The organism is Leucobacter allii (assembly GCF_022919155.1).
Lineage (GTDB): Bacteria > Actinomycetota > Actinomycetes > Actinomycetales > Microbacteriaceae > Leucobacter > Leucobacter allii.
Genome location: NZ_CP095045.1, coordinates 3,448,542 through 3,501,220, shown reverse-complemented (window position 1 = coordinate 3,501,220; position 52,679 = coordinate 3,448,542). Strand labels below are relative to the sequence as shown.

General features: G+C 73.2%; 60 protein-coding genes (2 of these 60 cut by a window edge). 31 read left to right on the top strand and 29 right to left on the bottom strand.

All coding sequences use genetic code 11. From position 1 onward, the window contains the following. Together MUN78_RS16290 and MUN78_RS16285 are read left to right on the top strand one after the other, a co-directional pair. A protein-coding gene (locus MUN78_RS16290; RefSeq protein ID WP_244727816.1) for an SRPBCC domain-containing protein crosses the window boundary here: on the top strand, positions 1-397 show its 3' portion. 269 nt of this gene lie to the left of the window's left edge; the window shows 397 of its 666 coding nt (coding positions 270-666); its start codon lies beyond the left edge, outside the window; its stop codon occupies positions 395-397. Between the two features lie 107 nt (positions 398-504). Continuing rightward, a complete protein-coding gene (locus tag MUN78_RS16285; RefSeq protein WP_244727814.1) occupies positions 505-1,410 on the top strand; it encodes a hypothetical protein in 906 nt (301 codons plus the stop codon). A gap of 86 nt (positions 1,411-1,496) precedes the next feature. Here the strand turns inward: MUN78_RS16285 and MUN78_RS16280 are convergent, their stop codons facing one another. Then, on the bottom strand, positions 1,497-3,491 hold the full coding sequence (locus MUN78_RS16280) for a M13 family metallopeptidase (protein ID WP_244727812.1): 1,995 nt from the start codon (positions 3,489-3,491) through the stop codon (positions 1,497-1,499). 215 nt (positions 3,492-3,706) lie between these two features. On the opposite strand from MUN78_RS16280, the gene MUN78_RS16275 reads away from it, so the two are divergent. Next, positions 3,707-5,011 carry an MATE family efflux transporter gene (locus MUN78_RS16275; RefSeq protein WP_244694094.1) on the top strand — a complete coding sequence of 435 codons (1,305 nt, stop codon included), beginning with the start codon at positions 3,707-3,709 and terminating at the stop codon, positions 5,009-5,011. A 13-nt stretch (positions 5,012-5,024) separates the two neighbouring features. On the opposite strand, the gene MUN78_RS16270 is transcribed toward MUN78_RS16275, so the two are convergent. After that, complete coding sequence (locus MUN78_RS16270) at positions 5,025-6,527, bottom strand: alpha/beta hydrolase (protein ID WP_244727810.1); 1,503 nt, start codon at positions 6,525-6,527, stop codon at positions 5,025-5,027. A 140-nt stretch (positions 6,528-6,667) separates the two neighbouring features. Here MUN78_RS16270 and MUN78_RS16265 point away from each other — a divergent pair, with 140 nt between their 5' ends. From MUN78_RS16265 to MUN78_RS16235, 7 genes are all read left to right on the top strand, one after another. Next, positions 6,668-7,957 carry an MFS transporter gene (locus tag MUN78_RS16265; protein WP_244727808.1) on the top strand — a complete coding sequence of 430 codons (1,290 nt, stop codon included), beginning with the start codon at positions 6,668-6,670 and terminating at the stop codon, positions 7,955-7,957. Further along, positions 7,954-9,162 carry an N-methyl-L-tryptophan oxidase gene (gene solA, locus MUN78_RS16260; RefSeq protein ID WP_244727806.1) on the top strand — a complete coding sequence of 403 codons (1,209 nt, stop codon included), beginning with the start codon at positions 7,954-7,956 and terminating at the stop codon, positions 9,160-9,162. Before MUN78_RS16265 ends, solA begins: the two co-directional genes overlap by 4 nt. A 19-nt stretch (positions 9,163-9,181) precedes the next feature. Beyond that, positions 9,182-9,874 carry an endonuclease NucS gene (gene nucS / locus MUN78_RS16255; RefSeq protein WP_244692278.1) on the top strand — a complete coding sequence of 231 codons (693 nt, stop codon included), beginning with the start codon at positions 9,182-9,184 and terminating at the stop codon, positions 9,872-9,874. A gap of 49 nt (positions 9,875-9,923) precedes the next feature. After that, positions 9,924-10,316: a DoxX family protein gene (locus tag MUN78_RS16250; RefSeq protein ID WP_244727804.1), complete on the top strand. Its 393-nt coding sequence runs from the start codon at positions 9,924-9,926 to the stop codon at positions 10,314-10,316. Positions 10,317-10,415: 99 nt separating this feature from the next. Next, positions 10,416-10,553 carry a hypothetical protein gene (locus MUN78_RS16245; protein ID WP_244727803.1) on the top strand — a complete coding sequence of 46 codons (138 nt, stop codon included), beginning with the start codon at positions 10,416-10,418 and terminating at the stop codon, positions 10,551-10,553. A 72-nt stretch (positions 10,554-10,625) separates the two neighbouring features. Then, positions 10,626-11,438 carry a DUF1206 domain-containing protein gene (locus MUN78_RS16240; protein WP_244727801.1) on the top strand — a complete coding sequence of 271 codons (813 nt, stop codon included), beginning with the start codon at positions 10,626-10,628 and terminating at the stop codon, positions 11,436-11,438. A 31-nt stretch (positions 11,439-11,469) separates the two neighbouring features. Further along, entirely contained in the window at positions 11,470-11,691 is a 222-nt protein-coding gene (locus MUN78_RS16235) for a DUF7336 domain-containing protein (RefSeq protein ID WP_244727799.1), read from the top strand. 32 nt (positions 11,692-11,723) lie between these two features. On the opposite strand, the gene MUN78_RS16230 is transcribed toward MUN78_RS16235, so the two are convergent. The 4 genes from MUN78_RS16230 to MUN78_RS16215 all read right to left on the bottom strand — a co-directional run bounded on the left by MUN78_RS16230 (position 11,724) and on the right by MUN78_RS16215 (position 17,431). After that, positions 11,724-13,046 (bottom strand): MFS transporter, encoded by a 1,323-nt coding sequence (locus MUN78_RS16230; protein ID WP_244727797.1) that lies wholly within the window; start codon positions 13,044-13,046, stop codon positions 11,724-11,726. Positions 13,047-13,114: 68 nt separating this feature from the next. Then, positions 13,115-14,707, bottom strand: coding sequence for a hydantoinase B/oxoprolinase family protein (locus tag MUN78_RS16225; RefSeq protein ID WP_244727795.1), 1,593 nt, complete (start codon positions 14,705-14,707; stop codon positions 13,115-13,117). Continuing rightward, the gene (locus MUN78_RS16220) at positions 14,704-16,680 is read right to left on the bottom strand and encodes a hydantoinase/oxoprolinase family protein (protein ID WP_244727793.1); all 1,977 of its coding nucleotides are present in this window, start codon (positions 16,678-16,680) and stop codon (positions 14,704-14,706) included. Before MUN78_RS16220 ends, MUN78_RS16225 begins: the two co-directional genes overlap by 4 nt. A gap of 172 nt (positions 16,681-16,852) precedes the next feature. After that, positions 16,853-17,431 carry a helix-turn-helix domain-containing protein gene (locus MUN78_RS16215; RefSeq protein WP_244692270.1) on the bottom strand — a complete coding sequence of 193 codons (579 nt, stop codon included), beginning with the start codon at positions 17,429-17,431 and terminating at the stop codon, positions 16,853-16,855. 158 nt (positions 17,432-17,589) lie between these two features. On the opposite strand from MUN78_RS16215, the gene MUN78_RS16210 reads away from it, so the two are divergent. Beyond that, positions 17,590-18,921 (top strand): NAD(P)/FAD-dependent oxidoreductase, encoded by a 1,332-nt coding sequence (locus MUN78_RS16210; protein WP_244727792.1) that lies wholly within the window; start codon positions 17,590-17,592, stop codon positions 18,919-18,921. Here the strand turns inward: MUN78_RS16210 and MUN78_RS16205 are convergent. Next, complete coding sequence (locus MUN78_RS16205; RefSeq protein WP_244727790.1) at positions 18,918-19,670, bottom strand: alpha/beta fold hydrolase; 753 nt, start codon at positions 19,668-19,670, stop codon at positions 18,918-18,920. The two genes, MUN78_RS16210 and MUN78_RS16205, sit on opposite strands and share 4 nt — an antisense overlap. A 40-nt stretch (positions 19,671-19,710) precedes the next feature. Beyond that, positions 19,711-20,274 carry a TetR family transcriptional regulator gene (locus tag MUN78_RS16200; RefSeq protein ID WP_244727788.1) on the bottom strand — a complete coding sequence of 188 codons (564 nt, stop codon included), beginning with the start codon at positions 20,272-20,274 and terminating at the stop codon, positions 19,711-19,713. Between the two features lie 70 nt (positions 20,275-20,344). Between MUN78_RS16200 and MUN78_RS16195 the strand changes: the two genes are divergently transcribed. Genes MUN78_RS16195 through MUN78_RS16180 form a run of 4 tightly spaced genes read left to right on the top strand, consistent with a single transcriptional unit; the run spans position 20,345 to position 22,892 of the window. Continuing rightward, positions 20,345-20,968 carry a biotin transporter BioY gene (locus tag MUN78_RS16195; RefSeq protein WP_244727787.1) on the top strand — a complete coding sequence of 208 codons (624 nt, stop codon included), beginning with the start codon at positions 20,345-20,347 and terminating at the stop codon, positions 20,966-20,968. Positions 20,969-20,976: 8 nt separating this feature from the next. Next, positions 20,977-21,723, top strand: a complete 747-nt coding sequence (locus tag MUN78_RS16190; RefSeq protein ID WP_244727785.1) for an energy-coupling factor ABC transporter ATP-binding protein — start codon at positions 20,977-20,979, stop codon at positions 21,721-21,723. Then, positions 21,720-22,424 carry an energy-coupling factor transporter transmembrane component T family protein gene (locus MUN78_RS16185; RefSeq protein WP_244727783.1) on the top strand — a complete coding sequence of 235 codons (705 nt, stop codon included), beginning with the start codon at positions 21,720-21,722 and terminating at the stop codon, positions 22,422-22,424. Before MUN78_RS16190 ends, MUN78_RS16185 begins: the two co-directional genes overlap by 4 nt. 9 nt (positions 22,425-22,433) lie before the next feature. Beyond that, positions 22,434-22,892 carry an SseB family protein gene (locus tag MUN78_RS16180; RefSeq protein ID WP_244727782.1) on the top strand — a complete coding sequence of 153 codons (459 nt, stop codon included), beginning with the start codon at positions 22,434-22,436 and terminating at the stop codon, positions 22,890-22,892. A 49-nt stretch (positions 22,893-22,941) separates the two neighbouring features. Here MUN78_RS16180 and MUN78_RS16175 read toward each other — a convergent pair whose 3' ends face one another. Then, entirely contained in the window at positions 22,942-23,523 is a 582-nt protein-coding gene (locus MUN78_RS16175) for an HdeD family acid-resistance protein (RefSeq protein WP_244727780.1), read from the bottom strand. Between the two features lie 49 nt (positions 23,524-23,572). Here MUN78_RS16175 and MUN78_RS16170 point away from each other — a divergent pair, with 49 nt between their 5' ends. The 3 genes from MUN78_RS16170 to MUN78_RS16160 are packed head-to-tail and all read left to right on the top strand — an operon-like array spanning position 23,573 to position 25,268. After that, positions 23,573-24,487 carry a pentapeptide repeat-containing protein gene (locus MUN78_RS16170; protein ID WP_244727778.1) on the top strand — a complete coding sequence of 305 codons (915 nt, stop codon included), beginning with the start codon at positions 23,573-23,575 and terminating at the stop codon, positions 24,485-24,487. Then, positions 24,484-24,789 carry a cupin domain-containing protein gene (locus tag MUN78_RS16165; protein WP_244727776.1) on the top strand — a complete coding sequence of 102 codons (306 nt, stop codon included), beginning with the start codon at positions 24,484-24,486 and terminating at the stop codon, positions 24,787-24,789. Before MUN78_RS16170 ends, MUN78_RS16165 begins: the two co-directional genes overlap by 4 nt. Then, on the top strand, positions 24,786-25,268 hold the full coding sequence (locus tag MUN78_RS16160) for a GNAT family N-acetyltransferase (RefSeq protein ID WP_244727774.1): 483 nt from the start codon (positions 24,786-24,788) through the stop codon (positions 25,266-25,268). Before MUN78_RS16165 ends, MUN78_RS16160 begins: the two co-directional genes overlap by 4 nt. A 15-nt stretch (positions 25,269-25,283) precedes the next feature. Here the strand turns inward: MUN78_RS16160 and MUN78_RS16155 are convergent, their stop codons facing one another. After that, a complete protein-coding gene (locus MUN78_RS16155) occupies positions 25,284-25,688 on the bottom strand; it encodes an acyl-CoA thioesterase (RefSeq protein ID WP_244727772.1) in 405 nt (134 codons plus the stop codon). 50 nt (positions 25,689-25,738) lie between these two features. Beyond that, complete coding sequence (locus MUN78_RS16150; RefSeq protein ID WP_244727770.1) at positions 25,739-26,455, bottom strand: GntR family transcriptional regulator; 717 nt, start codon at positions 26,453-26,455, stop codon at positions 25,739-25,741. A gap of 207 nt (positions 26,456-26,662) precedes the next feature. Between MUN78_RS16150 and MUN78_RS16145 the strand changes: the two genes are divergently transcribed. From MUN78_RS16145 to MUN78_RS16125, 5 genes are read left to right on the top strand one after another with little or no spacing between them, the layout of a single operon-like run. Beyond that, positions 26,663-27,943, top strand: coding sequence for an APC family permease (locus MUN78_RS16145; RefSeq protein ID WP_244727769.1), 1,281 nt, complete (start codon positions 26,663-26,665; stop codon positions 27,941-27,943). Between the two features lie 33 nt (positions 27,944-27,976). Beyond that, positions 27,977-28,828: an amidohydrolase family protein gene (locus tag MUN78_RS16140; RefSeq protein ID WP_244727767.1), complete on the top strand. Its 852-nt coding sequence runs from the start codon at positions 27,977-27,979 to the stop codon at positions 28,826-28,828. Further along, positions 28,783-29,028 carry an amidohydrolase family protein gene (locus MUN78_RS16135; protein WP_244727765.1) on the top strand — a complete coding sequence of 82 codons (246 nt, stop codon included), beginning with the start codon at positions 28,783-28,785 and terminating at the stop codon, positions 29,026-29,028. Before MUN78_RS16140 ends, MUN78_RS16135 begins: the two co-directional genes overlap by 46 nt. Continuing rightward, positions 29,025-30,332, top strand: a complete 1,308-nt coding sequence (locus MUN78_RS16130) for an MFS transporter (RefSeq protein ID WP_244727763.1) — start codon at positions 29,025-29,027, stop codon at positions 30,330-30,332. The genes MUN78_RS16135 and MUN78_RS16130 overlap by 4 nt, the downstream gene beginning before the upstream one ends. A 9-nt stretch (positions 30,333-30,341) precedes the next feature. After that, positions 30,342-30,554 carry an SCO4848 family membrane protein gene (locus tag MUN78_RS16125; protein ID WP_244692255.1) on the top strand — a complete coding sequence of 71 codons (213 nt, stop codon included), beginning with the start codon at positions 30,342-30,344 and terminating at the stop codon, positions 30,552-30,554. 24 nt (positions 30,555-30,578) lie between these two features. On the opposite strand, the gene MUN78_RS16120 is transcribed toward MUN78_RS16125, so the two are convergent. Then, positions 30,579-30,893, bottom strand: coding sequence for a hypothetical protein (locus MUN78_RS16120; protein ID WP_244727761.1), 315 nt, complete (start codon positions 30,891-30,893; stop codon positions 30,579-30,581). A gap of 163 nt (positions 30,894-31,056) precedes the next feature. On the opposite strand from MUN78_RS16120, the gene tagD reads away from it, so the two are divergent. Then, a complete protein-coding gene (gene tagD / locus MUN78_RS16115) occupies positions 31,057-31,455 on the top strand; it encodes a glycerol-3-phosphate cytidylyltransferase (RefSeq protein WP_244692253.1) in 399 nt (132 codons plus the stop codon). 55 nt (positions 31,456-31,510) lie between these two features. Here the strand turns inward: tagD and MUN78_RS16110 are convergent, their stop codons facing one another. Genes MUN78_RS16110 through MUN78_RS16100 form a run of 3 tightly spaced genes read right to left on the bottom strand, consistent with a single transcriptional unit; the run spans position 31,511 to position 34,224 of the window. Continuing rightward, on the bottom strand, positions 31,511-32,290 hold the full coding sequence (locus MUN78_RS16110) for an amino acid ABC transporter ATP-binding protein (protein WP_283248404.1): 780 nt from the start codon (positions 32,288-32,290) through the stop codon (positions 31,511-31,513). Continuing rightward, the gene (locus tag MUN78_RS16105; protein WP_244692252.1) at positions 32,287-33,321 is read right to left on the bottom strand and encodes an amino acid ABC transporter permease; all 1,035 of its coding nucleotides are present in this window, start codon (positions 33,319-33,321) and stop codon (positions 32,287-32,289) included. Before MUN78_RS16105 ends, MUN78_RS16110 begins: the two co-directional genes overlap by 4 nt. A gap of 12 nt (positions 33,322-33,333) precedes the next feature. Then, positions 33,334-34,224, bottom strand: coding sequence for an ABC transporter substrate-binding protein (locus tag MUN78_RS16100; protein WP_244692251.1), 891 nt, complete (start codon positions 34,222-34,224; stop codon positions 33,334-33,336). Positions 34,225-34,630: 406 nt separating this feature from the next. On the opposite strand from MUN78_RS16100, the gene MUN78_RS16095 reads away from it, so the two are divergent. After that, positions 34,631-36,916: an acyltransferase family protein gene (locus MUN78_RS16095; protein ID WP_244727759.1), complete on the top strand. Its 2,286-nt coding sequence runs from the start codon at positions 34,631-34,633 to the stop codon at positions 36,914-36,916. A gap of 52 nt (positions 36,917-36,968) precedes the next feature. On the opposite strand, the gene MUN78_RS16090 is transcribed toward MUN78_RS16095, so the two are convergent. After that, on the bottom strand, positions 36,969-38,585 hold the full coding sequence (locus MUN78_RS16090) for an amidohydrolase (protein ID WP_244727757.1): 1,617 nt from the start codon (positions 38,583-38,585) through the stop codon (positions 36,969-36,971). A 155-nt stretch (positions 38,586-38,740) separates the two neighbouring features. Between MUN78_RS16090 and MUN78_RS16085 the strand changes: the two genes are divergently transcribed. Continuing rightward, entirely contained in the window at positions 38,741-39,688 is a 948-nt protein-coding gene (locus MUN78_RS16085; protein WP_244727755.1) for a methyltransferase family protein, read from the top strand. A gap of 8 nt (positions 39,689-39,696) precedes the next feature. On the opposite strand, the gene MUN78_RS16080 is transcribed toward MUN78_RS16085, so the two are convergent. Beyond that, entirely contained in the window at positions 39,697-40,083 is a 387-nt protein-coding gene (locus MUN78_RS16080; protein ID WP_244727754.1) for an MmcQ/YjbR family DNA-binding protein, read from the bottom strand. A gap of 59 nt (positions 40,084-40,142) precedes the next feature. Then, on the bottom strand, positions 40,143-40,430 hold the full coding sequence (locus MUN78_RS16075; RefSeq protein ID WP_244692246.1) for a hypothetical protein: 288 nt from the start codon (positions 40,428-40,430) through the stop codon (positions 40,143-40,145). A gap of 114 nt (positions 40,431-40,544) precedes the next feature. Between MUN78_RS16075 and MUN78_RS16070 the strand changes: the two genes are divergently transcribed. After that, entirely contained in the window at positions 40,545-41,057 is a 513-nt protein-coding gene (locus MUN78_RS16070) for a MarR family winged helix-turn-helix transcriptional regulator (RefSeq protein WP_244727752.1), read from the top strand. Here the strand turns inward: MUN78_RS16070 and MUN78_RS16065 are convergent. Both MUN78_RS16065 and glsA read right to left on the bottom strand, forming a co-directional pair. Continuing rightward, positions 41,006-42,637, bottom strand: coding sequence for an MFS transporter (locus MUN78_RS16065; RefSeq protein WP_244727750.1), 1,632 nt, complete (start codon positions 42,635-42,637; stop codon positions 41,006-41,008). The genes MUN78_RS16070 and MUN78_RS16065 overlap by 52 nt on opposite strands. Next, on the bottom strand, positions 42,634-43,650 hold the full coding sequence (gene glsA, locus MUN78_RS16060; protein ID WP_244727748.1) for a glutaminase A: 1,017 nt from the start codon (positions 43,648-43,650) through the stop codon (positions 42,634-42,636). Before glsA ends, MUN78_RS16065 begins: the two co-directional genes overlap by 4 nt. A gap of 204 nt (positions 43,651-43,854) precedes the next feature. Here glsA and MUN78_RS16055 point away from each other — a divergent pair, with 204 nt between their 5' ends. After that, complete coding sequence (locus MUN78_RS16055; protein WP_244692242.1) at positions 43,855-44,403, top strand: hypothetical protein; 549 nt, start codon at positions 43,855-43,857, stop codon at positions 44,401-44,403. A gap of 27 nt (positions 44,404-44,430) precedes the next feature. Here the strand turns inward: MUN78_RS16055 and MUN78_RS16050 are convergent, their stop codons facing one another. Then, a complete protein-coding gene (locus MUN78_RS16050) occupies positions 44,431-44,688 on the bottom strand; it encodes a Rho termination factor N-terminal domain-containing protein (RefSeq protein ID WP_244692241.1) in 258 nt (85 codons plus the stop codon). 272 nt (positions 44,689-44,960) lie between these two features. Between MUN78_RS16050 and MUN78_RS16045 the strand changes: the two genes are divergently transcribed. Then, complete coding sequence (locus MUN78_RS16045; protein WP_244692240.1) at positions 44,961-45,230, top strand: GlsB/YeaQ/YmgE family stress response membrane protein; 270 nt, start codon at positions 44,961-44,963, stop codon at positions 45,228-45,230. A 54-nt stretch (positions 45,231-45,284) separates the two neighbouring features. Here the strand turns inward: MUN78_RS16045 and MUN78_RS16040 are convergent, their stop codons facing one another. Genes MUN78_RS16040 through MUN78_RS16030 form a run of 3 tightly spaced genes read right to left on the bottom strand, consistent with a single transcriptional unit; the run spans position 45,285 to position 46,554 of the window. Next, positions 45,285-45,578, bottom strand: coding sequence for a DUF7882 family protein (locus tag MUN78_RS16040; RefSeq protein ID WP_244692239.1), 294 nt, complete (start codon positions 45,576-45,578; stop codon positions 45,285-45,287). Between the two features lie 55 nt (positions 45,579-45,633). Then, a complete protein-coding gene (locus MUN78_RS16035; protein WP_244692238.1) occupies positions 45,634-45,966 on the bottom strand; it encodes a DUF7882 family protein in 333 nt (110 codons plus the stop codon). Between the two features lie 60 nt (positions 45,967-46,026). Beyond that, the gene (locus tag MUN78_RS16030) at positions 46,027-46,554 is read right to left on the bottom strand and encodes an SRPBCC family protein (RefSeq protein ID WP_244727746.1); all 528 of its coding nucleotides are present in this window, start codon (positions 46,552-46,554) and stop codon (positions 46,027-46,029) included. Positions 46,555-46,816: 262 nt separating this feature from the next. On the opposite strand from MUN78_RS16030, the gene MUN78_RS16025 reads away from it, so the two are divergent. Next, positions 46,817-47,017, top strand: coding sequence for a CsbD family protein (locus MUN78_RS16025; protein ID WP_244692237.1), 201 nt, complete (start codon positions 46,817-46,819; stop codon positions 47,015-47,017). Positions 47,018-47,069: 52 nt separating this feature from the next. Then, complete coding sequence (locus MUN78_RS16020) at positions 47,070-47,570, top strand: CinA family protein (protein ID WP_244692236.1); 501 nt, start codon at positions 47,070-47,072, stop codon at positions 47,568-47,570. 122 nt (positions 47,571-47,692) lie between these two features. Here MUN78_RS16020 and MUN78_RS16015 read toward each other — a convergent pair whose 3' ends face one another. The 5 genes from MUN78_RS16015 to MUN78_RS15995 form a co-directional block, all read right to left on the bottom strand. Next, on the bottom strand, positions 47,693-49,183 hold the full coding sequence (locus tag MUN78_RS16015; protein WP_244727744.1) for a sodium:solute symporter family protein: 1,491 nt from the start codon (positions 49,181-49,183) through the stop codon (positions 47,693-47,695). Then, the gene (locus MUN78_RS16010) at positions 49,180-49,503 is read right to left on the bottom strand and encodes a hypothetical protein (RefSeq protein WP_244692234.1); all 324 of its coding nucleotides are present in this window, start codon (positions 49,501-49,503) and stop codon (positions 49,180-49,182) included. Before MUN78_RS16010 ends, MUN78_RS16015 begins: the two co-directional genes overlap by 4 nt. A gap of 71 nt (positions 49,504-49,574) precedes the next feature. Next, positions 49,575-50,966, bottom strand: a complete 1,392-nt coding sequence (locus MUN78_RS16005) for an amidase (RefSeq protein WP_244727742.1) — start codon at positions 50,964-50,966, stop codon at positions 49,575-49,577. Positions 50,967-51,062: 96 nt separating this feature from the next. Continuing rightward, positions 51,063-52,013, bottom strand: coding sequence for an Lrp/AsnC family transcriptional regulator (locus tag MUN78_RS16000; protein ID WP_244727740.1), 951 nt, complete (start codon positions 52,011-52,013; stop codon positions 51,063-51,065). Between the two features lie 99 nt (positions 52,014-52,112). Then, positions 52,113-52,679, bottom strand: partial view of an aldehyde dehydrogenase family protein gene (locus tag MUN78_RS15995; RefSeq protein WP_244727738.1) — the final stretch only. Its footprint extends 810 nt past the window's final position; the window shows 567 of its 1,377 coding nt (coding positions 811-1,377); its start codon lies beyond the right edge, outside the window — the gene reads right to left on this strand; its stop codon occupies positions 52,113-52,115.

Genomic DNA, 52,679 nt, shown 5'->3' with positions numbered 1-52,679 from the left:
GTACCGGGTGAGCTGGGAGTTCGGCGGCGGCACGAGCTGGGTGACGGTGCGGCTCGCCGCCGAGGGCCCGGATCGCACGCGCTTCGAGCTCGAGCACGCCGCGCGCGTCGCCGACGTCCCCGCCGAGATGTGGGAGACCTTCGGGCCGGGCGCGACCGGCGTCGGCTGGGACGGCGGGCTGCTCGGGCTCTCGTTGCACCTCGGCGCGGTCGCCGGCGCCCTGTCCCCCGAGGAGGCCGAGGCCTGGGCCGTGACCGAGGAAGGGCTGGCCTTCTACCGCGGGGCCGCCGACGGGTGGGGCGCCGCGCACGTCGCCGCCGGCGGCGATGCCGACGCGGCCGCCCGCGCGGCCGACGCCACCTTCGGCTTCTACACCGGGCAGACGCCGGGAACCTGACCCCGCCCGACGACGGGTGCCGCGGGGCTGCGGGTCTCCGCAACCCCGCGGCGCCCCGGGGCTCGCACCCGGGCGAACGCTCAGCGCCGCGGCCTACGCTGCCGGGTATGCCGCAGAACGACGCGCCCGCGCTCTCCCAGCCCGAGCCGCTCCACCCCGCACCGCTCGAGCCGACCGCGGCGGCCGGGGCGACGAGCACCGCATCGCCCGCGCGGCCCGAGCACCTCCTCGACCGGGCCGTCGACCGCGTGCTCGGGATGCAGCGCCCCGTCGTGCTCGCGCACCTGCGGCAGATCCGGTCCCGGCATCCCCAGGCCCCGCCCGCGCGCCTGGTCCGCGCGCTCGAGGCCCGCTACCTCGCGGCCGTCACCGCCGGCGGCGCCGCCGTGGGCGCCGTGGCCGCGGTGCCCGGCGTCGGCACGGTCTCGGCACTGGCGCTCACGAGCGCCGAGACCGTGGGGTTCCTGGAGGCGACGGCGCTCTACGCCCAGTCGCTCGCGGAGCTCCACGGCATCTCGATCGCGGACCCGGATCGCGCGCGCATCCTCGTACTCACCCTGCTCCTCGGCGACGAGGGGCTCCTCCTGCTGCGGCAGGTCACCGGGCAGGCCACGGGCGGCGGGGGCCGCGCCGCGTTCTGGGGCGAGCTCGTGAGCACGACGCTGCCGCGGCAGCTCGTCGGGCCGCTCGTCGATCGTCTGAAAGGAGCCCTGCTGCGCCGCGCCGCGAGTGCCGGCAGCGCCTCGGTGATCGGCAAGGCGCTCCCCTACGGCATCGGCGCCGTCATCGGCGGCACCGGCAATCACCTGCTCGCGCGGCGGGTCGTCGCCCGCTCGCGCACCGCGTTCGGGCCGCCGCCGCACGCGCTGCCGGCGGAGCTGGCCGAGCGCACGGAGCGCCCCCGGCGGACGCCGCGCACCCTCGGGACGCCGCGCCTGGGGCGGGGAGCCGGCCGGTCGGAACGGGCCGGCCGAACCGGGCGGCGCGGGACGCGGCGCCCGGACGACGTCTGAGCCGCGGCACCGCGCTGCGCCGATCCCCGCCCGCCGGCTCCCCGACGCGGCCCGGTCCCGACGCGGTCCGGTCGCCGCGGCCACGCTCACCAGATCGAGACGCGCTCCTCGGGCTCGAGCCAGAGCGCATCGCCCGGCCGCGTCTCGTAGGCCGCGTGGAACGCGGCGAGGTTGCGCACGATCTGGTTGCAGCGGAACTCGTTGGGCGAGTGCGGGTCGATCGTCAGGAGGCGCACCGTCTCCTCGGGCCGCGACTTCTGCTGCCAGGCCTGCGCCCAGGCGAGGAAGAAGCGCTCGGCGCCCGTCAGACCGTCGATGACGGGGGGCTCGGCGCCGTCGAGCGACCGCAGGTAGGCCTTCCACGCGATCTCGAGGCCCGAGAGGTCGCCGATGTTCTCGCCGATCGTGAGCTCGCCGTTCACCTTCTGCCCCTCGGCCCCCTCGGGCGAGAGGGCGTTGTACTGCCCGATGAGGGCGCCGGTGAGCCGCTCGAACGCCGCGCGGTCCTCCTCCGTCCACCAGTCGGTGAGGCGTCCGTCGCCGTCGTAGCGCGAGCCCTGGTCGTCGAAGCCGTGGCCGATCTCGTGACCGATCACCGCGCCGATCGCACCGAAGTTCACCGCCGCGTCCCAGGAGGCGTCGAAGAACGGCGGCTGCAGGATCGCCGCGGGGAACACGATCTCGTTGAAACCGGGGTTGTAGTACGCGTTGACGGTCTGCGGGGTCATGAACCACTCGTCGCGGTCGATGGGCCGGCCGATCTTGGCGAGCTCCCGCGCGAACTCGAACGCGGCGATCCGCTCGGAGTTGCCCACGAGATCCGCGGCGTCGACGGCGAGGGCGCCGTAGTCGCGCCACTTCGCCGGGTAGCCGATCTTGGGGGTGAAGCGATCGAGCTTGTCGAGTGCCCGGCGGCGGGTCTCCGGCCCCATCCACTCGAGCCCGCGGATCGAGTCCCGGTACGCCTCGATGAGGTGTCCGACGAGCGCATCCATCGAGGCCTTCGCCCGCTCGTCGAAGTGCCGCTCGACGTAGATGCGGCCGACGGCCTCGCCCATCGCCCCCTCCACGAAGGAGACGCCGCGGCGCCAGCGGTCGCGCTGCTCGGGCGCCCCGGTGAGCGCGGTGCCGTAGAAGTCGAAGTTCGCGCGCGAGATCTCCTGGGAGAGGAGCGCCGCCGACGAGCGCACGATCGACCAGACGAGCCAGGCGCGCCACGCCTCGAGCTCGCCCTCGACGAGCAGCTCGGAGAGGCCGGTGAGCGCCTCGGGCTGCGCGGCGACGACCTCGGCGAAGGCGTCCTCCGGCGCGCCCATGGTGCCGAGGTAGGCGCGCCAGTCGAGCTTCGGGGTGAGCTCCTGCAGCCCCGCGAAGTCGCGGAGATTGTAGAGCTTCTGGATGTCGCGGCTGGCGACCTTGTCCCAGTGGCTGGCGGCGATGCGGCGCTCGAGCCCGTAAGCGAGCTCGGCGAGCTCCTCGGCGCCGCCGAGTCCGACGAGGCCGAGCATGCGCGCGATGTGCGCGCGGTACTGCTCGCGCACCTCGGCGAACTGCTCCTCCCGGTAGTAGGACTCGTCGGGCAGCCCGATCCCGCCCTGCATGACGAAGACGATGTAGCGCGCGGGATCGCCGGGGTCGTTGTCGACGAACATGCCGAAGAAGCCGCCGAGGCCGCGATGCTCCAGCTCGCCCGTGAGCATCACGACGTCCTCGACGGAGGAGACGGCGAGCGCCCGCGCGAGATCGGACTGGATCGGCGCGGCCCCGAGCGCGTCGACGCGCTCGACGTCCATGAAGCTCGCGTAGAGCGCGGCGACCTTGTCGGGCTCCGCCTCCGCGCCGCCCTCCACGAGCCCGGGCGCCGGGGTCGGCGTGCCGGTGATGATGTCGCGGACGGCCTCTTCGGCGTTCTCGGCGAGGACCGCGAAGGAGCCGTAGCGCGCCTTGTCCGAGGGGATCTCCGTCCGGGCGATCCACCGGCCGTTGACGTGGCGGAAGAGGTCGTCCTGCGGACGGATGCCCGGGTCGAGTTCTGCGAGGTCGATGCCTGAGGCGGTCGTGGCGGGAGCTGCGTCGGTCATGGCCCCAGCCTATCCGCAGGGGGCCGGATCGCGGCGCGGCGGTGCGGTCGCCGCAGCGCGCCGCCATCTCACGGGAGGCGAGCGCCGGGAGCGAGCGCCTCCCGGCGTACCGGACGTCCGCGGTCGCCGCTACCGTAGAGCAGGTGACCCAGGAGCAGCACCCCGAGCCGCGGCGCGGCGACGACCGGGCGAGCCGGAGCACCGAGCGCCGCGGGATCGACCGCGGGATCGCGCATCTCGCGATCCCCGCGCTCGGCGCGCTCATCGCCGAGCCGCTCTTCCTCGTCGTCGACTCCGCGCTCGTCGGCCACCTCGGGGCCGCGCCGCTCGCGGGGCTCGCGGTCGCCTCCGCGATCCTGCAGACCGCCATCGGCCTCATGATCTTCCTCGCCTACGCGACGACGCCGATCGTGGCGCGCCGGCGCGGGGCCGGCGACCTGCGCGGAGCGGTGCAGGCGGGCATCGACGGACTGTGGCTCGCGCTCGGGATCGGCATCGCGGTCGGGCTCGCCCTGTGGGCGGCCGCCGCGCCGCTCGTCGCCGCGTTCGGGGCCGCGCCGGACGCGGCGGCGCAGGCGCTCGCCTACCTCACGGTCTCGTGCCTCGGGATCCCCGCGATGCTCGTCGTGTTCGCCGCGAGCGGGCTGCTGCGCGGGCTGCAGGACACGCGCACGCCGCTCGCCGTCGCCACGATCGGCTTCGCGGCGAACGCGGCGCTGAACTGGTGGTTCGTCTACGGACTGGGGTTCGGGATCGCCGGGAGCGCCTGGGGGACCGTGCTCGCGCAGTGGGGCATGGTCGCCGTGTACCTCGTCGTGATCGCCCGGCACGCCCGTCGCGTCGGGGCCGGGGCGCTGCCCCGCCGCGACGGGCTCGCCCACGCCGGCCGGAGCGGCGGCTGGCTGTTCATCCGCACCGTCGGGCTGCGCGCCGCGCTGCTCGCGACCGTCGTCGCGGCGACGAGCCACGGCACGGCCGCGACGGCCGGGTACCAGGTGGTGTTCACGATCTTCTCCGTGGCCGCCTTCGGGCTCGACGCGCTCGCGATCGCGGCGCAGGCGCTCGTCGGCGACGCGCTCGGCGCGCGCGATGCCGCGCGAGCGCGCCGGATCCTGCAGCGCACGCGCTTCTGGGGCGTCGTGTGCGGGGCGGGCTTCGGGATCCTGCTCGCCGCCGCGAGCCCCGTCGCGGGCCGGATCTTCACGAGCGACCCTGCGGTGCTCGGGATCCTGCCGCCCGCGCTCCTCGTGCTCGGGCTCTCGCTGCCGATCGGCGGCGTCGTCTTCGTGCTCGACGGCGTGCTCATGGGCGCGGGCGACGCGCGCTACCTCGCCTGGACGAGCCTCGTGAACCTCGCCGTCTACCTGCCGGTGCTCTGGGCGATCACGGTCCTCGTACCGAGCGGCACGGCGGGGCTCGTGGCCCTCACCGCCGGATTCACGGTCGTGTTCATGGCGGCGCGCTGGACGACGCTCGGCCTCAGGGCCCGCGGGGACCGCTGGATCACGCTCGGCGCGTGAGCCGCCGGCCGCATCAGTCGTCGGTGCAGACCGTGCCGTTCGGCGGCAGCTCCCCGGAGAGCAGGTAGTCGATCGAGTACGCGTCGATGCAGCTCGATCGGCCCGTGAAGGACGCGCCGTGGCCGCTCCCCTCGAGGGTCAGCAGCCGCGCGTTGCCGAGTTCCCGGACGAGCTCCTCCGCCCCCGCGTAGGGCGTGGCGTGGTCGCCGGTGATGCCGACGACGAGGATCGGGGCGTCCTCCGACCCCGAGAAGGCGTCGGTGATGTCGTCGCCGCTGCCCGGCATCCCCTCGCAGCTGAGGTCGACGAACGGCTGCAGCGTCTCGTCCGAGATCTCGGGGCCGCCGAGCAGCTCGGGCATGCCCGTCTCCTCGACGTGCTCGACGAGGGCCACGAGATCCGGGTCGTCGGGGAAGGAGTGGCAGCGCACCACGGTGCCGTCGAGGGTCACGGCGGCGCCGCCGCCCTGCATCTCCTCCGCGATGAGATCGATCCGATCCTGCTCGCCCATGAGCGCGCCGCCGACGACGTCGAGCACCATGCCGCGGCCCGCGGGGGACTGGTAGAGCGCGGTCGTGAGGTAGCCGGAGACGGTCGAGCCGTCGACCTCGGTGCCGTCGCTCGCGCGGAGCGGTTCCTCCGCGAGTCGCGCGATCTCGGCGGCGAGCGCCGCCTCGCCGTCGAGCGGGCAGTGCTCGGCCGCGTAGCTCGTGGCGCACTCCGCGAGCATGGCGTCGAGCTCGTGGGCGATGGCCGCGGACTGCTCGAAGCTGCCGATCGGGCTCGCCCAGTCGGCGGCCGAGGCGCTGTCGAGCAGCAGCCGCCCGACGCGCTCGGGGAAGATCGAGGCGTAGCTCGCGCCGAGCATGGTGCCGTAGGAGTACCCCAGGTAGTGCAGCGCGTCGTCGCCCATGAGCGTGCGGAGCAGCTCCATGTCGCGCGCGACCTGCGAGGTCCCCATGCTGCGGGCGATGGGATGCTCCTCCGCGCAGTTCGCGAGGTTGATCTCCATGAGGTCCGAGACCTCCGCGCAGTCGACCGGGGTGCTGCGGCCGATGCCCCGGGGGTCGAAGCCGAGCAGATCGTACCGCTCGAGCACCGCGTCGAAGGACGGCATGGTGGGGAGCCCGAAGGCGAGGTCCAGCCCGCTCTCGCCGGGCCCGCCGGGGTTGCTGAGCAGCGTGCCGATCGGCTCGGCGCCCGTCGACGGGATGTGCACGGCCGCGAGCTCGATCGTCGCGTGGTTGCCCGGATCGTTCCAATCGAGCGGGGCCTCGACCATCGCGCACTCGTAGGCGGCGACGTCTGCGCCCGCCTCGGCGAGATGCTCGGAGAACTCCGCGCCGAGGCCGAACTCCTCGCCGCAGGCGCCCCAGTCGAGGGTCTGCGCGTAGGCTCCGGGAAAAGCCTCGGCCTGCCGTGCGCTCTCCGAGTCGTCGGCGACGGGCGCGCAGCCCCCGAGGAGGAGCCCCGTCGCCGCCACGAGTGCCGCGATCCCCAGTCCGCGTCGCCGCATCGTCTCCTCATTCCCCCGAAATATCTGGACGATGTACACCTTATCGGCCCGGAGCCCCGTGACCAAGCGCCGCGGCCGGGCGCGACTTGCTACGCTGGATCGTCGGCACCGACCGGCCCCGATCCGATCCAGGAGCTCCGTTGCCCGCGCCACTCACGCCCGAGCGCGCCGATGCCGCGCGCTGGACCCGCGGCGTCCTCGCCGTCTTCACGCTGCTCGGATTCGGCTTCGGGAGCTGGCTCAGCCGGCTCCCCGCGACGCGGGACCACCTCGGCGCCTCGACGCTCGAGATGAGCGTGCTCGGCTTCATCCTCGCCGGCGGCTCCGTGCTCGGCCTGCTCGTGTCGGGCCGGAGCGTCGCGGGGCTCGGGCCCCGGCGCGCGCTCGCCATCGGCGTCCTCGTGCAGTTCGTCGCGATGCCCGCGGCGGCGCTGCTGCTGTGGTTCGGGCTCCCGGTGCCCGGCGCCGCGTGCCTCGCCGTGTACGGCTTCGCCTTCAGCACCTGCGACGTCGCCATGAACGTGAGCGGCGCGAACGCCGAACGCGCGCTCGGCAAGCCGCGCATGCCGCTGCTCCACGCCGGCTACAGCCTCGGCAGCGTCGCCGCGATGGGCGTCGGCGCGCTCGCCGAGGTGCTGCGGGTGCCCGTCCCCGTGCATCTCGGGATCGGCTACATCCTCATCGCCGCGGGAGCCCTCCTCGCCCTGCGCGCGGTGCCGCGGGAGGACGGGGCGCCGCGCGCCGCGCGCCCCGTCCCGACGCGCACCGGGAGCATCCCGATTCCGAGCGCGGCCTCCGCCGACGCCGAGCGCTCCGCCGCTTCCGAGGCCTCCGAGGGCGATGCGCCGCGCCGCGGCCGCAGCCCGTGGCGCGATCCCCGGGTACTCGCGATCGGCCTCATCGCCATGACCATGGCCCTCGCCGAGGGCACGGCGAGCGACTGGCTGTCGCTCGCCCTCGCGGACGGCCGGGGCCTCCCGAACGCGGACGCGACGCTCGTGCTCGGCGGCTTCTTCGTCGCGATGATGCTGACGCGCATCGCCGGCTCGTGGCTCCTCACCCGTTTCGGCCGGGTGCTCGTGCTCCGCGCGGGCTCCGCGCTCGTGGTGCTCGGCGTCGCCGCGGTGATCCTCGTGGACGCGCCGTGGACGGCCGTCCTCGGCGCGATCCTGTGGGGCGTCGGCGCGGCGCTCGGGTTCCCGATCGGGATCTCCGCGGCCGCCGACGATCCCGCGCGCGCCGTGCGCAACGTCGCCGCGGTCTCGGCCATCGCCTACACGGCGCTGCTGCTCGGCCCGATGGTGATCGGCTTCCTCGGCGAGCACCTCGGGCTGCTCACGGCGTTCTGGCCGATCGCCGGCTTCGCCCTGCTCCCCCTCATCCTCGCGCGCTCCGCGGAGCCGCCCGCCCCTGCGAAGGAGCCCGCATGACCGCCCGCTACTCCACGATCGTCATCGGCGCCGGCGCGATCGGCAGCGCCACCGCGTACTGGCTCGCCAAGCGGGGGCAGCGCGACGTGCTCGTGCTCGAGCAGTTCGCCCTCGGGCACGCCCACGGCGCGTCGAACGACCATCACCGGATCATCCGCCACAGCTATCACGACGACGCCTACGGCGGGCTCACGCGGGCGATGTACGACAACTGGGCCGCGCTCGAGGAGGCGGCCGGGCAGCGGGTCTTCGTGCGGACCGGCGGGCTCGACATCGCCGTCGAGGGCACGCCGGGCACCGAGTCGCTCGAGCGGTACCGCGGCGTCATGGACGCGAACGACGTCCGCTACGAGACGCTGGACCGCGCGGAGCTCCTCGCGCGGTTCCCGCAGTGGCGGATCCCCGAGGAGCGGGTGCGCGCCACCTACCAGGAGGAGACGGGGTTCATCGACATCCGCCGCGCCACCGCCACCCACATCGCGCTCGCGCAGGGCCTCGGCGTCGAGGTCCGCGAGCGCACGCCGGCGCGCGCCATCGAGAGCTTCGAGGCGGGGGCGGAGGGGCCGGGCTCGGCCGCCGGCGTGCGGGTGCGCACGGACGCGGGGACGCTCGTCGCCGACCGCGTCGTCGTCTGCGCGGCGTCCTGGACCGACGAACTGCTGCGGCCGCTCGGGCAGAGCTGGCGGACGACGATCACGGAGGAGCAGGTCGTCTACGTGCGCCCCCGCGAGCTCAAGCCCTTCTCCATCGGCGAGTTCCCCGTGTGGGTGTGGCACGGCGAGGACTTCACCTACGGCTTCCCGACCTACGGCGAGGTGGCCGTGAAACTCGCCCGCGAGAACCTCAGCCGCGTCGTCACGCAGGACACGCGCAGCGCGATTCCGCACGCCGACGAGACCGCGTGGCTGCTCGCGTTCCTCCGCGAGCGGCTGCCCGCGGCGGCCGGCGAGGTCGTGCTCGAGAAGACCTGCCCGTACGACATGACGCCCGACCGCGACTTCATCCTCGACGCGATGCCGGGGCACCCGAACGTCATCGTCGGCTCGGGCGCGGCCCACGCGGGCAAGTTCTGCGGGCTCCTCGGCGAGATCCTGTCGGAGCTCGTCGTCTCGGGTCGCTCGCAGTACCCGATCGACGCGTTCCGCGCCGACCGCCCCGCCCTCACCGATCCCTCGATCCCTCCCGTCTTCAACCTCCGGGGCTGAAGCCGGTACACTACCGCGAGTGCGAATCGTTGTTGCAGACTGCTCGGTCGACTACGCCGGTCGGCTCTCCGCCCACCTGCCGCGGGCGAAGCGCGTGCTCATGCTCAAGAGCGACGGCTCGATCCTGGTGCATTCCGACGGGGGGTCGTACAAGCCGCTCAACTGGATGAGCCCGCCCTGCACGATCGCCGACGTCGAGCTCGACGACGAGCAGCGCTCGGCCGGCATCGTCGAGGCCTGGCAGGTCACGCAGAAGAAGACGGCCGATCGGCTGGTCGTCTCCCTCTTCGAGGTGTTCCACGACTCCTCCCACGACCTCGGGGTGGATCCGGGGCTCATCAAGGACGGCGTGGAGGCGCATCTCCAGGAGCTGCTGGCCGAGCAGATCGAGCTCGTCGGCGAGGGCCACACCCTGGTGCGGCGCGAGTACATGACCGCGATCGGCCCGGTCGACATCCTCGCGCAGGACGCCGCGGGCGGGTCGGTGGCGATCGAGATCAAGCGCCGCGGCGGCATCGACGGGGTCGAGCAGCTGACGCGGTACCTCGAGCTCATGAACCGCGACCCGAAGCTGGCGCCCGTGCAGGGCGTCTTCGCGGCGCAGGAGATCAAGCCGCAGGCCCGCACCCTCGCCGAGGATCGGGGCATCCGCTGCCTCGTGCTCGACTACGACGCGATGCGCGGCATGGAGGATCAGAACACCCTGTTCTGAGCAGGCGCAGGGCCTCGCCACGCCGCCGTCGAGGGTGCATACTGGCCGCATGAGTGCGCGCGCGGCCCGAGGGCGGAAGATCGTGAAATCCCTGCTCGGCGCGGCGCTGGTCCTCGCCGGGACCGCGCACCTCACCTTCGCGAGGGAGGAGTTCCAGGCGCAGGTGCCGGAGTTCGTTCCGCTCGAGCCCGACACCACCGTCGTCGCCTCGGGGATCGCGGAGATCGCGCTCGGCACCGCGCTCGTCGTCGCCCAGGGAAGGCGCGCGAGGCGCGTCGGCACCGCCGCCGCCCTGTTCTTCGCGGCGGTGTTCCCCGGCAACATCTCGCAGTACGTGCGCCGTCGCGACGCCTTCGGCCTGGACACCGACAACCGGCGCCTCGCCAGGCTCTTCTTTCAGCCCGCGCTCATCGCGACGGCGCTCTGGTCGACCCGGAGCTGAGCCAGGGCACAGTTCGCCGCCCGGCGCCACCCCCTGCCGATCGCCGCCGGAGTGCGGGATGCTGAGGACAGAATTCCATGAGGAGACGCGGGGGCCATCATGAGCGACACGAGCGCCGAAGACATCCAGGACGCGATCAGGCGGCTATGGGATCGCGTGGCGCGGGACCTCGAGGAGTATCCGCCCGTGCCCCGCGAGCTGCCCGAGGATCCGGTGGCGCCCTCCGCGGCATCGTGAGGGGCGCGACGGACGCGGAGCAGATCCCGGATCCGCGGACCGGGGTCCGGCCCGACGACGGAGGCCGGGCGCATGGATGAGCGGGTCAGAGCGGCCGCGGAGACCGCCGAGCGCTCGACGCCGCTGCGCGTCCTGGCGCGCGGCGGCTACGCCGCGAGCGGGGTCGTCCACGGCCTCATCGGCGTGCTCGCCCTGCTCCTCATCGCGGAGCACGGCCGGAGCGAGGCCGATCAGGTCGGCGCGCTCGCGGCCATCGCCGCCTCGCCGCTCGGCGCGGTCGTCGTGTGGCTGCTCGCCGCCCTCCTGTGCGGGCTCGGCGTCTTCCACGCGGCGCACGGCCTCGCGCTCCGGCGCTCCTCCCCGGCGCGGCGGCGCGCGCGCCGCGCGTCGGAGTGGGGGCAGGCCGCCGCGTTCCTGGTGATGGGCGCGATCGCGGTCACGGTCGCCGTCGGCGGCCGTCCCGACCCCGACGAGCGCACGAGGGACGCGAGTCGCGGACTGCTCACGATGCCGGGAGGGGTGTTCCTGCTGGCCGCGATCGGCGTCGGCGTCGGCGTCGCGGGCGTCGCCTGGATCGTCATGGGCGTCACGCGGAGCTTCCGCCGTCAGATGTCTCTGCCGCCGGGCCGGGCCGGGCGGGCGGTCGCCGCGCTCGGGGTCGTCGGTTTCGTCGCCAAGGGTGTCGCGCTGCTCGCGGTCGCCGTGCTGCTCGTGGCCGCCGCGGTCCAGCAGGACCCGGGTGCCGCCGGCGCCCTCGACGCCGCGATCACGCTGGTGTATCGGCTTCCCTTCGGCGCCTGGCTCGTCGGCGGGATCGGCCTCGGCTTCGTGTCCTACGGCGTCTTCTGCCTGCTGCGCGCACGCTACGCGGAGCTGCCGCGATGACGCAGCGGTCTGAACTGCTACCGTCGGGGTCATGACCGCGCAGCCCGCCGAAACGAGCGTGTGGATCGTGTGCCACGATGAGTCCCCGGACAACACCGTGCTCGGCGTCTTCCGCACGGCAGAGGAGGCCGAGGCCTACGCGGAGGAGGTGCAGCACCTCTTCGCGAACGGCGTGATCTCCAGCGCCTTCCCGATCGGCTACCGCCACATCGATGAGAGCTCCCGGTTCGCCGCCGACACGCCGCCGGAGTAGGGTCCCGTCGCCGAGGCGCCGGGACCCGCCCCTCAGCCGGCGGTGATCGGGTCGGCAGCGGGCTCGATCTTCGCCGTGTTGCTCTTGGGCAGCAGGAGGCAGCAGATCGTCATGATGACGCCGACCCCCACGCACAGCCAGACCACGCCCGTCGTCGTGCCGCTCGCGGCCAGGATGGCCGTGGCCGCCAGCGGCGCGAGTCCTCCACCGAGAGCGCCGGAGAGGTGGTAGTTCAACCCGATGCCGGTATACCGGGCCGTCGGGCTGAAGAGCTCGGCGACCTCGCCCGCGAGCACGCCGTACGAGGTGCCCACGAAGATCATGGCGACCGCGACCGCGATGTACAGGTTCATGGGCACCGCCGTTCCCATGAGCGCGAATGCGGGGAAGCTCCAGACCGTGAGCGCGACCGCAGACCACACCGCGACGAGTCGCGCGCTGATCTTCTTCGCGAGCCAGGCGCCGAGGACGATGCCGGCGGCTTCGGCCACGGCCGAGATGATGTTCGCCGGGAGTACCGCGGCGCTCGTCATTCCGAGGGTCTGCGTCGCGTAGGTCAGCACGAAGGTCGTCAGCAGGTAGTAGATCGCGAAGACGCCGAGGAACGCTCCGGTGCCGATGACGAGGCCCCGCCAGTGGTGGGTGAGCAGCTCGAGCAGCGGCACGGAGGACTTCTCCTGACGGCGGGCGGCCTCCGTGAACTCCGGGGCGTCGTCGACGCTCAGGCGGATGACGAGGCCGATCGGGACGAGGATCCCGGCGAAGAGGAACGGGATCCGCCACGCCCAGTCGACGAGCACCTCCGGTGCGGTGACGTCGCTGAGGATGGTGAAGAACGCCGTGGCGAAGAGCAGGCCGGCGGGCGAACCCATCTGAGCGAAGGACCCGTAGAAGGTCTTCTTGCCCTCGGGCGCGTTCTCCGTGGCGATGAGCACGGCGCCGCCCCACTCGCCTCCCACGGCGAGACCCTGGAGGATGCGCAGCGTGACGAGCAGGATGGGAGCCCAGACGCCGATCTGCGCCGACGTCGGCATGAGGCCCATGAGGAAGGTCGCGGTGCCCATCGTCGTGAGCGTGAGGATGAGCACGCTCTTGCGCCCGATGCGATCGCCGAAGTGGCCGAGCAGGATCGCGCCGAGCGGCCGCGCGAGGTATCCCGCAGCGAAGGTCATGAAGGCGAACATCGTGCCGACGACCTTCTCCGCCTCGGGGAAGAACACCTCGTTGAACACCAGCGCCGCCGCCGTGCTGTAGATGAAGAAGTCGTACCATTCCATCGCGGTGCCGACGAACGACGACATGCCGATCCTGGCGAGTGAGACCGGCTTCTTCGGTTTCGTGGACGTAGTGCTCATTGACAGCTCCTTCGGGTCAAGCGGCCGGGCCGTCCAGCTCCGGCCGCGCAGTGGGTGATGGTCGCGTCCTAGCGATCGGCGGGCGGGGCGCCGAAGCCGCCCCCGCCCCCGGTGACGACGACGATGCGGTCGCCCCGATTCAGGACGGCCTCGTAGTTGGTCGACAGTCGCTCCGAGCTCCCATCGGCGCGAACGATCGCGTGCGCCCCGGGCGCCCCGCTGGCCCCGCCGTCGCGGCCGTCCGGCCCCTCCCGGTGCCGATCGGAGTACCCCGCGACCTTCACGCCGTCCTGCTTCGCGACGTAACTGCGCCGGATGCCGCGTCCGCCGGCGCTCGCGCCGGCCCCGCCGGAGTGGTCGACGATCGCGTACTCGTCGATCCAGAAGTGCTCGAAGTCGGTCTCGAGCGCCTCGACCGGGGCGTTGGCGCAGTTGGAGATCGGGTTGTCGAGGCCGTCGGCGCCGTCGTGCTCGGCGCACGCGCCCCATCCGCCGCCGAGGATCTCGAGCGCGACCTGGTAGCGACCCTCGACGAGACTGCTCACCGCGATCGCCGTCGTGGTGTCGAAGCCGGTGGCGACCGCCTGCTCCGGGATCGCCTCGCCGAGCGCGCGCACGACGGCGTTGAAGACGCGCGAGGCGGGCGTGAGCCGGGAGCGTACCGCCGCCGGTGCGGCCGGGTTGAGCACCGAGCCGTAGGGCACCTCGATGTCGATCGGACGGTTGCAGCCCTCGTTGAAGTCGATGCCCTCGACCGGGATGCAGCAGCGGATCGCCGACTGCACCGCGGACACCGTCGAGGCGACCGGGCAGTTCACGTTGCCGAGCACCTGCGCGCCCGTGCCGTCGAAGGTCACGCGCATCTCGTCGCCGGCGACCTCGACCTGCACGCAGATCGGCACGTCTCCGACGCCGTAGGCCGATCCGTCGAAGTACTCCTCGGCCAGGTAGCGGCCGTCGGGCACCTGGGAGATCGCGTCCCGGAAGCGTCGCTCCGAATAGTCCTTGAGCTCCTCCATGACGGCGGTGCACGCGGCGACTCCGTGCCGCTGCATGAGTTCGCCGAGCCGACGCGTCGCGGTCTGATTGGCGGCGAACTGGGCGTTGAGATCGCCGATCACGGCATCGGGAACGCGTACGTTCGCACCCACCACCTGTCGGACGAAGCCGCGGGGGTTCTCCCAGTCGCGCGAGATCGAGAAGCGGGAGAGCGGCATGCGCAGGCCCTCCTGATAGATCTCCGTCGCCTGGGTCGAGATGCCCGCGTGCATGCCGCCGAGGTCGACATGATGCGCGGTCGTGGCGCCGAAGCCCACGACGGTGCCGTCGACGACGATGGGGACGAAGAGGTAGATGTCCTGCAGATGCTGACCGCCGCTGAACGGGTCGTTCATGATGAAGGCGTCGTCGGGGGTGAGCGTGCTCACGTCCACGAGCTCGGCGATGTCCGCGAACGCCAGCGAGATGCCGGCGGTCATGATCGGGATGCATTCGGCCTGCGCGACGACCTCGCCCTTGGCGTCGGTGAGCGCGACGGAGAAGTCGCGCGCCTCCCGCACGATCGAGGAGGTCGCCGAACGGCGAAGATTCACGGCCATCTCGCGGCAGATCGCGTCGAGTCCGGCCTTGATAATGGCCAGCTGCTGGGGGTCGGTGCTCATCGCGTCGCTCCTTCGCGTTCCAGAATGATGTTGGTCTGCTCGTCGACGACTGCGCGCCAGCCGCTCGGCACGAAGGTGGTCGAGGTGTCGTCCTCGACGACGGCCGGGCCGGAGAGCGCCTCGCCGATCTCGAGCGCCCGGCGCGGCACGAAGGCGGCCTCGACCGGCCGCTCCCCCTCGATGAGGGTCTGGGTCGCGCGCGGCAGTGTCGGATCGATGTCGACGCGCGGCAGCGCCACTGCGGGGGGCTCCATCGTGAGCGTCATCCGGAGGGTGACCAGCTGGATGCCCTTGCCGGGGTCCAGGTAGCCGTACCTGCGCAGGTGCACGGCCTCGAACTGCTCGCGCAGTTCGGCGATCGACTGATCCGCTCCCGAGGGGAAGTCGACCAGCACCTCGAATCCCTGTCCCTGGTAGCGCATGTCGGCGGAGAACTGGATCCGTTCCTCGCGCAGGTCGACACCCTCCGCGGCGAGCCGCGCGAGCGACTCGGTGCGGAGGTCCTCGGTGAGGGCGCCCAGCGCCGCATCGTCGAGCTCGTCCACGGCGACGAGGTTCGTGCGGCCGAACTCGCGGCGGAAGCCCGCGGTCAGCAGACCGTACGCCGAGGCCAGTCCGTTGTACGGCGGAATGATCACGCGCTCGATGCCGAGTTCCTCGGCGACCGCCGCGGCGTGGAGGGCACCGGCCCCGCCGTACGCGCAGAGCGTGTACTCGCTGACCTCGTAGCCGCGTTCGGTCGTCGTCATGCGCAGCGCCGTCGACATGTGCACGGAGGCGAGGCGGTAGATGTCCTCGGCGAGCCCTTCCACGGTGCGCCCGAGGCGCTCCGCGAGCGGGCGCATCGCGGCGACGGCCGCATCGCGATCGAGGGTCCGCGTGCCGCCGAGGAAGACCTCGGGGCGGAGGAGCCCGCGGACGACGTTCGCGTCGGTCACCGTGATCTGCGTACCGCCGCGGCCGTAGCTCACGGGGCCGGGGCTCGCACCTGCGGAGCGCGGCCCGACCGTGAGGAGCCCGCCGGAGTCGACGTCGACGAGCGAGCCCCCGCCGGCTCCCACGGCGACGATGTCCACCATGGGAACGCGCAGCGGCAGCCCATCCGCGGTGCTCTCGGAGGTGAGATCCGCCCGACCGTCGCGGATCACCGCGACGTCCGTGCTCGTGCCGCCCATGTCCATCGTCACGATGTCGCCGATGCCCGCGGCCTGCGCCACGGCGATGGCACCGGCGACGCCCGCCGCGGGGCCCGAGCGCAGCATGGTCAGCGGGTTGAGCGCCGCGGTCTCGGCAGGGACCATCCCGCCGTTCGACTGCATCACCTGGAGGCTCGACATGCCGGACGCGCTCGCGTCCTCCGCGAGCCGCCCGATGTATTCGGCGATGCGGGGGCGGAGGAACGCGTCGATCGTGGTCGTCGTCGTGCGCTCGTACTCGCGGAACTCGCGGGCGGACTGGCTGGAGAGGGCGAGCCTGATCTCCGGCGCGGTCTCTGAGGCGATCTCGGCGATGCGCTGCTCGTGCGCCGGATTCGCATAGGAGTGCAGGAGGGAGACGGCGACGGAAGTGATGCCGTCCGCGCGCATCCTCTCGAGCGCCGTGCGGACCGAGGCCTCATCGAGCTCTCGGATCACGCCGCCTCGGGCGTCGAGCCGCTCATCGACCTCGTAGACGTCCTCGCGCTCGACCAGCGGCCGGGGCTTCACGAGTTTGAGATCGTACATCTCCTCGCGATCCTGGCGCTGGAGGAACACGATGTCGCGGAAGCCGCGGGTCACGATGAGACCGATGCGCACCCCGTTGCGCTCGATGAGCGCGTTCGTCGCGACCGTGGAGCCGTGGAGCAGGTGCGCCCCGGAGACGATCGCGGGATCCAGGTGCCCGAGCGCCTCGCGGACGGCTGCTGCCGGGTCGGCGGGAGTGGAGAACACCTTGTCCGTGGCGACGAGCGAGCCGTCCTCGTCCAGGACCACCAGATCGGTAAAGGTCCCTCCGCATTCAACACCGATTCGCACCAGACATGTCCTTCCTCTCTGAAGCAGTGAGCACCCTCCGACGGGAAGGCGCTCACCACTGTAGCGAGGAATTTATTTGAAGTAAAGTTTCCTGAATTTACAACTCAGGGATCTGGAGTCGGAGTGCGGTTCAGTAGCTCGGAGGGGACATCACCCAGAGCAGCACCGCAGGCTCCCCCTGGATTTCGCGCACGAGGTGGGGCGACGAACTGCGGTAGGCGATGCTGTCGAGGGCGCCGAGCAGGTTCGTCTCCTCACCGATTCGCACCTCCACGCGACCGCTGATCACGACGAGCAGCTCCTCGGAGTCGCCATGCGCATAGGGCTCGTCGCCGGTCGTGCCGTAGGGCTCGAACTCGCCGATGAACGACTCGAGGAGCTCGTTCTTCGTCGGCGTGATCCGCACTTTGCGGCCGCGCTGGCCGAACTCCCGGAACTGTGCGTTGCGGTGGCGGTGCACCGTCAGCGTGTCCTGGTCGGAGAACAGGTCCCCCACAGCCATCTCCAGGGCCGTGCAGATCTTCTGGAGCGTCGCGATGCTCGCCGTGTTGCGATTGCGCTCGATCTGGCTCAGAAAGCCCTCGGTGATGCCCGATCGCGCCGCGACCTCGGACAGCGTCAACCGCAGGTTCTTCCGACGCTGCCGGAGCCGCTCTCCCAGGGAGTCGAGCTCCGAGCCGTTCGACGTCGCACCATGAGCACTCTTCACGTCACCATCCTAACTTCGAGCTTTGAGCACGTGGACAAATATACTGAGATCTGGGTAAAGTTTTGTGAACTGAACGCACACGACCGGGAGGCACCGTGATCAACGGCCGAACGTCCATGTGGATCGATGCGCTCGCGCACCGACCCCGATTCCCCTCCGTGGACGGACCCCTCGCCGCGGACTACGCGGTCGTCGGCGGCGGCCTGTCGGGGCTCTGGACGGCCTACTTCCTCAAGACCATGCACCCCGATGCCGACGTCGTCGTCCTCGAGGCGGAACGCGTGTCGGCGGGCGCCTCCGGCCGCGCCTGCGGCTGGCTCTCCGGCAAGCCGATCGGCGTCCGCGACCAGCTGGCGAAGACCCACGGGCGGGCCGCGGTGATCCGCACGGAGGAGATCGTCCGCGACTCCCTCGATACCATCACGGGGATCTTCGCCGCAGCCGGCAAGGACATCGGCGCGCACAAGGGCGGTACGCTGCTGGTCGCGCGCTCGGCGAGCGAGACCGCGCGCGTGCGCGACGCCGTCGCCGCCGCGCACCGCTGGGGCGTCCCCGAGGACCGCATGCGGATGCTCGGCGCCGCCGAGACCCGCGCGCGCGTCGCCGTCTCGCGGGCCGAATCGGGGGCCTTCTCCCCGGACATGGTCCGTGTCGATCCGGCCCGGATGACGGTCGCGCTCGCCGAGATCGTCCGCGATCTCGGCGTCCCCATCTACGAGCGCAGCCGGGTGGCCTTCCCCCGAGGCTCGGCGCCGACCGCGAACGGCCACCCCGTCGTCGCCGAGCGGTTCGCGATCGCCACGGAGGGCTACACCTCGACGCTTCCCGGCCGCGGGCGCCTGATGCTCCCGATGAACAGCTCGCTCATCGCCACCCGGCCGTTGACCGACGCCGAGTGGGACGCGGTCGGCTGGTCGGAAGCGGAGGGCGTTTCCGGCGCGGCGCACACCTACTTCTACTCGGCGCGCACACCCGACGGCCGGATCGCGCTCGGCGGCAGGGGCAAACCCTATCGCTACGGCTCCGGATTCGACCGCGACGGCGTCGTCGACCGCGCCACGGTGTCGAGCCTCACCCGGATGCTGCGCGACCTGTTCCCCCAGATCGCCGCGGAGGTGGACTACGCGTGGTGCGGGGTCATCGGCGTCTCGCGCGACTGGAGCCCCTTCGTGCATCGATTCGGCCCCAGCGGCTCCGTCATCATGGGCGGCTACGCAGGGCAGGGGCTCACCGCGGCGCACCTCGCCGGCCGCATCGCCGCGTCGCTGCTCACGGAGACCGATGACGAGTACGTGCAGCTGCCGTGGGTGCGTGCGCTGCCGAGGAACTGGGAGCCGGAGCCGCTGCGTTGGATCGGGGCGAACGGACTCTATCGGGTGTACTCGGTCGCCGACGTCCTGGAGCACCGCGGCACGAGCGGCAGGACGGCGCTGATCGCAAAGGCCGCCGACCGGATCGCGGGCCGCTCCACCCGCCCCGCGCGCTCCTAGGCTCGCCGCGGCCGCTCCGCGAAGTCGAGGATCATCGAGGCGACCGGCTCCGCGCTCTTGATGATCGCCTCGTGGCCGCGTCCCGGGATCTCCGCCATCTCGCCGCGCGGCAGGAGCCTGGCGACCTCGGCGACCCAGTCGCGGGGGCAGACGCGGTCGGTCTCCCCCCGCAGCACGAGCGCCGGCGCCTCGATCTCCGGGCAGACGCGCTCGAGGCGATGATCCAGCATGTAGCGGAGCTTCCGCAGGAACCACGCCGGGCTCGTCTTCGCGTACTCCCAGAGGCCGAGCAGCAGCACCTTCGGCCCCTCGCCGGTGAGATCCTGCAGCATCCGGAGCGCCTGGAGTATCGCACGGCGCTCGTGACGGTTCACCGTCGGCGCGATGAGCACCAGGCGCTCCACGAGCTCCGGTCGGCGTCGCGCGACCTCGGCGACGATCTGCGTGCCCATCGAGTGCCCCACGAGCACCACAGGCCCCGATGCGGTCTCGGCGATGAACCCGGCGACGACCTCGGCGGTCAGCTCGATCGAGTGCGCCGATCCTGGTTCCGGGGAGTCCCCGAAGCCGGGGAGATCCAGCGCGAGCACCCTCCCCCGCTCGGCGAGCACGTCTCCCACTCCGGCGAAGACGACCCGGCCCATGCCGATCCCGTGCACCAGCACGAACGCACGGCCCGCGGGCCCCGGCGACTCGGTGTAGGCCATCTCGACCTCACCGCGCCGGTAGCTGAGATCCCGAGATTCCATGAGCAGCATCGTAGCGATGCCCGGCCGTCCGCTCCCGCGCTCAGGCGCCCGAGCCGCCCGCGCGGAGCCCGGCGAGGATGATGTCGAGCCCGCGCCCGAAGGAGGCCTCCAGCTCCGACCCCGGCGCCGGGTCCGCCGTCGCCGCGCCGACGAGCGCGCCGAACGCGGCCGCCTGGCGGTGGGTCTGCGTCGACTGGGCGTGGCCGAAGGTGTAGAGCAGCAGGGTCCGGGCGCCGTCCGCGCCCACGAGCGCCGCGAGCGCCTGCTCGACCGCGGACGCGCCGAGGCGGAAGGCGGCCGCGGTCGCCACGACGTCCGCCCCGTCGCGGATGCCGAGCATCGCCGCGCGGAGCGCGAGGCAGATGTCGCGCGCGCGGCCGCCGCCTCCGCGCTCCGCACCCGGGGCGGGGCCGGGGAGCACCCCGGCGACGATCTCGTCGGCCATGAGCGCGAGCAGGCTCTGCTTGTCGGGCACGTGGTGGTAGAGCGCGCTCGGCTGCACCTGGAGCTCCGCGGCCACCCGGCGCATCGAGCAGTTCTCGAGCCCCTGCGCGTCGAGCACCCGCAGCGCCGCGGCGACCACGTCGGCGAGTGTGTTGCGCATCCCCCCAGCCTAGCGCTAACCTGAACACCGTTCACCAGAACACCGTTCAGGTACCGACCCAGGAGGCCCCGTGTCCAGCACCGATGCGAGCACCGCCGCAGCCCCGGACGCGCCGCAGGCGCACGCCCCCCGACGCCGCAGCGTCGCGACGGACCTCGCCCTCGTGGCCACCTTCGCCGCACTCATCGCGGTCTGCTCGATCATCCCCGGCATCAGCCTCGGGCCCGCCGCCGTCACCCTGCAGACGCTCGCGATCCTGCTCACCGGCGCGGTCCTCGGCGCCACCCGCGGGCTCCTCGCCGTGCTGCTCTACATCGCGGTCGGCGCCGCCGGGCTGCCGATCTTCAGCGGCGGCGCCGCCGGGCTCGCCCCCTTCGCCGGCCCCACGGTGGGCTATCTCGTGAGCTTCCCGTTCGCGGCCTGGCTCATGGGCGTCATCGTCGAGCGCCTGCCGCGCGGCAAGGCGGCCACGAGCATCCCGCTCGTCTTCCTCGCCGGCCTCGCCGCGAACCTCGTCTTCGTCCACCTGCTCGGCCCGCTCGGGCTCGCCTGGCGCGCCGACATGACGCTCGGCGCGGCCTTCCTCTTCGACCTCGCGTTCTGGCCGGGCGATCTCGTGAAGACCCTCATCGTCGCCGTCGTCGCGACCGCGGTGCACCGCGCCTTCCCCGGGCTGCTCCCGCGCCGCGACTGAGGCGTCCGATGATGAACGCAGCCCGGAGCACGATCCGCTTCGACGGCGCGAGCGTCAGCGCCCCCGCCGCAGCGGGGGACGTGCGGATCCTGGCTCCCACGACGCTGACGCTCTCGGAGCGCCGCATCTCGGTCATCGGGGGGAACGGCTCGGGCAAGTCGACCCTCGCGCGCCTCGTGAACGGACTCCTCGAACCGAGCAGCGGGAGCGTCGGGATCGAGCTGGCGGCGGGCGCGCCCGGGTCGTCCGAGCCCGAGGTCCTCGACACGAGACGGGACGGCGCCGCCGTGCGGCGGCGTGTCGGCTTCGTCTTCACCGATCCCGCCGCGCAGCTCATCATGCCGACGGTGCTCGAGGACGTCGCGCTGTCGCTCCGCCGCAGGCATCGGGACGCCGTGACGCGCACGGCCGCGGCGCGCGCGACGCTCGAGCGCTTCGGCCTCGCGGCGCTCGCCGAGCGGAGCGTGCACGCGCTCTCGGGCGGGCAGAAGCAGATGCTGGCGATCGCCTCGGTGCTGGCGACGGAGCCCGCGGTCCTCGTCGCCGACGAGCCCACTACGCTCCTCGACCTCCGCAACGCCCGCATGATCGGCGAGCTGCTCATGTCGCTCCCCCAGCAGCTCCTCGTCGTGACCCACGACCTGGAGCTCGCCGCGCGCGCGGACCGCACGCTCGTCATCGCCGACGGCGGCGTCGTCTTCGACGGCCCGCCGGCCGAGGCGATCGCCCGCTACCGGGACGCGGCGGCCCGATGAGCGCCCCCTCCCCGCTCGGCGCGTACCTGCCGGGGGACGGGCCGCTGCATCGGATGCGCCCGGGGGCGAAACTGCTCGGGCTCTTCCTGTTCGCGATCGGCGTGGTCGCGAGCGGGGGTCCGTGGCTCACGAGCGCATGGCTCGGGATCGGGCTGGTGCTGGCCGCCCTCGCGGGCCTGCGCGGCCGCCGGCTCTGGCGCGCGGTGCGGGGCTTCGCCTTCGTGGCGGTCCCGCTCCTGCTCTTCACCGCGGTCAGCCGCGCCCTCGCCCTGGACGGCGGCTGGGGGCCGGGCGGCCCGATCCTCCCCGGAGCCGCGGCCTGGACGGCCGGCGCCGTGCGCGGCTACGAGGTCGTCGGAGACCTCCTCGCCGTCGTCCTCGCGGCGAGCGCGGTGACGGCGAGCACCGCCGTCACCGACGTGCTCGAGACCGTCACCGGGCTGCTCGGGCCGCTGCGTCGCTTCGGCGTGCGGCCCGAGCGCGTCGCCCTCGCCTGCTCGCTGCTCATCCGGGCGATCCCGAGCATCCTGGAGATCGCCGCGGAGACGCGCGCCGCGGCCCGAGCCCGCGGGCTCGAGCGGGATCCGCGCGCCCTGGTCGTGCCCCTCGTGCTGCGCACGGTCGCCCACGCCCAGCTCACGGGCGAGGCGCTCGCGGCCCGCGGCATCGGCGAGGAGGAGGACGACGGCATCGCCCCGTAGGCTGGGAGCATGGCCGACATCGAGATCCCCGAGGACGTCCACGCCGACTACGCGAACGCGGCCGCGCAGGACGCGCTCGCCGCGTTCCAGACGACCCCGGACTACCCGCACCTCGCGGCGTTCCTGACCGCGCTGCGCGAGGGCTACCTGGTCGTCGACGTCACCGGTGCGACCTCGAAGAAGAAGGGCGCCAGGGTCCGCACGATCCGTTCGACTCGCGGGCAGCTCGTGCTCCCCATCTTCACCTCGATGGCGGAGCTGCGCGAGATCGCACCGCCGGATCGACGCGAGCTCATCACGGGCGCCGTCATGCCCGCGAGACAGGCCCTCGCGCTCATCGCCACCGACCGCTTCGTCGCCGCGGAGTTCGACAAGGCCTCGGCCTCCCTGGTGCTGCTGCGCAAGTACGTCGCACTCGCCGCCGGCGAGGAGGCGATCACCGCGGAGTCGCTGGAGGCCATGCGCTGAGGCGCCGGTCGCCCGACGCCCCGCGCCTTCGCGTTTCCGGACCGCCCGGCTACGCCGCGGCCGGCGTCCGGAGGGCGCGCACCACCTGAACGGCGCCGAGCACGACCATCGAGACGCCGAGCAGCAGCCACAGCGTGACCGCGCCGAGCAGCGGCGACAGGAGGAGCGCAAGACCCGCGAGCAGGCTGATGATCCCGGAGATGACGGTCCACGCCTTGTTCCGGCTCGTCTTCACGAGGCTGAAGGCGACGACCGCCTCGAAGATCCACAGCGCACCGACGGTGAACGACAGGAACAGCGTCAGAACGGCCGCCGTCGCCCCGAGGTTCACGAGCATCACGACGCCGCCCACGAGGTAGAGCACGCCGAGCAGGATGTGCCCGGTACGCGCCCAGCCGCCCAGCGTCTTGCTGAAGATCGAGGTGCCGATGTACACGGCGCCGACGACGAGGGCGTAGGCCGACATCACCGCCGCGACGAGCTGCATCGCGACGGCCCCGGACTTCACCGGGAAGAACATGATGAGCAGGCCCAGCACGACGGCGATGAGACCGCCGACGCCGAGGGCGATGCGCAGCCCGTCGCCCGCGCGCCCCGGAGCGGTGGACGATGCGGTATCGGTGTCGGTCATGTGGTCTCCCCCCGTCGATGGGCGCCGAACGCGCCCGCATACCCCCATCATGGCCCATTCCGGGCGGTTTCGCGGGAATCTCACGGGAGCGGATCTCTCGGGCCTCGCCATCGGGCAGACCCGCTTCGCGGACACGGTCGTCGCGGACACCCGGTTCGCCGGCGCCGAGCTCGGGCAGGCCGTCTTCGCCGGGATGGACCTTTCGGGAATGGACTTCTCGCACGCGAGTGTGACGCAGGCGGATCTGAGCGGAGCCGACCTCCGGGGTGCCGACCTCACCGACGCCGACCTCACGGGAGCCCGTCTGATCCAGGCGGATCTCACGGACGCCGACCTGACGGGCGCATCGATCGCCGGGGCGGACTGGACCCAGGCCGGCACGCGGGGCGCGGTCGGGGCGGCGCTCTCGGGGCAGTTCCCCCTCGACGCGATGGTGCTCGCGTGCGTCCTCGTGATCGCGCTGTTCGTGCTGCGCCGCCCGCTTCGGACGGGATCGGGCCGGCTCCCGGCGATCGCGGTGCTCGCCGTGCTCGCGGCGGCGCTCGCCGCGCAGCTCCTGCTCGCCGCGCCGTTCGCGCACGAACTCGATCCGCGCATGCTCGGCAAGCTCGCCGGACCACTGCTGGTCGTCGGGTGCTTCGTGGGCGCCATCGTCTCGATGGTGCACGAGGACGCCGCGCCCGGCTGGCGGTCCGCGGCGGGCCTCGCCGTCCTCCTGGCCGGAGTATCCCTGCTCCTCGCCGCGGGTCTCGCGGCGATCCAGTTCCCGTTGTTCGGCGGGGAGCCGTTCCAGCAGAGCTGCCGCGGCGCCGGCTGCCTGGGCGGCGCCTCCCGCGGCGCCGTCGGAGCGCTGCTCGGCGGCGCGACGGCGGCGCTCGGCCTGCTGCTGCTCGGCAGCGGGCGGCGCAACGGCCGCGTCCGGCATAAGCTGGAGAGGTCGGCATCGATCGAGGAGGACGGGTGAGCACGCAGGAGCAGCGCACGGGGTCGCACGGGGAAGTCCAGCTGGAGAACGCGTTCTTCCGGGTCACGAAGTGGACGATCGAACCGGGCGGCGCGATCCCGATGCACCGCCACGATGTCGAGTACGTCGTCGTTCCCATGGTCACGGGCACGATGCACGTGACGAACGCGGACGGCAGCGAGATCGTCGCATCTCTCGTCGCGGGCGAGAGCTACACGCGCTCCGGCGGCTCCGAGCACCGCGTGGAGAACCGCGGGAGCGATGCGGACATCGTCTTCGTCGAGATCGAGCGCCTCGCATGACGGACGCGACGGCACCCGCCGTGTCGGTGCGCCCGATCGCCCCGGAGGACCGCGCGGCCTGGGAGCGGCTCTACCGCGGGTACCGCGCGTTCTACGCGGCCGCCGATGACCCCGACGCGATCGAGACGGTGTGGAGCTGGCTCCACGACGACGCGCACGAGGTCCGCGGCCTGCTGGCGGAGCACGCGGGCGAGCCGGTCGGGATCGCCCACTTCCGCAGCTACGCGCGGCCGCTCACCGCCTCGCGCGGGCTCTTCCTCGACGACCTCTTCACGGCCTCGGAGGCGCGCGGGAGCGGCGCGGGGACGGCGCTCCTCGATCGCCTCGCGGAGATCGCCCGCGACGAGGGCGCCACGGTGGTCCGCTGGATCACCGACGAGGGGAACGGGACGGCGCGACGCCTGTACGACCGTCTCGCCCAGCAGACGCGCTGGGTGACCTACGACCTGCCGCCGGCCGCGGACCCCGCCGCGGGCTGAGGCCGGCACCCGGCGTCAGCCCGCGGTGCGCAGCCGCTCCGTGCCGCTCGTCGCCTCGGTGCGGCCGTGCGCGACGGGCACGCCCGCGGCGTCGACCGCGACGAACACGATCCGGTCGAGCGTGAGGACCTCATGGCCGGTGACGGCGTTCTCGACCCGGCAGCTCAGCGTGATCGAGGTGCGCCCGAACGCCACGATGCGGTACTCCAGCTCGAGCAGATCGCCGCGATCCGCCCGTGCGGAGAAGCCGATCTCCGACATGTGCCTGGTCACCACGTCGATCGTGCCGAGCTGGGTGACGGCGACGATCGCCGCCTCCTCGTCCACCCACTGCAGCAGTCGACCGCCGAACAGCGCGCCGTGCTGGTTGAGATCCTCGGGCTTGACCCACTTGCGGACCAGGTACCGGTAGTCGCTCATGCGCTCAGCCTAGCGGCGGCGCGGGATCGCGGCGCCGGGACCCCGAGCGCTCACCCTGGCTCCGCCGCGCCGGCGGCCGCGGCGATGAGCGGGACCGTGTCGGCCCGGCTGTGCTCGACGTGCGCGAGCGCGAGCGCCGCGGCGCGCTCGGTCTGCCCGCGCACGATCGCGTCGCACAGCTCGCGATGCTCGCGGTGCACGTCGCGGTCGTCGCGCCCGTCGGCGATGTGGAAGAGGCGCTTCACCCGTCCGCGGACCGGCAGCATGAGATCCTGCAGCAGCCGATTCCCCGCGAGTTCGACGACGGCGTCGTGGAAGTCCGAGGTGGCGTCGGCGATCGCGCCGCCGCCACCGGCCTCGACGGCCCGCTCCGCGGTCTCGAGCGCCGCGACGAGCCGCTCCGCCTCCGCTCCCGCCGCGCACCGCGCGGCGGCGAGCCGCGCCGCGAGCACCTCGAGCGACGCGCGGACGTCGAAGAGCTCGACCACGTCGGCGAGGGCGAGCGGCGCCACGACCGCGCCGCGACGCGGCAGGGTGCGGATGTATCCCTCCGCCTCGAGTCGCGGGAAGGCCTCGCGGATCGGGATCCGGGAGACCCCGAGCTCCTCGGCGACCTCCCGCTCGCGCACGCGGCTCCCGGTCGCCAGGCTCCCCTCGATGATCCGGTCGCGCACCCAGGCGTAGACCCGCTCGCCCTGCGGCACCCCGGGCACCCCGTGATCCTCGAACCCCGCCGTCGCCATCCGCACCTCGCTCCTCGCGCTCACGCACCACGCGTGCGCCGGCGTCCCTGCGCCTGCCGACAGTGTAGGGCAGCGCACCCGAATCGCACTTTGGTATTCCATTTGTTGTACACGGCCAGAGATAGTCGTCATTTTCCGGCGATGATTTCTGTTTCTGGGCTCTTTGGCATACCATACGAGAGCATCGGGCGACATTCGCCCCCGGTCACCCCAGAGCAAAGGAGTCTGCGCATGACCGCCACCGCCACCCCGACCCCGAGCGATACGGCAGCGAGGCCGCGCACGCTCAAGCGCGAGCTCGGCCTGCCGGCGCTCATCGCCTACGGGCTCACCTCGATGGGCGTGCTCTCCGTCGTCTCCGTGTACGGCCCCGCGACCGCGCTGAGCGACGGCCATCTCCCCGCCGCCTACGTCGCCGCGATCGTCATCATGCTCTTCACCGCGCACAGCTACGGGCGCATGGCCGCGCACGTGCCGATCACGGGCGGCGCCTACGCCTTTGCGACCCGCGGCTTCGGCCGCACCACCGGCTTCCTCACCGGATGGGTCATGCTGCTCGACTACCTGTTCCTCCCGATGGTCAACTTCCTGCTCTTCGGGCTGTACGTCAACAGCCTGTTCACCGCCGTGCCGTCCTGGGTCGGCACGCTCGTGTGCGTCGTCGTGGTCGGCGTGCTCAGCATCATCGGCGTGAGCTGGATCAAGCGGATGAACACCGTCGTGATCCTCGCCTCGGTGCTCGTCATCCTCGCGTTCCTCGTGCTCGCCGTGCTGAATGCGCCGGACACGAGCCTCTCGGCGGTGACGGCCCCGCTGTCGATCGGCGACGGCGGGATCGCCCCGATCCTCGCGGCGGCCGCGATCGTCGCCTTCGCGTTCCTCGGCTTCGACGGCGTCGCGACCCTCGCCGAGGAGACGCGCGATCCGCGCCGGCGCGTTCCGAAGGGCATCGTGCTCGCCACGCTCTTCGCGGGTCTCGGCTATCTCGCCTTCTCGATCGCGGGCAGCCTCATCGCCCCCGACTGGACCCGACTGGACAATCTCGACGCCGCGGGCACCGAGCTCATGCAGCGCGCGGGCGGCGACGTCCTCATGGTCGTCTTCGTCGTCGTGAACGTCGTCGGCATCGTGCTCTGCGGCACGGCCGCGCAGATGAGCGTCAGCCGCGTCCTGTTCATCACGCTCGACCAGGCCGTCTACATGATCAATTTCGGCGCCCTCGCCGCCTTCGCCATGGTGAACCTCGCGACCGTCAAGGTGCTGTTCTTCGACATGCGCCTGCGCCGCGGCTGGGGTGTCCTGCGCCACCTGGTCATGCCGGTCATCGGCTTCGTGTCGATCGCCTGGCTGTGGACCTCGCTCGCCCCGTTCACCTACGCGCTCGGCGGCGCGTGGCTCGCCGTCGGCGTCCTCGTGCTCCTCGCCCGACGCCGCCGCGGGGGCGCCCCGCTCGCGCTGCAGCTCGACGACGTCGAGACCGAGGCGATGCCGACCGTGCCCTACCGCGACTGAGCGGCGCATCCCGCACTCGAAAGGACCCTCCGCATGCCAGACACCCCGAGCGCGCCGCTGCGCACCCCCGGCCTCGTCGACGCCCACATCCACCCGGACAAGACCTCGTGGGGCGGGCCCTGGCTGTCGCGGCGCGCGGCGGCGACGCTCCCCGAGCTCATCGCGAACGACCGCGCGACCCAGGCCGGGTACACCGCGGGCGTCGAGGAGCGGGCCCACGCGCTCCTCGCCCATGCCCTCGCGCAGGGCACGCTCGCCATGCGGGCGCACGTCGACGTCTCGGCGGAGCTCGGCACGGCGAACGTCGAGGGCGTGCGCGCCGCGGCGGATCGCCTCCCGGGGCTCACGGTGCAGATCGTGGCGTTCCCGCAGTTCGGACTGCTCACGAACCCCGGAACGCTCGAGGCCATGGGCGCGGCACTCGCATCGGGCGCCGACCTCGTCGGCGGGATCGATCCCATCGGCCTCGAGGGGACCTGCACGGCCACCTCGACGCGATCTACGGGCTCGCGGACCGCGCGGGGCGCGATCTCGACATCCACCTCCACGACGGCGGCGAGGAGGGCCTCGCCGAGATCCGCGAGATCGCGCGGCGCACCATCGCCGGCGGGCGCCAGGGCCGCGTCACGATCGGCCACGCCTTCGCGCTCTGCGACCCCTCGCTCCCGAGCCTCGGGGAGACCCTCGACCGCGTCGCCGAGGCCGGCATCTGGATCGCGAGCTGCGCGCTCGGCGCCGACCCCGTCCCCGATCTGGACCGCTTCGAGCGGCACGGCGTGCGCGTGGTCGCCGGCTCCGACGGGGTTCGGGACGCCTGGAGTCCGTTCGGCACGGGCAGCATGGTCGATCGGGCCCATCTCCTCGCCTACCGCACGGGAGCGCTGACCGATGCCGAGCTCGAACGCGCCTTCCGCATCGCGGGCCCCGCAGGCGGCGCGCTGCTCGACCTCCCCGAGATCGCGCGGTGGCGGCCGGAGAGCGCCACCCGGCTCGAGTTCGACGCCCTGAGCGTGGCGCAGCTCGTCACCGACCGCCCTGCGCCCCTCCGGGTGCTGCGCGACGGCCGGGAGCTCGCCGCCCGATGAGCGCGCCCCTCCGCCGCCAGGGGGTCGCCGCCGGCATCCTCACGGTCGCCGTGGGGCTGAGCGTGCGCTTCCCGATCACGAGCGTGTCCCCGCTCCTCGGCGACATCGGGGCCGCCTACGCGCTCTCGCACACCGCGATCTCCGTGCTGAGCGCGATCCCCGTGCTCCTCTTCGGTCTCGCTTCGCCGCTCGCGCCCTGGCTCGTCGGGCGCTTCGGGCTCCCCCGCGCGCTCGCGCTCCTCCTCGCCGCGCTCGCGCTCGCGACGCTGCTGCGGCCGCTCGCGCCCGGGGCGCTCTTCGCGGGGACGCTGCTCGTCGGCGCGGCGATCGCGCTGCTCGGGATCCTCGCGCCGCAGATCATCCGGCTCGCGCTCGCGCACCGCGGCGGGTTCTGGACCGGGGTGTACACGACGTCCTTCGGCGTCAGCGCCGCCGCAGGCGCCGCGCTCTCGGTCCCGCTGCTCACCGTCTTCGGCGGACGCGTCGCGCCGAGCCTCGCCGTCTGGGCGGTGCCGCTGCTCGCGGTGCTCGCGCTCGCACTCGCCTTCGGCGGACGCCTCGACGACGGGCGCGCCGACGACTCGGGCGACACGCCCATCGAGGAGGATCGCGTCGACGACGAGCCCACCGATGACGAGCCCACCGCTGAGGAGCGCGCCGGCGAGGGGAACGACGACGGCCACGCGGCCTCGCCGGCTCGGCCGGCGACGCTGGCTCGCCCCCGCGGTTCCATTCTGCGCGCCCGCGGCCTCTGGTCGGTCACCGGCTTCTTCGGCTGCCAGGCGCTGCTCTACTTCTCGCTCACCGCGTGGCTGCCGACGATCGCCGAGAGCCGCGGCGCCGACCCGGCCCACGCGGGCCTGCTGCTCGCCTGGATGAGCGTCGCCGGGCTGCCGGCTTCGCTCCTCGCGCCGAGCCTCGCCTCCCGCGAGCGCCGGCGCGCGGGCCTGCTCATCGCCTCCGCCTCCCTCGCGGTGACCGGGCTGCTCGGGCTCGCCCTCGCGCCCGTCGCCCTCATGCCCCTGGCCGTCGCGATCCTCGGCCTGGGCCTGAGCTCGGCCTTCGGGCTGGCGATCGCCCTCATCGTCTTCACCGCGCCGAGCGCGGCCCGGACCGCGGCGTTCTCCGCGGTGAGCCAGGGGGTCGGCTACGGCGCGGCGGCGGCGGGCCCCCTCGTGCCCGGGCTCCTCGTCGGCGCGGGCGTCGACTGGCCGATCGTGCTGCTCCTGCTCGCCGGCGTCGCCGTCGTCGAGCTCGCGTTCGGACTGTCGGCGGTCCGGGCGCGCGCCGAGCGCGCCTCCTAGACTGGGGGCATGGTCGTCTTCGCGGGAATCCTGCTGCTCGTCAACGCCCTCTACAACCTCGTCGTCTGGCCGCGCTTCTGGACCCGTGTCAGCCGGGACGAACGGGCGCGCGACGCCGAGGGTCGCGCAACGGCATTCCTGCGGGTGCACGCGATCCTCATCGGGATCGCGCTGCTGCTCGCCGTCGTGTCCGGCGTCGCCGGCGTCATCGTGCTCCTGTGATGCCGCGCAGCGGCCCGCTCGCGACTACTCGGCCCGCTCCTCGTCGGGTCGACCCGAGCTGAGGCTCGTCGCGGGCCCGAGGTGCGAGGCGCCGCCCTCCCCGACCCAGCCGCGCCCCGGCGTCCGCGCGGGGTCGGAGTCGTGATCCGGCTCGGCCTCGACCTCGGTCTCCCTCTCGGCCTCCCCCGCGGCCTCGTCGCGGCCGGGATGCCCCGACTCGAGATGCGTGGCGGGCCCGAGGTGCGAGGCGCCGCCCTCATCGGTCCACTCGTGGCCCTCCTCGAGGTTGTGCGCGGGGTCGGACTCGTGGTCGGGGACATGGGTTCCGTCGCTGCGCATCGTTTCCTCCCGGGTGCTCAGGGACCGCGCCGACCGCGCCGTCCCGCTGCCCCCAGGGTACGCGCCGGGGCGCCGCGAGGGAAGGCGCGCGGGCCGCGCGGTCACCGGGGCGGCGGGCACGGGCCCGGGCCGGTGCGAAGGGCCCTCGCATACACTGGGGAGCATGAAGCGGATCCTCACCTACGGCACCTTCGACCTCCTGCACTGGGGCCACATCCGCCTGCTCCGCCGCGCCCGCGCGCTCGGCGACTACCTCGTGGTCGCCGCGTCGACCGAGGAGTTCAACGCGGGCAAGGGCAAGCGCACCTACCACGACTTCGAGACCCGCAAGAACATGCTCGAGGCGGTGCGCTACGTCGACCTGGTCATCCCCGAGGAGGCCTGGGACCAGAAGGTCCGCGACGTGCAGAAGTACGAGATCGACGCGGTCGTCATGGGCGGCGACTGGGAGGGCGACCCGCGCTTCGAGATCCTCAGGGAGCACTGCGAGGTCATCTACCTCGACCGCACCGAGGGCGTCTCCACGACCAAGATCAAGCACGACCTCGGCGAGGGCGCGTAGCGCCGCGCCGCGCGCGTCGGAGGCGGGGCCGCGCGAGCGGCCCCGCCTCCGACGGTCACAGCACCTTCGACAGGAAGGCCTTCGTGCGTTCGCGCTGCGGGTTCGTGAGCACCTGCACCGGATCGCCCGACTCGACGACGACGCCGCCGTCCATGAACACCAGCTCGTCCGCGACCTCGCGGGCGAAGCCCATCTCGTGCGTCACGACGATCATGGTCATGCCGGTCTCCGCGAGCCCCTTCATCACGTCGAGGACCTCGCCGACGAGCTCGGGATCGAGCGCCGAGGTCGGCTCGTCGAAGAGCATGAGCTTCGGGTCCATCGCGAGGGCGCGCGCGATCGCGACGCGCTGCTGCTGCCCGCCGGAGAGGTGCGCCGGGTAGTAGTCGTGCCGCTCGGCGAGACCGACCCGCGCGAGCAGCTCCATCGCGCGGGCCTTCAGCTTGGCCTTGTCGCCCTTCTTCAGCAGTGTGGGTGCGACCATCACGTTCTCGAGCGCGGTCATGTGCGGGAAGAGGTTGAAGCGCTGGAACACCATGCCGATGTCCCGCCGCTGGGCCGCCGACTCGCGCGGGTGCATCTCGTAGAGCTTGTCGCCCTTCTGCTTATAGCCGACCAGCTCGCCGTCGACCGAGAGCCTGCCGGCGTTCACGGTCTCGAGGTGATTGATGCAGCGCAGGAAGGTCGACTTGCCCGAGCCCGAGGGGCCGACGAGGCAGAGCACCTCGCCGCGCTGCACCTCGAGCGAGATGGACTTCAGCACGAGATTGGAGCCGTAGGCCTTCGATACGCCCTCGGCCTTCACCATCGGCGTGTCGCTCGCGTGGATGCTCATGCGCCACCCCCTCCGGGTCGCTCGTGCGGGGGGACGATGCTCTCGCCGCCGCGGCTGGGATACGTCGGGTGCTGCGCCGCCTCCTCCGCCGTCACGACGCCGATGGCCTCGGTCGCGACGGTCGGCTTCATCACATCGGGCCGGCGGGCGACGCCCTTGGCGAAGTGCTTCTCGAGGAAGTACTGGCCCACCATGAGGATCGACGTCACCAGGAGGTACCAGATGGACGCGACGATGAGCATGGGCACCGGCTGGTAGGTCACGGCCGAGATGTCGCGCGCCCGGCCGTAGAGGTCGAGCGTGAAGGGCACGGCCGTGACGAGCGAGGTCGTCTTCAGCATCGAGATGACCTCGTTGCCCGTCGGCGGGATGATCACGCGCATCGCCTGCGGCAGGATCACCCGGGTCATGGTGTGCCACCAGCCGAGGCCGAGCGCGGTCGCGGCCTCGTCCTGCCCCTTGTCCACGGAGAGCAGCCCGGCGCGCACGATCTCCGCCATGTAGGCGGCCTCGTTGAGCGCGAGGCCGATCACCGCGAGGGTGAAGTAGCTCAGCAGGTCGCGGGTGTTCAGCGAGACGACGGCTTCGGTGAAGGGGATGCCGAGCTCGATCGACTTGTAGATCGTCGGGATCAGTCCCCAGAAGGTCAGCTGCACGTACACGGGCGTGCCGCGGAACAGCCAGAGGTAGAGCCACGCGACGGCCTTCACGACCGGGTTCGGCGACTGGCGCATCACGGCCACGGCGACGCCGAGGACGATGGCGATCACCATCGAGTAGACCGTGAGCTGCAGCGCGTAGCCGGCTCCGGAGAGGATCCGCACGTCGAAGAGGTACTTGCCGACCTCGGCCCAGTTGTAGACCGGACGGTTGACGGCGGTGTCGTAGATGAACAGCGCGGCGATGATCGCCAGCACGACCGCGAAGACGGTGCGCCAGGGATGCCGCAGCCGGATCGCCTCGATCTGCTCGGGCGGCGGCTCGCGGTGCGGGGCCTCGGGCCCCGCACCGGCGGAGTGGGGTGCGCTCATGGTCGGCCGGGCTTATTCCGTGCCCGCGTTGATGGTCGCCTCGGTGACGGCGCCCGACTCGATGCCGGCCCCCTCGAGGATCTCGAGGTAGGTGCCGTCGTCGATGAGCGACTGCAGCGCGGCCTGCACGGCGAGGGTCACGTCGCTGTCCTTCTGCGTGGCGAAGCCGTAGGGCGCGGCGTCGAAGACGTCGCCCACGACCTCGAGCTTGCCGTCGAGCTTCGCGACCGCGTCGCCCGTCACCGGGAGGTCGGCGGAGAACGCGTCGGCCCGGCCGTCGACGACGGCCTGGGTCACCTCGGGCTGGCCGTCGAAGCGCAGCACCTCGATCGGGTCCTTCCCCGCCTCCTCGCAGGCCGCGGACTTCGCCGGCAGCTCCTCGGTGTCCTGCACCGTCGTCGCCTGCACGGCCACGGTCAGCCCGCAGGCGTCGGCGGGGTCGATGTCCGCGCCGGGGGCGGCCGCCCACTGCGTGCCGGCGTTGAGGAAGTTCACGAAGTCGACCGACTTCTGGCGCTCGACCGTGTCCGTGAAGGAGGAGGAGCCCATGTTCAGCGCGCCCTCCTGGATGCGCGGGATGATCGCGTCGAAGCCGAGGATCTCCCATTCGGGTTCGAGGCCCAGCTTCGCGCTCACCGCCTCGGCGAGGTCGACGCCCCAGCCGACCGGCTTGCCGTCGGCGTCCTTGTACTCGTTGGGCGGGTACTCGGCGTCGGTGCCGATGGTGAGCACCCCGGCGTCCGCGATCTCGGCCGGCAGCAGATCGACGGCGGCCTGATCCGCCTCGATGGCCGCAGCGGTCTCCTCGCCGCCGCCCTCCGCGGCGCCGTCGTCGTTGACGCAGCCGGTGAGCGTGAGCACGGCAGCTGCGGCGAGCGCGGGAAGCGCATAACGAATCTTCATTGATCCCTCCAAGTGGACGATCGGGGAGTGCCGGGACGCCCGGCACGCGATGTGGCTCCGAGTGTACTGCGCCGCCATCACCGGCGGGTTACAGGGTCTCTACCCCGGTCCATACGCGGACTGTCACCTGGAGCGGGACGCGCCCGGATCCCGATCCCGATCCCGGCCCCGATCCCGGGCCCACCTCCGAGACACCGACGGAATTCACGCGAACGGGGGCTCTCCCCGCCGATCGTCCCGGTTCGCGTGAATTCCGGGCCCGCGCGGGCGCGGAAGGCCCCGGACGGGCACGGGCGCCCGCACCGCGGTCGGGAATTCCGCGCCGCGCAAGGGGGTGCATCGATACCGAATCGTTGCCTAGCATGGGGGTACTCCCGCGGGATCGCCCCAGGGAGCACGACTGACCATGGAACCCATCGGCAACGCGGACTTCCGGGCGGCTCGGGCAGCGCCGCCGCGGTCGAGCGATGCCGTTTCGCACCCCTCCCCGGGTCGCCCGGGCGCCGACGCACCGGCCGGCGGGCACGGGATCCGGAAGGACATCCAGGGGCTCCGCGCCATCGCGGTCGCCCTCGTGCTCGTGTACCACCTCGCGCCCGACGCGCTCGCCGGCGGGTACATCGGCGTCGACGTCTTCTTCGTGATCTCGGGCTTCCTCATCACCGGGCAGCTGCTGCGCGAGGTCGCCGCGAGCGGCCGGATCGACCTCCCGCGCTTCTGGGCGCGGCGCGCGCGGCGCCTGCTGCCCGCGGCGCTCCTCGTGCTCGCGGCGACGCTGCTCGCGGTCTGGGTCGTCGCCCCGCGCGGCTTCCTCCCCTCCTTCCTCGTGCAGGTGGCCGCCTCCGCGGCCTACGCGCAGAACTGGGTGCTCGCGGGGCAGTCGGTCGACTACATGGCCGCCGAGGCGCAGGTGTCCCCGGTGCAGCACTACTGGTCGCTGTCCGTGGAGGAGCAGTTCTACATCGTCTGGCCGCTCGTGGCCGTGCTGGCCGCGGCGATCGCCGCGCGCCTCGCCCGGCGCTTCCGCCCGGTGTTCGCGATCATCGTCGGCGGGATCGCGGCGGCCTCGCTCCTCGCCTCCGTCCTCATGACGGCGCTCGCCCCCGCGCAGGCGTACTTCGCGACGACGACGCGGGCGTGGGAGTTCGCGGCGGGCGGACTGCTCGCCTGGATCGCCTCCGCGTCCTCCCGGCCGCTCGAACGGATCCCGCGCGCGATCCGCGTGCTCGCGGCCTGGGCGGGGCTCGCCGGGATCGCGCTCGCGGCGCTCGCCTTCACGGACGCGACCGCGTTCCCCGGCACGGCGGCCCTCCTCCCGGTGCTCGCGACCGTGCTCGTCATCGCGGCGCAGGAGCCCGCGGGGCGGGGATCCCCGAGCGCACTGCTCGCGGCGCGGCCGATGCAGTGGCTCGGCGACGTCTCCTACGGCGCCTACCTCTGGCACTTCCCGCTCATCGTGCTCGCCCCGTTCGCCCTGGGGCGCGCGGCGGGACCGGTCGGGGCCGTCGGCATCGCGGCGCTGACGCTGCTGCTCGCCTGGGGATCGAAGGTGCTCGTGGAGGATCCGTTCCGCACCGGCCTGTCGCGCGCCTGGCCGAACGGCCGCGCGCTCGCGATCACCTCGGCGGGCATGGCGGCGCTGCTCGGCTTCTCGCTCGCCGGGGTCGCCGCGGCCGACCAGCAGGTCGAGGCGGAGCGCGAGCGGGTCGTCGCGCAGCTGCAGGATCCCGATCCCTGCCTCGGCGCCTCGGCGCTCGAGCCCGGCTCGGGCTGCGAGCCGCTGCCCGAGCAGCTGCCCATCCCCGAGCCGGCGCTCGCCGACCGGGCGCCCGAGCGCTGCCTGAGCGCGCAGGAGGGCGACGAGCTCAAGGTGTGCGAGTACGGCAGCCCCGCCGCGGAGGCCGCCCGGACCATCGCGCTCGTCGGGGATTCGCACGCCGAGCAGTGGCTCCCCGCCCTGGCCGGCACGGCCGAGGATCGGGGATGGCGCCTGCTCGTCATCGCGAAGGCCTCCTGCCCCTTCACGGAGGCCGAGCGGGACTACACGACCTCGCCCGATGCCGAGAACGAGCGCTTCCGCGCCGACTGCGACGCTTGGAACGACGCGGCGCTCGACTACCTCGAGGCCGAGCCGTCGATCGACACGGTGATCACCGCCGCGAAGGCGACGAACCGGGTCGTGCCGGCGGCGGGCGAACCGTGGGAGGAGACCGCGAAGCAGGCCTACGAGGAGCGCTGGCGCGCGCTGCCCGACTCCGTGCGGCGGGTGGTCGCGATCCGCGACACGCCGCAGATGGCGGACGGGGTGCTCACGTGCGTCTCGGAGCAGGGCGAACGGGCGGCCGACGCCTGCGCGGTCGAGAAGGACGAGGCGATCCCGGCCGATCCGCTCGCCGAGGCCGCGGAGGCCGTCGGAGCGGCGCCCGCCGCGACGAGCGTCGCGGCGGGATCCGCCCCGCTCGATGGCGACCGCGGCGACGGCGCGCTCGAGGGGGCGTCCGGCTCCCTGGGGGCCGGCGGGCCCGAGGTGGATCTCGTGGATCTCAGCGACTACTTCGTGGTGGACGACGCCTGCCCGCCGGTCATCGGGGGCGTCCTCGCCTTCCGCGATTCGCACCACGTCAGCTGGGCCTACGCCGAGCTCCTCGCGGACCCCCTCACGGCGCAGCTCGATCGGGCGCTCGCGAGCTGAGCGGCGGCGCCCGGCTCAGCGGCGGCGCCCGGCTCTCGAGAAGGCGCCCGGCTCAGGAGAAGGCGCCGTCCACGGCGGTGGCGAGCACCGTGGCCGTCGCGAGGGACTCCGCGTCGGCGGTGAGCGGGTCTGCATCGATGACGACGAGATCGGCGCGCAGGCCGGGGCGCAGCGCGCCGATCTCGTGCTCGCTGCGCAGCTGCCACGCGGCGTTCGCCGTGTGCGCCCGCAGCGCGTCCGCCCGCGACACCGCCGTGCCGCCGCCGAGCCGGCGGCCGGTGCGCGAGGTCCGGGTCTCGGCCACGGCCATGTTCCGCAGCGGCTCGCACGGCGTGACCGTGCCGTCGTTGTGGAAGGTGGCGCGGTGGCCGGCGGCGAAGGCGGCCCCCGCGTCGGCCCAGGCCGCGCCTCGTTCGCCGAACAGGTCGTCGACGAGCACGTCGCCCCAGTAGGTGAGATGGTCGACGAACACGCTGACCGTCGCCCCGAGCCGCTGCGCCCGCGCGTACTGCGCCGGTGTCATGAGGCCGCAGTGCTCGACCCGGAAGCGGTGGTCGCTCAGCCCGAAGCGCTCGATGAGGGTCTCGTACGCGTCGAGGGTGCTGTCGATCGCGACATCGCCGTGGGCGTGGCAGGCGAGCTGCCACCCCTCCCCCGCGTACTGGCCGCCGATCTCCACGAGCTGCTCGGTCGTGTAGTTCGCCCGGCCGACGTGGCCGGGCGAAAGGCCGATCGCGCGCGTCGCCGGGGTGTCGAGGTAGGGGAACGAGGCCGCGATGTTGCCGACCCACGGCGAACCGTCCGACCACACTTTCACCCCCACCTGGCGCACGAGCGCATCGCCGTCGCCCATCCGGGCGGTTGCGCGCGCGCCGGGCCGCGACATCTCGTAGCCGCGGATGCGGGTCGGCAGTGTACCGGCGGCGGCCATGCCGGCGAAGAGCCCGCCGAGATCCTCCGTCCAGGTGAGGTCGGCGACCGTCGTCACCCCGCGCTCCCGCATCCCGCGCAGCAGCTCCGCCATGCGCCGCGGGAGCTCCGCCCGCGCGGCGGCGAGGGCGGGCCCCGCGATCCGCATCACGGCGGCGGCCTCCAGGGCGACGCCCGTCAGCGCGCCGGCGGCGTCGCGGCCGTAGGCGGCCCCCGCGGGATCGGGGGTGCCGGCGTCCACCCCCGCCTCCCGGGCCGCGGCCGCGTTGAAGTACGCCGAGTGCAGGGAGTTGTGGACGATCACGAGCGGGATGTCGCCCGCGAGCGCATCGAGCTCCGCCATCGTCGGCGGGGTGAGGCCGCGCTGCAGCAGCGGATCCCAGCCGTTCGCGAGCACGCGCGCGGGCCGGGGTCCGTCCGTCAGCGCCGCGCGGATCGCGGCCCAGACGCCGTCGGCCGTTGCGATCGTGACGGGGCGGATGTCGACCGTCCCCTCCCCGAGCAGCGCGGCCGCCTCGGAGGGATGACCATGCGGTTCGATGAGGCCGGGCAGCGCCCAGCCTTCGCCGAGATCGACGCGCGCGGCGCCGGCCGGCGCGCTCACCTCCTCGCGGGAGCCGATGGCGGTGATGACGCCGCCCTCCACGAGCATGGCCTCGGGCCGGGCGTCCGCGCCGCGGGCCTCCGCGTCGGTGCGGACGAAGCGTCCGGTGATGAGGGTCGGGCGCGATTCCGGCACGGGGGATCCTTTCGAGGGCTGCGCCGGCGCTCACCGCCGGCCCGTACGCCCCACTATGCCCGGATCCCGGCGTGCGCGCACCCCGCGGCCGCTGTGCGGCCCGCGCGGGGCAGCGCGGCCCGGGCGACGCGGCGGCGACGCCTAGACTCGGTGCCATGCCCGCCCGCCCGATCGCCCGCGCCTACTTCGCCGCGCAGGCGGTCGCCGGCGCGGCCTGGTGGCTCGCCGTCTGGACGGTGCCCGCGGTGCGCGACGCGACGCTCGGCGGGCTCGACCCGCTGCTCGTCGCGCTCGGGGACCTACCGTGCTTCGTCCTGGCGTCGGCGTTCGCGGCATCGGGCCTCCGCTGGGCTGTGTGGATCGTCGTGCCGTGGACGTGCGCGGTCGCGGCCGGGATGGCTCTCTACGCCACGATCACGGGGCTTGCCGGGTGGGGAGCGCTGCTCATGCTCGGCGCCGGGGGCGGCACGGTGCTCGCCGGCGTCGCGCTTCGCCTCGGCCGACTCCCGAGCGAGCGGCTGCTCGTCGGACCGTTCGCCCCCCGGGAGGCGCAGCGCGCGAGCGCGGGGCGCCAGCTCGCGCGGACGGCGGCGCAGACCGCCGTGTTCTGGGGGTGCTTTCTCCTCGTGATCCCGCTCGGCATCGCCGCGGTCGAGGCGCGCTGGGGCCTGCGTCTCCCGATCGGCGCCGTCGATGAGCCCGTCCGCGCGGCGGGCGTCGTCGCGGGCGCCGCCCTCCTCGTGGCCGCGAGCGCGCTCGGCACCTGGTCGGCGCACGCCATGGCGACGCGGGGCGACGGGACGCCGCTGCCCGCGGCGACGGCGCGCCGTCTGGTCGTCTCCGGGCCGTACCGCTGGGTGCGCAATCCGATGGCGATCGCCGGCATCGCGCAGGGCGTCGCGGTGGGCCTGCTCCTCGGGTCGTGGCTCGTGGTGCTCTACGCGCTCGCCGGCTCGCTGCTGTGGAACCGCGCGATCAGGCCGCACGAGGAGGCGGATCTCGCCGCGCGATTCGGGGCGGAGTTCGCGGCGTACGCCGCGCGCGTCGCGTGCTGGGCGCCGCGGCGGCCCGGGGCGGTCGCGCGCGCGGCCCGCTCCTCCTGAGCCCGGTCTCAGCCCTCGCGGCGCCCGAAGGTCTCCGGGTCGACCGGCCGCACCCCGCGCGGCAGGCCCTCGACGACGAGCAGGTAGGACTCCGTGACGAGGTCGGCGAGCAGCGCGGCATCGAGCGTGCCGCCGGGCGACAGGGTGATCCAGTGCCGCTTGTTCATGTGGTAGCCGGGGGAGACCTCGGGATACGCCTCGCGGAGGACCGCCCCGTCGGCCGGCCGCGCCTTGAGCGTCACGATCTCGTGGCCGACCGCGGCGGAGAGCAGCATGAACACCTTGCCCCGCACCTTGTACACCTCGTGCTCGGGGCCGAAGGGATGCTCGAGCGCGGCGCCGGGGAGTTCATCCGCGCGCGCCGCGGCGTGCGCGTGCAGCCGGGTTCCGTCCATGCCCCCATTCTCGTGCACGCCTCCGACCCCGGGGCGCCGCGCGCGCCGGAGCGCGGAGCTCAGGCGGCGCCGAGGGCGCCGTGGCGGCCGCCGCGCGCGCCCACGACGAGCAGCGCGTCGACGTCGGGAGCATCATCGGGCACCGGCTCCCCCGCGTGCCCGCGGGGCCTGCCGTGCCGGTCGAGCTCGATGGAGAGGAAGCGGTCGCCGAAACGGTTCACGAGCATCGCGAAGGGCGCGGCGTTGACCGTCGCGACGGCGACGGTCAGCCCCTTCGCGAGCAGTTCCTCGGCGAGCTCGATCGCGGCGGCGATCGACGGCATGTTCCAGCGGGCCTGCGCGGTCATGGGCGACACTCCTTCCGAGCGAACGCTCGGCCGATCCATTCACTTTTCATCACCCTAACAGTTAGGATAGACCTAACTGATTCGGAGCGGGACATTCACAGGGGAGGCGGAGGAATGGGCGGCACGACGCGCCAGGAGCTGGTCGAGCAGTACCGGAGGGATCGCCGGGCGATGTCGGAGCTCTTCATGCCGCGGCTCACGAGCCCGTTCCTCGACCTCGAGCTCACGCTGCACCAGCTCAAGGTCGTGCTGCTCGTCGCCTCCGGCCGCGCCGCCTCGGGGAAGGCGCTGGCGCAGGCCCTCGAGATCACCCCGGCGAGCGTCTCGACGACCGTCGAGCGACTCGTCGCGCTGGACTATCTCGCGCGCGCCGATGCGACCGCCGACCGCCGCGTCAAGCGGCTCGTCCCCACGCCGCGAGCCGTGCGGCTCTGCGACCGCATCACCGATCACCAGAACGCGAGCGACGACCTCCTGGAGGCGCTCTCGGACGACGAGCTCGCGGCGCTCGCCCGAGGCGTCGCGGCCGTCCGTCGCGCCGCCGAGGCGCGCGCCGGGAGCGGCCAGGCGCGCGATCAGTCCCCGGAGCCCGCGGGCGAGGGGTCGGGGATCTCCTCCGGCCGGTAGCGCGGGAGCCGCGACGCGGGGATCGCCGCGACCGCGCTGATGCCGGCGAGGATCAGGAAGCCGAGCTTCAGCGTGCGCAGGCGCTGCTCCTCGTTCAGCGCGACGGCCGCGTCGACCTGCTCGGGCGTGGCGTCGGTCTCCGCGAGCACGGCGCGCAGTTCGTCGTTCGCGACGAAGTTCACGCTGTCGAGGTCGACCTGCTCGACGAGCTCCGCCGGAAGCTCCGGGTGCGATTCGGCGGCCTGGGTCACGCCGAAGGTGAGCAGCGTGACGAGCACCGCCCCCATCACCGCCGTGCCGACCGCGGAGGCGAGATTCTGCGTCGTGCCGCGGATCGAGCCGACGTCTCCGGCGAGCTCCTTCGGCGCAGCGGTCACGAGGACGTTGAAGACGAGGGTGACGAGCGCCCCCTGCCCGATCCCGAACACCACGAGGCCGAGGATTGTCGGCAGCGTCTCCCAGTTGTTCGTGACGACGAAGGCGAGCCAGACGAGCGCGGCCGTGGTCAGCCCGAAGGAGACGAGCGCGATGGTGCGCGGCGCGTAACGGCGGGAGAAGCGCACGATGAGCGTCGCCGTGACGAACACGGTCAGGTTGAAGGGCATCATGGCGAGCGAGGTGTCGAACGGGGTGCGCCCCTGCACCACCTGGATGTAGGTCGGCAGCGTGAAGTTCACGGCGGCCTCCATGGCCACGATGATGAACATCGCGTACACCGCCGCCCGCTCCTCGGGGCGGTCGAGCACGCCGAGATCCACGAGGGGGCGCCCGCCGGCGCGCATGCGACGGCGGGTCCGCAGGAAGAAGAGCTGTCCGAGCACGACGCCCAGCACGACGAGCACCGGGGCGGGCGAGAGTCCCGCGAGGGAGAACGGCGCCGCATCGCGGGCCGCGATCACGCCCCAGCCGTTCAGGTTGTTGAAGCCGAGCGTGAGCAGGACGACGGCGGCGCCGATGAGCACGGAGGCGACGACGTCGATCTTCACCGTCCGGTCGCCGCGGTCCGAGCGCAGGCCGAAGCTCAGCACGAACACCGCGACGGCGAGCGCGAGCGTGATCCCGAACACCGGCCGCCAGCCCACGAGGGTGCCGAGCGTGCCGCCGATGAGGAAGGCGCTCATGCCCGAGAACGCCCGGGCCGAGCCGAGCGAGCCCACGGCCGTCGCCTGCTGCGCGCCGCGGTAGTTCTCGGCGATGAGCGCGACGAGCGCGGGGACGATGATCGCCGCGGCCGCGCCCGCGAGCACCTGCCCCGAGATCGCCCAGCCGATGCTCTGCGCGAGGATCATCAAGAGCGAGGACCCGGCGAACACCACGACGACGACCCGGAAGATGAGCACCCACCCGATGCGCTGCCCGAGTTTCGCGCCGGTCATCACGAGCGCGGCGACCGCGAGCCCGTAGACGACGATCGTCGTGCTCGCCGTCGTGGGCGGCACCCCGAAGTCCTCGACCATGCCGCCGAGGGAGATGGGCAGCGCGGCGACGTTGAAGGACATGAGCACCTGGGCGAGGAACAGGCCGACCATGGGCGTCCAGGAGCGCCTGGCCTCCTCGGTGCCCGTGCTGGCTGCGGTCATGACGATCCCCCTCCGACGGTCCCCGCGGCGGTCGACGCGAAGAGATTGAGTCCCAGCGCGCGGGACAGGAAGGCGCACGCGCGCTGGCCGCGGACGCTGTTGCCCGCCGCATCGAGCGGGGGCGAGAACGCCCCGAGCGCACCCTTGCCCGGGGCCACGGCGACGATGCCGCCCGAGACCCCGGACTTCGCGGGCAGGCCGATCTCGAACAGCCATTCGCCGGAGCGCTCGTACATGCCGCACGCCGCGAGCACCGCGAGGGTGTCCCGCGCCACCTCGGCGGACACGACCCGCGCGCCGGTGACGGGATTCACGCCGCCGTCGGCGAGCGTCGCCCCCATGACGGCGAGGTCGCGCGTCGTCACGGCGAGCGCGCACTGGCGCGTATAGATGTCGACGGTCTCCTCGGGTTCGGCGTCCAGACGTCCGTAGCCGTCGAGCAGACGGGCGATGCCGCGATTGCGCTGGTTCGTGAGGATCTCGGAGCGGTACACCTCGCCGTCGAGCGGGAGCTCGCGCCCCGCGAAGCGCGAGAGCCCGCTCCGGATCAGCTGCCAGCGCTCCTCCCCGGAGGTCGCCGGGAGCATCGCGGTCGTGGCGATGGCCCCGGCGTTGACCATGGGGTTCATCGGGCTGCCCTCGTTGAGCTCGAGCGCGATCACCGAGTTGAACGGGAGTCCGGTGTTGTTCACGCCCACCCGCTCGTGCACCGCCCGGTGTCCGATCGCCTCGCACACGAGCGCGAAGACGAAGGCCTTCGAGATCGACTGGATCGAGAATGCGACGGCGACGTCGCCCGCCTCGTGCAGGCCGCCCTCCGTGCTCACGAGGGACAGGCCGAAGCCGGCGGGGTCCGCCTCCGCGAGGATCGGGATGTAGTCGGCGACCGCCCCCTCGCCGTGCCCCCGGTACCTGGCGTGGGCCTCGGCGATCAGTTCGTCGACTCGGGCGGCGGACGGCAGCCCGCCGGTCGACGCCCGCTGCGCGATGTCGAGCACATCGGTCTCGAACATGATCCCCCCGATCATCGGGGCACCCCCGCCCCCACGCTCATTGTGCCTCATGGCCGGCCGCGCCGCACCCGTCGGATGATACGACGGAGGCGTTCGCCTGTCGACCCGCTGCCGGGCCGGCGCACGCCGCCGTACCGTCGGAGACGAGGGGCGGGGCGCCCCGCGAGGAGACGGCCCGGATGGGCCGGGCGAGGAGGACGCGCCATGCGAGACGAGGAGGAACGGATCGAGCCCGACGTCGACGAGGACAGCCCCGAGCTCGAGGCCGCCCAGCACCCCGAGCCGCCGCATCCCGCGAGCCGGTTCGACGCGGGCACCGGTCAGGGCACGGTGCACGGCCCGCCGCTCGACGGCGGCCTGCTCGAGCACCCGATTCTCGACGGCTCGACGCAGCACCCCGGAGCCGAGGCCACCGTCCCGAATCCCTATCGCGGCGAGGACGATCCCGCGCTCGTCGGCCGGCAGCCCGCGCTCACCACTGCCAACACGATGCGCTGGCTCGTGGCCGCCATCGTCGCGACGGTGCTGCTCGGCACCGCGCTCTTCCTCCTCTACCCGTACGATCCGCTCTGGTGCAGCATCGGCATCGGCGTGCTGCTGGTCGGCCTGCTCGGGATGCTCGGGGTGCGCGCCTCCCGACTCGGCCAGCGCGCGCGACTGCGGGCGGACGCCGTGCTGCTCGCCGCGCTCTGGCTGCTGCCGCTCGGTATCATCCTCTCGGTGATGCTGGGGCGGGCCGCCGCGATCTGGTGAGGCGCGGCGGCCGCGGGGAGGCGGTTCCTAGTGGTTCCGGAGCCGCTCGATGAGCTCGCCCTTTCGCAGGCGGGAGACGCCGGTCAGCCCGAGTTCCTTCGCGCGCTCGCGGAGTTCCGGGACCGTGCGATCCTCGTAGTCCTCCGCCTCGCCGCCGCGGCGGCCGACCGCGGAGCGGCCCTCCTTCGCCGCCGCGTTCGAGATGCGGGCGGCCTTCTCCTCGGAGGCGCCCTCATCGCGGAGCCTGTCGTAGAGCTTCGGATCCTTCAACTGCGGGGTCGGCATGATGCTCCTTCCGTTCGCCGTCGCCGCGACCCGCTCGGAGGCGCATCGCGGCCGATCGCGATCGCGACCGATCGACGCCCCCACGCTACGGGCCCGTCCGCGATGCCGGGAGGGCCTCGACAGGAGCGCGCACCGGGGTTACGCTTCCCGGCGGATCCCGCGGCTACCCCACTCGGCCCGCGCCGCGCAACCCCCTGCTGCCGGGCCCGCGCCGGTCATAGCGTCGAGACACGAACGGCTGCGGACGCGGCCGTCGCGAAGGGAGGACGATCATGAGTTTCATCGCATTCCTGGTGCTGGGCCTGATCGCCGGAGCGATCGCGAAAGCGATCCTGCCTGGCCGGCAGGGCGGCGGCTGGATCGCCACGCTGCTGCTGGGCGTCGTCGGGGCCCTGCTGGGCGGCTGGCTCGGTTCGCTGCTGTTCGGCGTCGACCTGCAGGAGTTCTGGTCGCTCCAGACCTGGCTCGTCGCGATCGGCGGCGCGATCGTCGTGCTGCTGATCTACGGCCTGATCGTCGGACGCCGGCGAGACCCGGCCTGAGCGCCCGACCCGACGGTCCGGCGGCCCGCGGCGCGCTCTGCTCCGCGGCGCGGCCTACTCCGCGGCCTCCGGCTCCTCGACGAGCCGGAGGCCCGCGGGGCTGTTGGCGAGGTCCGAGAGCACCTCCAGCCAGGCGAGGTTCAGCGGCTCGGCGCGGTACTCGTCGAAGTCGAACACGAGGTCCACGGAGGGGTGCAGCCATACCGTGCGCTGCGCCGCCCCCTCGTTCCACGTGAGGACGAAGCTCTCCTGGCGGAGCAGCTTCGCCGTGATGACCGCCCGCAGGTGCGCGAGCGTCCGATCGTCGAAGGCGTACGACAATCGCGGTCCGTAATGCAGGCACCCCATGGTGATCGTCTCCCATCCCCGTGCGGCGGACGGATCCGCAGCACCCCCGCGCGCGTCACGATTGTTCCGCGCGCTCCTTCGCGAAGGCCTCGGCTTCGGCCTCCGATACGATGACCATACCGCGGGACGTGTGCGCGAGGTCGCGCAGCACCTCGAGCCAGACGGGATTGAGCTCGGGCGAGCGGCTGCCCGCGAAGCGGAAGATGAGCGGAATGCTCGGCGAGACCCACAGCGAGATGCGCCCGCTGCCCTTCTCGACCGGATTCGACCAGCTGATGAAGAACGACTCCTGCCGTCGCAGCTTCTGTCCGACCGCGGATTTCAGATGCGCGAGCGTCCGATCCTCGATCTCGTACTCGGCCCCCGGCCCGTAAATCAGGTATCCCATGCGCTCATGGTCCCAGACCCCCGCGCGAAAGGCCAGGCCGCGCCCGACGACTCGCCGGGATCAGCCGGCGCGCGGGGACGGCGGGGCCTCAGGCACCGCGGCCGCCCCACCCGCGTCGGCCGCTCCCGCCGCCGTCCCTCCCGCGGCCCCGCCCCGCGCACCGCCCTCGGCGAGAGACGCGAGTCGGCGCAGGGTCTCGGCGTTGCGGCGGGCGAGCAGCGCGTCCGTGAGGGCCCGCGGCAGCATCCGGGCCGGACCCCGGGTCGCGCGCTCGGTGATGCGCACCGTGCAGCCCTCGGGGTGGGGAACCGCCTCGATCCAGACTCTGGCCTCGCCGACGGGCCAGCCGCGGGCCTGCAGCCCCATCCGCTGCGGCGGGTCCCAGGCGATCGAGCTGGTCGTGTCGTCGATGAGCATCGGCCAGACGCCCACGGAGTGCCGCAGGCGGGCGCCGGGCGCCGGCCAGTGCGCGTCGACGTCGCGCATGCGCGAGGCGCCGACGACCCAGACGGGGTAGAGCCAGCCGTCCGCGAGCACGCGGAAGACCGCTTCGGGCGTGCACCGCATCAGTCGCCGATTGCGCGCCATGCCCGTCCTCCTCGCCCGGCCCAGGTGACCGATCGCCCGAGCGGCCTTCGGGCCGCCCGATCCCAGTGTGCCGCTCGCGGCGCGCGGGCGCACGGGGTTGACATCGGACGGCCGGCGGCATCGGCGTCGGACGGTCCCCCGCCCCGCATTGCACACCCGCTCCCCGCGCGGCAACCCCCTGGCCCCGCGGCGACGGCCCTGGCAGCGTGGAGTCCGAAGCAGATCGCACCGCCCGGTCGGCGGTGCCGGAAAGGAGAAGACCATGAGCGCATCGGACAAGGCAGAGGCCCACATGGACAAGCTGAAGGGCACCGCGAAGGAGGCCGTCGGTCGCGTCACCGGCGACGACGAGCAGGTCGCCGAGGGCAAGATGGATCAGGTGAAGGGCGACCTCAAGGGCGCCGCAGAGAAGGTGAAGGACTCCGTCAAGGACGTCTTCGACCGCGATTCGCGGGACCAGTGAGCACGCCGGGCGGGCCCGCGCGGCCGGCCCGCCCGGCTGAGCGGGGGCGGCCATGACCGGGGATCCGAGGAGCGAGCGCTCCGCGGTGCTCGTCGAGGAGATCGCGCGCGTCGCGAGCGACCGATGCGTGCGCATCGCGACGGCCGAATCGCTGACCGGCGGGATGCTCGCCGCCGCCCTCTCCGCGGGGCCGGAGGCCGGGTCGTGGTACCGCGGGGGCGTCGTGGCATATCATCCATCCGTCAAGCACGAACTGCTCGGCGTGCCCGACGTGCCGGTCGTCTCGGCGGCGTCGGCGCGGTCGATGGCGGCTTCCGCGGCCCGCCTGCTGCGCGCGGAGTACGCGCTCTCCCTGACGGGGGTCGGCGGCCCGGGCCCGCAGGACGGCATCGAGCCGGGCCGCGTCTACATCGCCGATCTGGCCCCCGCGGCCGCGCCGCGGGCGGTCCCGTACCGTTTCGACGGCGAACCGCTCGAGATCATGCGGCGCACGATCGACGCCGCGCTCGCGCAGCTGCTCGAGGCGCTGCACGCCGGCGCGCCCGCCGAGTGAACCCGGGCGGCGCGTCCGCACCGCGCGTCGCGGGTGCGCGGGTGCGCGGCGCGGCGGGCCGCACGTGGCAGGGCCCGGACGCCCGGACGCCCGGCCCGGCGGGCCCGGACGCCCGGCCCGGCTCACGGCTGCGGAGCCGCCGCGGACCTCCCGGCCGAGCCCGCCGCCTCGGTCGCCGCGGTGGCCGCGGGATCGGCCGCGAAGTCGAGCTGCTCGACATCGCGGCCGCCGCGCATCCTCCGGATGGCCTCCGCGACGACGAGGACGACGAGGTTCGGGGCGAGCGCGATGAGCCCCGAGTCCCAGCTGCCGATCGGGATCTCCGCGAAGGTGATGACGGCGACGGTCAGCGATCCGGCGACGATGCTGAGCCCCACGGGCCACGCGCCCACCTTGACGCGGTTCGCGAGCGCGATCGCGATCGCCGGCGCGAACTGCGTCGTGCAGCCGTAGGTCAGCAGGAGCAGCGCGCCGATGTCGGAGCGCACGAGCCCGAAGGCGAGGGCCAGGGCGATGGACGCGACGATGACGACGTAGTTGAGCGCCATCTGACGGCCGCCGCGCACGCCGCCGACGACGTTGCGGCTCACGAGCGTGGAGATGCCCATGACGATCGCGGAGGCCGGCACCATCGCGGCCGAAGCTCCGGCGATGGCGACGACGCCGACCAACCAGTCCGGCAGCATCGCGCCCGACATCGTGAGCAGCACGGTGTTCCCCGTCGTGTCCTCGGGCAGCACGAGCACGGCGGCGAGGCCGACCGTGATCGGCAGGAAGAGCACGAGCTGGTAGACCGGCAGCCACTTGGCGTTGCTGCGCAGCACCTCGCCGCTCTTCGCGGCCAGCACCGGCGGCCACAGGTGCGGCAGGGTGTTGAAGCTGGAGCCGATGACGGTGACGAGCGTCGCCGTGATGAAGAACACCGGGTCGTAGCCGTCGACGTGCATCGTGAGCAGCACCGGGGCCTCGCGCGCGATCTGGCCGAAGACCTCGGGGATACCGCCGAAGGTGATCACGAGACCCGCGGCGATGACGACCATCGCGAGGACCATGAGGAGGTCCTTGAGGATCGCGACGCGCGCGATCCCCTTGATGCCGGACCACGCGACGAAGATCGCGACGAGGATGCTGGCGACGACCATGCTCAACCCGCGCGCGCGTTCGCTGCCGGTCGCGAGCTCGACGATGAGGCCGAGCCCGGTGATCTGCAGCTGGAGGTAGGGGATCAGCGCGAGCGCCCCGATGAGCGCGACGACGCGCGCGAGCGGACGGCTGCGGAAGCGGTCCTCGAAGAAGTCGCCCATGGTGAGGTAGCCGCGGCGCTGTCCGAGCTCGCGGATGCGCGGCGCGACGAAGTAGAGCCCGAGCCAGGAGATGGTCAGGTAGGCGACCGCGAAGGTCGAGCTCACGCCGCCGCCGAACGCGATCCCCGCGAGGCCGAGGAAGCTGAAGGTGGTGAGCGACTCGCCGGCCTGGAGGAACCAGGAGGTCCACTTGGGGTTGCTGCGCTTGCCCACGGTCCAGTGGTCGAGGCTCGCCTGGCGTCGGCGGTTCGCGAGGCCGAGCGCGCCGATGAGCACGATCCCGGCCACGATCATGATGGAGACGATCATCGTGCGCCCCCGTTCTCGTGCTCGATGCCCGGCTCCGCGGCGATCCGCGCGGCGCGGATCTGCTCGATCTGCTCGGTGGCGAAGCGCTCGGCCTCGCGCGCGTCGGCCTCGCGGCCGCCCGCGCGGAGGTAGAGCATCTCGACGATCTGCAGCGCGGCGACGGTGAGGAGCACCATGAGCGCGCTCCACACGAGCACGGCCGGCAGGCCGAACCAGAGCTCCGGTTCCCCGGCGAACGGCAGGAAGGGGATCGCGAGGAATCCGAGGGCGGGGATGCACACGATCGCGAATCGTGCGGGGGTGAACAATCGGGGTCTCATGCGTGCTCCTCTGCAGGCGGGCGGCGGTGCGGGTCGGGGTGGCGGTGCCGCCGCGGCACCGCTCGGTGGGATCAGGGAAGTCGGGGGGCGTGCGCGGCCCAGCCGGTGAGCGCCTCGACGGTGCGGGCCGCGCCGAGCAGGCGGGCATCGGCGCCGTGCGCGGCGATCATCTGGAGACCGACGGGCAGCCCGGAGTCGGTGAAGCCCGCGGGGAGGGAGAGGGCGGGGACGCCGAGCATGGTCACGACGGTCGCGGCGCGCATCCAATCGAGGTAGTGCTCCTGCGGTTCGCCCGCGATGGTGCGCGGGTAGTCCCACTCGACCGGGAACGGCGCCACGGTCGACACCGGCGCGAGCAGCAGATCGTGCTCGGTGAAGAAGCGTGCGGCCTCGCGCATGAGGGCCGTCTGGTGCTCCTGCGCACGCATGACGTCGTGCCCGGAGAGGCCGCGGCCGAGCCGGATGTTCCAGGCGATGCGCTCGCCGAAGTCCTCGGGGTCGGCGGCGAGCGCCTCGCCCCACTCGGCCTCGAACTCGGCGGCGCGCAGGGTCAGGAACGCCTCGGCCGCGCCGGCGAGCGCGGGGCTCGCCTCCTCCACGATCGCGCCGTGCTCCGCGAGGAGCGCCACCGTGCGCCCGAGGACGTCGAGCACCTCGGGCTCGACGGGGATCTCCCCGCCGAGGGTCGGCGCCCACGCGACGCGGAGGCCCGCGAGCGGCACCGCGCGGCCCGTCTCCCCGAGCACCGGTGCGGCGACGGGGGTGCCGGGATCCGGGCGCCCGATCACCGAGAGCAGCAGGGCGACGTCGTCGACCGTGCGCCCCATCGGACCCGCGGTGGTGAGCGGCGTCAGCGCGTTGGCCGCGCCGGCGAGCGGCACGACGCCGGGAGAGGGGCGGAGGCCGACGACATTGCAGAAGGACGCGGGGTTGCGCAGCGAGCCGCCCATGTCGCTGCCGTCGGCGAGCGCGACCTGGCGCGCGGCGAGCGCCGCCGCGGCGCCCCCGCTGCTGCCGCCGGCGGAGCGGCCGAGATCGTAGGGGTTGCGGGTCGCGCCGAACACCCGGTTCACCGAGTGCGAGCCCGCCGCGTACTCGGGGACGTTCGTCTTGCCGAGGATCACGGCGCCGGCCTCCCGCATACGGCGCACGTGCAGCGCATCCGAGGCGGGGACGTGCTCGGCGTGGCGGATCGAGCCGTAGGTGGTCCGCAGTCCCGCGGTGTCGTGCGTGTCCTTGATGCCGACCGGCAGGCCGAAGAGCGGGCTCGCGGCGCTCGGTCCCCTGCGGTCGAGCTCGGCGGCACGGGCGAGGGCGCGCTCGGCGTCGAGGCTCACGACGGCGTTCACCTCGGCGGTGCGGGCGATGCGGGCGAGATGCGCCTCGGTCGCCTCCACGACGGTGCACTCGCGCGCGCCGAGCGCGCGGCGCAATTCGCTCGCGCTGAGCTCGCACACATCCATCGGGCACCCCACCATCGTCGACTTACCGGTACAGCCGGTTAGTCAATCATGGTTTTCGGTTTATGCCAACTTGATGGACAAAGCTTGCGTTAATGGCTAGATGGCGCGCGTCAGGTAGCCGCTGCGCTTGTGCGCCCGGGTCACGAGGGAGGACCGGAGGCCGCGAACCTCGCGGATCCAGCCGCGCGAGAGCAGCTCCCGAACGTGCGGCAGATCGCGGGCGCTGAGCTGGGCCACGAGGGCGTACTCGCCGAGCACCTGCGCGACGTAGCGGCTCTCCGGCTGCGCCGCGAGCGCCTCGCCGACGCGATCGGCGTGCTGCGGCGAGCAGTCGATCCGGAGCCAGGCCTCGACCCCGTAGCCGAGGGCCGCGGGGTCCACGAGGGTCCTGATCGCGAAGGCGCCGCGCTCGCGGAGATCCGCGAGGCGCCGGCGCGCGGTGGGCTCCGTGACCCCCGCCGCGGCCGCGAGCTCGGCCACCGCCGTGCGGCCGTCCGTCACGAGCGCGTCGACGATCGCCCGGTCGGCGCCGTCGAGCGGCTCCGGCGCGGCAGTCGACTCCTCGGGGCGCGCAGCGGCCTCGAGTCGGCCGGCCTCCGCCGCCGTGAGCAGCCCCGGCCGCCAGTCGGCGTTCGTCTTCCAGTACCGGAGCACGGGAGCCGCGGAGACCTCGGCGACGCCCGCGAAGCCCGGGATCACCTCGAGCGTCATGGTCGCGAGGTCGAAGCTCTGCTCGTGGACCTCGACGAGCAGCCGCGACGGATTCGCCAGCACGAGCGCGAACACGACCCCGGGATGCTGCGCGAGCTCGCGCGCCAGCGAGTCGATGCGGGCGGGCAGACAGGTGATCTCGATGACGCAGGTGGGGCCGAGGTTCGGCAGGGCGACGACGCGCGCGGCGCCCGAATCGACGAGGTCCCGGCCGCGACGGGCCACGGTGCGCAGCGGCTCGTCGAGCGCCTTCGCCACCACGCTCCACGGCGCGCGGCCGTCCAGCTGCAGCGCGCCGACGATGCGCCGGTCCAGGGCGCTCAGCACTTCGGTCACGTCGGCATCCTCCTCGGGCGTCGGGCCCCCTCAGCCTAACGGCGGGCGCACGGCGGCGGGTCGCGGCGCTCGACGCCCCGCGACCCGCCGCCGACCGGACTACTTCGCGACGAAGTAGAGGCGCTTGTTGGCGAACTCGCCGATCCCGATCGGCCCCATCTCGCGCCCGAAGCCCGAGCGCTTCACGCCGCCGAAGGGGATCTCGGCCGACTCGGCCGCGATGATGTTCACGTGCGCCATCCCGACCTCCAGCCGGGAGGCGACGCGCGCCGCACGGGCCTCGTCCGCGGAGAACACCGAGCCGCCGAGGCCGAGCGCGCAGTCGTTCGCGAGCTCGAGCGCCTCGGCGTCGCTCGACACCCGGTACACGGTCGCGACCGGGCCGAAGATCTCCTCGGCGTAGCTGGCCGAGTCCCGGGGGACGTCCACGAGCACGGTCGGCGCGTAGTGCGCCGACGGGCCCTCGGCGAGCACGCCGCCGGCGAGCACGCGCGCGCCCTCCGCGACGGCGCCGCGCACCTGCGCATCGACGGTCTCGGCCGCCGCGCGGCTCGACAGCGGCACGTACTCGCCCTCGCCGAGATTCAGCTGGTCGCCGGGGCGCAGCCCCTCGGCGAGCCGCACGAGCTCCGCGACGAACTCGTCGTAGATGTCGTCCATCACGAT

Excerpts from the sequence above, each read along its gene's own strand:
- MUN78_RS16285 (WP_244727814.1), top strand. The coding sequence starts at position 505 with ATGCCGCAGAACGACGCGCCCGCGCTCTCCCAGCCCGAGCCGCTCCAC.
- MUN78_RS16280 (WP_244727812.1), bottom strand. The coding sequence starts at position 3,491 with ATGACCGACGCAGCTCCCGCCACGACCGCCTCAGGCATCGACCTCGCA.
- MUN78_RS16270 (WP_244727810.1), bottom strand. The coding sequence starts at position 6,527 with ATGCGGCGACGCGGACTGGGGATCGCGGCACTCGTGGCGGCGACGGGG.
- solA (WP_244727806.1), top strand. The coding sequence starts at position 7,954 with ATGACCGCCCGCTACTCCACGATCGTCATCGGCGCCGGCGCGATCGGC.
- MUN78_RS16250 (WP_244727804.1), top strand. The coding sequence starts at position 9,924 with ATGAGTGCGCGCGCGGCCCGAGGGCGGAAGATCGTGAAATCCCTGCTC.
- MUN78_RS16245 (WP_244727803.1), top strand. The coding sequence starts at position 10,416 with ATGAGCGACACGAGCGCCGAAGACATCCAGGACGCGATCAGGCGGCTA.
- MUN78_RS16240 (WP_244727801.1), top strand. The coding sequence starts at position 10,626 with ATGGATGAGCGGGTCAGAGCGGCCGCGGAGACCGCCGAGCGCTCGACG.
- MUN78_RS16235 (WP_244727799.1), top strand. The coding sequence starts at position 11,470 with ATGACCGCGCAGCCCGCCGAAACGAGCGTGTGGATCGTGTGCCACGAT.
- MUN78_RS16230 (WP_244727797.1), bottom strand. The coding sequence starts at position 13,046 with ATGAGCACTACGTCCACGAAACCGAAGAAGCCGGTCTCACTCGCCAGG.
- MUN78_RS16225 (WP_244727795.1), bottom strand. The coding sequence starts at position 14,707 with ATGAGCACCGACCCCCAGCAGCTGGCCATTATCAAGGCCGGACTCGAC.
- MUN78_RS16205 (WP_244727790.1), bottom strand. The coding sequence starts at position 19,670 with ATGGAATCTCGGGATCTCAGCTACCGGCGCGGTGAGGTCGAGATGGCC.
- MUN78_RS16200 (WP_244727788.1), bottom strand. The coding sequence starts at position 20,274 with ATGCGCAACACACTCGCCGACGTGGTCGCCGCGGCGCTGCGGGTGCTC.
- MUN78_RS16190 (WP_244727785.1), top strand. The coding sequence starts at position 20,977 with ATGATGAACGCAGCCCGGAGCACGATCCGCTTCGACGGCGCGAGCGTC.
- MUN78_RS16185 (WP_244727783.1), top strand. The coding sequence starts at position 21,720 with ATGAGCGCCCCCTCCCCGCTCGGCGCGTACCTGCCGGGGGACGGGCCG.
- MUN78_RS16180 (WP_244727782.1), top strand. The coding sequence starts at position 22,434 with ATGGCCGACATCGAGATCCCCGAGGACGTCCACGCCGACTACGCGAAC.
- MUN78_RS16175 (WP_244727780.1), bottom strand. The coding sequence starts at position 23,523 with ATGACCGACACCGATACCGCATCGTCCACCGCTCCGGGGCGCGCGGGC.
- MUN78_RS16170 (WP_244727778.1), top strand. The coding sequence starts at position 23,573 with ATGGCCCATTCCGGGCGGTTTCGCGGGAATCTCACGGGAGCGGATCTC.
- MUN78_RS16160 (WP_244727774.1), top strand. The coding sequence starts at position 24,786 with ATGACGGACGCGACGGCACCCGCCGTGTCGGTGCGCCCGATCGCCCCG.
- MUN78_RS16155 (WP_244727772.1), bottom strand. The coding sequence starts at position 25,688 with ATGAGCGACTACCGGTACCTGGTCCGCAAGTGGGTCAAGCCCGAGGAT.
- MUN78_RS16145 (WP_244727769.1), top strand. The coding sequence starts at position 26,663 with ATGACCGCCACCGCCACCCCGACCCCGAGCGATACGGCAGCGAGGCCG.
- MUN78_RS16140 (WP_244727767.1), top strand. The coding sequence starts at position 27,977 with ATGCCAGACACCCCGAGCGCGCCGCTGCGCACCCCCGGCCTCGTCGAC.
- MUN78_RS16135 (WP_244727765.1), top strand. The coding sequence starts at position 28,783 with ATGGTCGATCGGGCCCATCTCCTCGCCTACCGCACGGGAGCGCTGACC.
- MUN78_RS16130 (WP_244727763.1), top strand. The coding sequence starts at position 29,025 with ATGAGCGCGCCCCTCCGCCGCCAGGGGGTCGCCGCCGGCATCCTCACG.
- MUN78_RS16125 (WP_244692255.1), top strand. The coding sequence starts at position 30,342 with ATGGTCGTCTTCGCGGGAATCCTGCTGCTCGTCAACGCCCTCTACAAC.
- MUN78_RS16120 (WP_244727761.1), bottom strand. The coding sequence starts at position 30,893 with ATGCGCAGCGACGGAACCCATGTCCCCGACCACGAGTCCGACCCCGCG.
- tagD (WP_244692253.1), top strand. The coding sequence starts at position 31,057 with ATGAAGCGGATCCTCACCTACGGCACCTTCGACCTCCTGCACTGGGGC.
- MUN78_RS16110 (WP_283248404.1), bottom strand. The coding sequence starts at position 32,290 with ATGAGCATCCACGCGAGCGACACGCCGATGGTGAAGGCCGAGGGCGTA.
- MUN78_RS16105 (WP_244692252.1), bottom strand. The coding sequence starts at position 33,321 with ATGAGCGCACCCCACTCCGCCGGTGCGGGGCCCGAGGCCCCGCACCGC.
- MUN78_RS16100 (WP_244692251.1), bottom strand. The coding sequence starts at position 34,224 with ATGAAGATTCGTTATGCGCTTCCCGCGCTCGCCGCAGCTGCCGTGCTC.
- MUN78_RS16095 (WP_244727759.1), top strand. The coding sequence starts at position 34,631 with ATGGAACCCATCGGCAACGCGGACTTCCGGGCGGCTCGGGCAGCGCCG.
- MUN78_RS16085 (WP_244727755.1), top strand. The coding sequence starts at position 38,741 with ATGCCCGCCCGCCCGATCGCCCGCGCCTACTTCGCCGCGCAGGCGGTC.
- MUN78_RS16080 (WP_244727754.1), bottom strand. The coding sequence starts at position 40,083 with ATGGACGGAACCCGGCTGCACGCGCACGCCGCGGCGCGCGCGGATGAA.
- MUN78_RS16075 (WP_244692246.1), bottom strand. The coding sequence starts at position 40,430 with ATGACCGCGCAGGCCCGCTGGAACATGCCGTCGATCGCCGCCGCGATC.
- MUN78_RS16070 (WP_244727752.1), top strand. The coding sequence starts at position 40,545 with ATGGGCGGCACGACGCGCCAGGAGCTGGTCGAGCAGTACCGGAGGGAT.
- MUN78_RS16065 (WP_244727750.1), bottom strand. The coding sequence starts at position 42,637 with ATGACCGCAGCCAGCACGGGCACCGAGGAGGCCAGGCGCTCCTGGACG.
- glsA (WP_244727748.1), bottom strand. The coding sequence starts at position 43,650 with ATGTTCGAGACCGATGTGCTCGACATCGCGCAGCGGGCGTCGACCGGC.
- MUN78_RS16055 (WP_244692242.1), top strand. The coding sequence starts at position 43,855 with ATGCGAGACGAGGAGGAACGGATCGAGCCCGACGTCGACGAGGACAGC.
- MUN78_RS16050 (WP_244692241.1), bottom strand. The coding sequence starts at position 44,688 with ATGCCGACCCCGCAGTTGAAGGATCCGAAGCTCTACGACAGGCTCCGC.
- MUN78_RS16045 (WP_244692240.1), top strand. The coding sequence starts at position 44,961 with ATGAGTTTCATCGCATTCCTGGTGCTGGGCCTGATCGCCGGAGCGATC.
- MUN78_RS16040 (WP_244692239.1), bottom strand. The coding sequence starts at position 45,578 with ATGGGGTGCCTGCATTACGGACCGCGATTGTCGTACGCCTTCGACGAT.
- MUN78_RS16035 (WP_244692238.1), bottom strand. The coding sequence starts at position 45,966 with ATGGGATACCTGATTTACGGGCCGGGGGCCGAGTACGAGATCGAGGAT.
- MUN78_RS16030 (WP_244727746.1), bottom strand. The coding sequence starts at position 46,554 with ATGGCGCGCAATCGGCGACTGATGCGGTGCACGCCCGAAGCGGTCTTC.
- MUN78_RS16025 (WP_244692237.1), top strand. The coding sequence starts at position 46,817 with ATGAGCGCATCGGACAAGGCAGAGGCCCACATGGACAAGCTGAAGGGC.
- MUN78_RS16020 (WP_244692236.1), top strand. The coding sequence starts at position 47,070 with ATGACCGGGGATCCGAGGAGCGAGCGCTCCGCGGTGCTCGTCGAGGAG.
- MUN78_RS16015 (WP_244727744.1), bottom strand. The coding sequence starts at position 49,183 with ATGATCGTCTCCATCATGATCGTGGCCGGGATCGTGCTCATCGGCGCG.
- MUN78_RS16010 (WP_244692234.1), bottom strand. The coding sequence starts at position 49,503 with ATGAGACCCCGATTGTTCACCCCCGCACGATTCGCGATCGTGTGCATC.
- MUN78_RS16005 (WP_244727742.1), bottom strand. The coding sequence starts at position 50,966 with ATGGATGTGTGCGAGCTCAGCGCGAGCGAATTGCGCCGCGCGCTCGGC.